At 44.5% G+C, this 41,178-nt stretch carries 32 protein-coding genes and 1 pseudogene; 5 read left to right on the plus strand and 28 right to left on the minus strand.

Features of this window, described 5'->3' with window-relative positions; all coding sequences use genetic code 11:
* Positions 1 to 312 precede the first annotated feature (312 nt).
* The 3 genes from EDM55_RS30180 to EDM55_RS06165 all read right to left on the minus strand — a co-directional run bounded on the left by EDM55_RS30180 (position 313) and on the right by EDM55_RS06165 (position 2,124).
* Positions 313 to 474: a hypothetical protein gene (locus EDM55_RS30180; protein WP_170184487.1), complete on the minus strand. Its 162-nt coding sequence runs from the start codon at positions 472 to 474 to the stop codon at positions 313 to 315.
* Between the two features lie 105 nt (positions 475 to 579).
* The gene (locus EDM55_RS06160) at positions 580 to 1,374 is read right to left on the minus strand and encodes an HAD family hydrolase (RefSeq protein ID WP_092267620.1); all 795 of its coding nucleotides are present in this window, start codon (positions 1,372 to 1,374) and stop codon (positions 580 to 582) included.
* A gap of 249 nt (positions 1,375 to 1,623) precedes the next feature.
* On the minus strand, positions 1,624 to 2,124 hold the full coding sequence (locus EDM55_RS06165; RefSeq protein ID WP_092267619.1) for a zinc ribbon domain-containing protein: 501 nt from the start codon (positions 2,122 to 2,124) through the stop codon (positions 1,624 to 1,626).
* 324 nt (positions 2,125 to 2,448) lie between these two features.
* On the opposite strand from EDM55_RS06165, the gene EDM55_RS06170 reads away from it, so the two are divergent.
* A complete protein-coding gene (locus EDM55_RS06170) occupies positions 2,449 to 2,766 on the plus strand; it encodes a hypothetical protein (protein ID WP_139228069.1) in 318 nt (105 codons plus the stop codon).
* Positions 2,767 to 2,807: 41 nt separating this feature from the next.
* Here the strand turns inward: EDM55_RS06170 and EDM55_RS06175 are convergent, their stop codons facing one another.
* The 14 genes from EDM55_RS06175 to EDM55_RS06240 all read right to left on the minus strand — a co-directional run bounded on the left by EDM55_RS06175 (position 2,808) and on the right by EDM55_RS06240 (position 20,539).
* The gene (locus tag EDM55_RS06175; RefSeq protein WP_122959864.1) at positions 2,808 to 3,272 is read right to left on the minus strand and encodes a hypothetical protein; all 465 of its coding nucleotides are present in this window, start codon (positions 3,270 to 3,272) and stop codon (positions 2,808 to 2,810) included.
* 312 nt (positions 3,273 to 3,584) lie between these two features.
* Positions 3,585 to 3,827 (minus strand): hypothetical protein, encoded by a 243-nt coding sequence (locus tag EDM55_RS06180; protein WP_174769319.1) that lies wholly within the window; start codon positions 3,825 to 3,827, stop codon positions 3,585 to 3,587.
* A gap of 225 nt (positions 3,828 to 4,052) precedes the next feature.
* Entirely contained in the window at positions 4,053 to 5,249 is a 1,197-nt protein-coding gene (locus EDM55_RS06185; RefSeq protein WP_122959865.1) for an MFS transporter, read from the minus strand.
* Positions 5,250 to 5,316: 67 nt separating this feature from the next.
* Complete coding sequence (locus EDM55_RS06190; RefSeq protein ID WP_122959866.1) at positions 5,317 to 5,916, minus strand: TetR/AcrR family transcriptional regulator; 600 nt, start codon at positions 5,914 to 5,916, stop codon at positions 5,317 to 5,319.
* A gap of 239 nt (positions 5,917 to 6,155) precedes the next feature.
* The gene (locus EDM55_RS06195; RefSeq protein ID WP_122959867.1) at positions 6,156 to 7,721 is read right to left on the minus strand and encodes a DUF2357 domain-containing protein; all 1,566 of its coding nucleotides are present in this window, start codon (positions 7,719 to 7,721) and stop codon (positions 6,156 to 6,158) included.
* A 23-nt stretch (positions 7,722 to 7,744) separates the two neighbouring features.
* Positions 7,745 to 10,120, minus strand: a complete 2,376-nt coding sequence (locus tag EDM55_RS06200; RefSeq protein ID WP_122959868.1) for an McrB family protein — start codon at positions 10,118 to 10,120, stop codon at positions 7,745 to 7,747.
* 124 nt (positions 10,121 to 10,244) lie between these two features.
* Complete coding sequence (locus tag EDM55_RS06205; protein ID WP_122959869.1) at positions 10,245 to 11,864, minus strand: GTPase domain-containing protein; 1,620 nt, start codon at positions 11,862 to 11,864, stop codon at positions 10,245 to 10,247.
* Positions 11,839 to 13,638 (minus strand): dynamin family protein, encoded by a 1,800-nt coding sequence (locus tag EDM55_RS06210; protein ID WP_122959870.1) that lies wholly within the window; start codon positions 13,636 to 13,638, stop codon positions 11,839 to 11,841. The genes EDM55_RS06205 and EDM55_RS06210 overlap by 26 nt, the downstream gene beginning before the upstream one ends.
* A gap of 23 nt (positions 13,639 to 13,661) precedes the next feature.
* Positions 13,662 to 15,488 (minus strand): GTPase, encoded by a 1,827-nt coding sequence (locus EDM55_RS06215; RefSeq protein WP_122959871.1) that lies wholly within the window; start codon positions 15,486 to 15,488, stop codon positions 13,662 to 13,664.
* The gene (locus EDM55_RS06220) at positions 15,475 to 16,464 is read right to left on the minus strand and encodes a helix-turn-helix transcriptional regulator (protein WP_122959872.1); all 990 of its coding nucleotides are present in this window, start codon (positions 16,462 to 16,464) and stop codon (positions 15,475 to 15,477) included. The genes EDM55_RS06215 and EDM55_RS06220 overlap by 14 nt, the downstream gene beginning before the upstream one ends.
* Entirely contained in the window at positions 16,454 to 17,857 is a 1,404-nt protein-coding gene (locus EDM55_RS06225) for a GTPase (protein ID WP_122959873.1), read from the minus strand. The genes EDM55_RS06220 and EDM55_RS06225 overlap by 11 nt, the downstream gene beginning before the upstream one ends.
* A gap of 268 nt (positions 17,858 to 18,125) precedes the next feature.
* Positions 18,126 to 19,820 carry an acetate--CoA ligase gene (gene acsA, locus EDM55_RS06230; protein ID WP_122959885.1) on the minus strand — a complete coding sequence of 565 codons (1,695 nt, stop codon included), beginning with the start codon at positions 19,818 to 19,820 and terminating at the stop codon, positions 18,126 to 18,128.
* 209 nt (positions 19,821 to 20,029) lie between these two features.
* On the minus strand, positions 20,030 to 20,242 hold the full coding sequence (locus EDM55_RS06235) for a hypothetical protein (RefSeq protein ID WP_122959874.1): 213 nt from the start codon (positions 20,240 to 20,242) through the stop codon (positions 20,030 to 20,032).
* A gap of 81 nt (positions 20,243 to 20,323) precedes the next feature.
* On the minus strand, positions 20,324 to 20,539 hold the full coding sequence (locus EDM55_RS06240; RefSeq protein WP_092267606.1) for a helix-turn-helix transcriptional regulator: 216 nt from the start codon (positions 20,537 to 20,539) through the stop codon (positions 20,324 to 20,326).
* A 162-nt stretch (positions 20,540 to 20,701) separates the two neighbouring features.
* On the opposite strand from EDM55_RS06240, the gene EDM55_RS06245 reads away from it, so the two are divergent.
* Together EDM55_RS06245 and EDM55_RS06250 are read left to right on the plus strand one after the other, a co-directional pair.
* On the plus strand, positions 20,702 to 21,136 hold the full coding sequence (locus EDM55_RS06245) for a helix-turn-helix domain-containing protein (protein ID WP_246071098.1): 435 nt from the start codon (positions 20,702 to 20,704) through the stop codon (positions 21,134 to 21,136).
* Between the two features lie 131 nt (positions 21,137 to 21,267).
* Complete coding sequence (locus EDM55_RS06250; protein ID WP_122959875.1) at positions 21,268 to 21,894, plus strand: ImmA/IrrE family metallo-endopeptidase; 627 nt, start codon at positions 21,268 to 21,270, stop codon at positions 21,892 to 21,894.
* A gap of 274 nt (positions 21,895 to 22,168) precedes the next feature.
* Here EDM55_RS06250 and mutT read toward each other — a convergent pair whose 3' ends face one another.
* The 11 genes and pseudogenes from mutT to istA all read right to left on the minus strand — a co-directional run bounded on the left by mutT (position 22,169) and on the right by istA (position 39,996).
* Positions 22,169 to 22,555, minus strand: coding sequence for an 8-oxo-dGTP diphosphatase MutT (gene mutT / locus EDM55_RS06255; protein ID WP_092267604.1), 387 nt, complete (start codon positions 22,553 to 22,555; stop codon positions 22,169 to 22,171).
* A 17-nt stretch (positions 22,556 to 22,572) separates the two neighbouring features.
* On the minus strand, positions 22,573 to 25,719 hold the full coding sequence (locus tag EDM55_RS06260) for a DEAD/DEAH box helicase (RefSeq protein ID WP_092267603.1): 3,147 nt from the start codon (positions 25,717 to 25,719) through the stop codon (positions 22,573 to 22,575).
* 93 nt (positions 25,720 to 25,812) lie between these two features.
* Positions 25,813 to 26,679 carry a phosphorothioated DNA-binding restriction endonuclease gene (locus tag EDM55_RS06265; RefSeq protein WP_092267602.1) on the minus strand — a complete coding sequence of 289 codons (867 nt, stop codon included), beginning with the start codon at positions 26,677 to 26,679 and terminating at the stop codon, positions 25,813 to 25,815.
* A gap of 606 nt (positions 26,680 to 27,285) precedes the next feature.
* Positions 27,286 to 28,304, minus strand: a pseudogene (locus EDM55_RS06270) (transposase); the annotation flags it as partial.
* Between the two features lie 352 nt (positions 28,305 to 28,656).
* A complete protein-coding gene (locus EDM55_RS06275; protein WP_122959876.1) occupies positions 28,657 to 29,265 on the minus strand; it encodes a 3'-5' exonuclease in 609 nt (202 codons plus the stop codon).
* Positions 29,266 to 29,304: 39 nt separating this feature from the next.
* On the minus strand, positions 29,305 to 30,213 hold the full coding sequence (locus EDM55_RS06280; protein WP_122959877.1) for a hypothetical protein: 909 nt from the start codon (positions 30,211 to 30,213) through the stop codon (positions 29,305 to 29,307).
* Positions 30,210 to 33,578, minus strand: a complete 3,369-nt coding sequence (locus tag EDM55_RS06285) for an RNA-dependent RNA polymerase family protein (RefSeq protein ID WP_141295891.1) — start codon at positions 33,576 to 33,578, stop codon at positions 30,210 to 30,212. Before EDM55_RS06285 ends, EDM55_RS06280 begins: the two co-directional genes overlap by 4 nt.
* A gap of 900 nt (positions 33,579 to 34,478) precedes the next feature.
* Positions 34,479 to 36,185 (minus strand): J domain-containing protein, encoded by a 1,707-nt coding sequence (locus tag EDM55_RS06300; RefSeq protein ID WP_170184486.1) that lies wholly within the window; start codon positions 36,183 to 36,185, stop codon positions 34,479 to 34,481.
* A 23-nt stretch (positions 36,186 to 36,208) separates the two neighbouring features.
* Entirely contained in the window at positions 36,209 to 37,315 is a 1,107-nt protein-coding gene (locus tag EDM55_RS06305; RefSeq protein ID WP_122959881.1) for a restriction endonuclease, read from the minus strand.
* A 462-nt stretch (positions 37,316 to 37,777) separates the two neighbouring features.
* On the minus strand, positions 37,778 to 38,497 hold the full coding sequence (gene istB, locus EDM55_RS06310; protein WP_122959882.1) for an IS21-like element helper ATPase IstB: 720 nt from the start codon (positions 38,495 to 38,497) through the stop codon (positions 37,778 to 37,780).
* Positions 38,494 to 39,996, minus strand: a complete 1,503-nt coding sequence (gene istA / locus EDM55_RS06315; protein WP_122959883.1) for an IS21 family transposase — start codon at positions 39,994 to 39,996, stop codon at positions 38,494 to 38,496. The genes istB and istA overlap by 4 nt, the downstream gene beginning before the upstream one ends.
* Before the next feature lie 348 nt (positions 39,997 to 40,344).
* Here istA and EDM55_RS31275 point away from each other — a divergent pair, with 348 nt between their 5' ends.
* Together EDM55_RS31275 and EDM55_RS06325 are read left to right on the plus strand one after the other, a co-directional pair.
* Positions 40,345 to 40,425: a hypothetical protein gene (locus EDM55_RS31275; RefSeq protein ID WP_311133295.1), complete on the plus strand. Its 81-nt coding sequence runs from the start codon at positions 40,345 to 40,347 to the stop codon at positions 40,423 to 40,425.
* 33 nt (positions 40,426 to 40,458) lie between these two features.
* Positions 40,459 to 41,160 (plus strand): site-specific integrase, encoded by a 702-nt coding sequence (locus EDM55_RS06325; RefSeq protein ID WP_122959884.1) that lies wholly within the window; start codon positions 40,459 to 40,461, stop codon positions 41,158 to 41,160.
* Positions 41,161 to 41,178: the final 18 nt, after the last annotated feature.

Consider the following 41,178-nt stretch of genomic DNA (forward strand, 5'->3'; position numbering starts at 1 on the left):
CCGCCTCGGCTGTGTCCCTAATGCCTTCGCTTTTTTCTCTCTTTTCCTGGGCCAGCTCTTGCTTGTTCCTCAATGGATTTTTAATGAAAAAACGTTTGGGCCCATTGTTCAGAGAAACTAAAGTTATAGACGGCGTCAAAAAGAATGAGAGGCAGTCCAGAACACGAAAATAAAGTCCTAGACTGCCTCTGTTTCATTGAGCCTACGAAGCCGTTAGTCAAGAAATGTATTTCGCGACTAACGCAACTATAGTTATTAGTAAAATTCCAAATCCAATCAACCACGAAAAAACTGCCCAGTCTTATACTTTATTCATTGGTCTAAAGCTTTATTTTCAACCAACCGCAATGCTTTTTTCGTGTCTTCGTCGTAGCGATTAAATATTTGTCCCTTCTTTGGTGGCATAATAAAATCCCCTCCGGTCAACAGTGATAAGTCCATGATACCATGGACTCTTTTTTCACTGTCTACCATGAGGGGATAACACCACTCTAACGGTTCTTTTCTTTGTGAGCATGGATGAATTCTACGAATAGAACGTTGCTCGTGAATTGTATGGAATGACCAGCAAATAAAACCTTACTCCAAAGAATCAATCACCTTCTGAATATCCCGAAGGCTCGCAATTTCATGAGCAGGTACGATCTCACCCTCGTGCGTTACTCCGTGGCGATTAATCCACATATTGCGCATGCCGACCTTATTTGAGCCGAGAATGTCTGTCGTCAGCTTGTCACCGATCATGACGCCTTCTTCGGCCGTGATTCCGAGCAAGCTCATCGCATGTTCAAAAATGGATGCAGCAGGTTTGCCTTCCCCGAACTCACCGGAAATGACGATATGATCGAAATAGGGAGCAAGACTCGGCACGCCGGCCAGCTTTTCCTTTTGCAAATCTGGAGATCCGTTGGTGAGGAGCAGGAGCTTGTATTTTTCCTTCAGTTGATCCAAGACCTCGAAGGTTTCTTCATAAACAATCGGACGGTTTCTTCTCTCTGCCGGGAACATTTCTCCCAGCTTGGAGCCGAGTTCTTCGTTCTCGAAACCGAGTGCCCGCAATCCGCGTGTCCACGCTTCTTTGCGGTAGGTTGGGACGAACGATTGCAGCTTGCGGAACTCTTCCTGCTCCCCCTCAGCAAATTGTGCCCATAATCCTTCAAATGGATTGATTCCGATCATTTTCGTAAAAGGGAATGCTTCAAAAGATTCATACAATGCGCGCGCTTCACGCCGAACGGCCTCTTCCAGGAGCTGTGTGTCTACTTCGTGATGCTTGCTTGCCTCCGCGCAAGTCGCTTGGAACGCTTCCTTTACGCTGCGCTCGTCCCACAGCAACGTATCATCCAAATCAAATAGAATCGCCTTGATCGCCATTTGCCGAAATCTCCTTTTTCTCTCGTATGGTTTCTCTGCTTCCCCTCCATCCTACCAGATTCACCGCTGCACCGAGAAGACTCCTACACAAAGAATTGTCTACCATCCTGGGGATAGAGCTTGGATCAACCTGCCGTTGGAGGCGGAACTACCGGAATGCCGCTTGCCATGCTACAGAAAATAACCCGCCTTTTCCTAGCCTGGCGGGCATGAGAAGCGACTATTCCATTGACGATCAGGAAAGTCTGGCTACGGCCGTGCTGTTCCGCACTTTCCACAAAACCGGACGCTTTGCCCCAGCGGCTCGTGACATTTCCAGCATGATATCACGTCGCTTTCTGTCGCGGTTTGTGCTGCTACCACATCAATCGTGACCACCTGGATAAACTCGTGACCACAATCCGAGCAGAATCTGACCTCTGTTTGATTCAATCTGCCACATTTGTCGCAGCTTTTTTGATTGTTCAGCTCAAGGATTTTTTTGTTCAATTCAACGATCTCCTGTTGCCTTGCCCGAATCTCCTGGCACAGCGTAAGCACCACGACTTTTTCCTTTTGATCGATTGCGGGTTCTGCACCCAGTTCATCTGATGTAGATTGGAAGACCGATTGACCGATCCTTTTATAGCGATCTTGAATTTCCGCCTCTAACGATTGAATATTCAATCGGAATTTATTGACTTCGACCAATGTCTTCGCTTTTGAGCCAGCGTCGGAAACGCCCTTTTTCATCTTGTCAAAAAAGCTCATACAAGCAATCCTCCTTTTCTCGGAAGTGATGACCTACAATACAGTACTCACTTCTCTTTCCATGTATTCTGTTTTGTGCACAAGTACAAGCATCATTTTCTAATAGTCTTTGTCCGCTTGGGTATCCGCTTTGTCTCTGCACTCCGAAGGCTTGTCCATGGATGGAAACCTAGATTTCCAGGGAATGGCCTTCTTTCTGGACTTCATCGATAGGCAAGCGTACAAGCAAATGTAGTCCGATTGACATATCGTATCCCAGTGTCTGTGATCTGGAGGAGCTAGGTTCCTTCTGCTCCTTTGGAAGAGCAGGGAAAGGAGGGCGTCTTGAGAAAACAGCAGCCAATCGCGAGTCAGGATCGTCTCACACCGGAATTCATGCAATGGCTCAAGCAAAACAACGTCACCAGAAGACAGCTGAAAAGAGAACCGGCAGCATTGGATCGGTATCACCAGGAATGGATGAAAACGAAGAAAAGAACCAGGGCGAGGAGACCATCCTTGCTTCAGATGATTCCAAGCATAAGCGACATCGATTTGGGTACTGTGGTGAATAATGTGCAAATCGCAAAAGACCTCTTTAAAACGTATCGTGAATTGCAAGGATTAGGACTTTTTAAAAGGAACGGAGCCCCATGGCACTAAGGGAGAGAATTTGCTCTCCCTTTTTTTCATGCATTTCACCATCAGGGTGAGGTATTTGGCTCTCTTCCCGCTTCTCGTGACTCTTCCAGAAACGCCTGTCTCGCTTCTTTTGCCAAAGAAACAAGCAGGACCAAGACGAGAATATAGGCGATATCCATAAACCAGATGAGCATCATCGGATGAGCTAGCATCGCCCCGAGCATAGGGGACATCAGCCCGCCCATGATTCCTGCCATGACTCCCTCGATGGATGCTGTGAGAGATACGATTTTCCCTGTGAGAAATCCGACGCTCATTCCGATCAAAACAGCGAGGATCGTTGCTAGTCCCAAGTCATTTACGAGAGACACCTGGATGTTCAAGCCAAGTGAAATGCTAGACATGGCGCCAAGCACCATAGCGAATATCATCCCATCCATGCAGGCTAGCTCGGACCGATTTTTGTAGGTATAGCCTATGCTGCTTGCCGTTAGCAAAATGAGGAACAACATGTTCAGAAAGAGCATCTTGGCCTCCTGAGATTACTTATTTTTTTCTAGCACGTTGGCAGATTTACTTTTTCGCCGACAGCCACATCTGCAAAACACCGTGCACCTACTCCCCCGACAAAGGCATCGAAAAGCCATTTGGACCACCTCCTGCCATACCATATGAGTGCTGCCAAGAAAGTTGTCTGATTGCAGGGTTGGCATTTTCGCCAATTTTAGAAAAATGGTTTTTCTCCTACGTTCACTGCAAGAGATCTCTACATGAAAAAGACGCCTGCACACACCAGCGTAGGAGTGAACCGACGTCTTTCCTTTTTTATGTATCCCTGTCTACTTTTCATTTTGTTGCTTTTCAATTTGTTCGAGTGCCCTGTCTATTTTTCTGTTCTTATCTTGATTTTCCAGATAGTGAATCAAGCGGTCCAGCTTTTCATTTCGATCTCGATCGTGTCGATTTTTCTGTTTCATAAACTTTAGGAAACTTACCAGCACATAGATGATAAAAGCATAGAAAGCTAGCGTAAGCAGTATAGGGACCATCGCAGCCCCAAATTCAGGTCCTATATTCATCATGTAAAAAACACTCTCCCACAATAATATTGGAAATATATTACTTATTCTCATGATATCAGGTATCCCCATTTTCCTCCAGAGTATTTTGAAAACATGGCTCCGCGAAGCCTTGTAGCGGAGTCTTAGTTGCACTGATACTACCTAAGAATCTTATAAATTTTTACTGCATGAAAAATGCCAGTCAAAAGCCCGATTCTTAAGAGCTTTTGACTGGCATTTTAATAATCAGGCGGCTCTCTTTTGCAGACTTTCCTGTCTACCTTTGAGCGATAACCCGAAGCAGACTAAGAGAACCAGACAGGCGAGCGTATACGGGTAATTGATATCCAGATCGAACAAGAATCCAGCTACAATTGGTCCTACAATATTGCCCAGACTTGAGAAAGCCGAGTTAAGACCAGCTACATAGCCTTGTTGATCCTTGGCGAGCATGGACATTTGCGTGCTGACGGCCGGGCGCAAAATATCGATCGCCAGAAAGATAATGAACGTAACCGCAAAAATCAACCAGAAGGTGTGGACGAAAAGGGTCAGCAAAATAAACACACCGGCAACCAGGAGACAAATCGAAATGACGCGCTTCTCTCCGAACTGCTGCAAAATCCAGCTAAAAATCGTAACCTGGACCACCGCACCAGCAATGGAACCGAACGTAATGATAAAGGCAATATCTTTCGGTTCGAACCCAAACTTGTGATCGACAAACAGTCCAAACACGGTTTCAAAGTTTGCCAATCCGAAAGTCATGACGAAAATAATGATCAGACTTAAGAAATACGGCTCTTTATAGGACTGCTTCAATTGTTGCAGAAGACTGCTCCGCTGTGCTGCTGGAGCTGGTGAATCGTTGTCCTTTGCCGGATGAGATTCCGGAAGAATAAGCAAATTGATCAAAGCAGCGACAACACCTGCGAGGGCAGCGGCATAAAATGGGGCGCGAATCCCAAATTCCGCAATATATCCCCCAATACCTGGGCCGATAATAAACCCGGTGGTAATCGCTGCGTTGATATAGCCCATTCCTGTTGCTCGTTCCTCATTGGTCGTGACATCCGCCGCATAGGCCATAACCGCAGGCATGATCAGCGCGGCACTAATACCGCCGAGAAGTCTGGAGAAAAACAGGAGCCATGTTGAGCTCGCGATTCCAAACATCCATTCCGAGAATGCAAAAATGAGCATCCCAATCACAATCATTTTCTTTCTGCCAAATTGATCGGACAGGCGCCCTGCAAGCGGAGAAAAGAGCAGCTGCGTCAACGAGAAAGCTGCTACCAAGAGCCCGATAATCCCACCAGTAATACCCAGGTTCTCCATAAACTTAGGCATAATCGGGATGACAAGGCCGATGCCGGTAAAAACTAAAAGCAGGTTAAACATCAGGATCAGCATAGCTCCCCGATTTTTTAGTAACAGTGCCATTCTTTATTCCTCCAGCTTCCAAACAAAATACTGAATGTTTATTCTAGATTCGTGTGTAAAAAAACGGCTAGCGGGACGGTTTGATAATACCATGCAAAAATACGTCCATAGCCATGCGGTAGGTCGCCAGTGCTTCCTCACCCTTCATTCCTCGCGTATGCTGTCCCAAGCCGTACATCAAACTATCCAGGATGATGGCAAGCCCTGTACCATTCATCTCCTTGAATTCACCTTTATCGATTCCTTTTTGCAGCAGCTGGTGATTAAAGTCGATATACCCCTGAACCATTTCGTTGATGCGCTCCTCCACATCGGTAGCTTTCTCCGAATTGTTGAAGAACTCATCGATAGCCTTCGTCAGCGGATGGTTCAATTGATCGACCGCCAAATGCTCAGCCATGCCATACAATTTATCAGTCGTAGTCGGGTAGGACGATTCCTTTGCCAGCCAGGTCTCTTCCCATTCCCGGTTCCAGTCTTCAATAAGATGCAGGAATAGCCCTTCCTTGCTTTTGAAATGATAATAAATGTTTCCGGCGCTGCATCCTGTCGCTTTCACAATGTCTTCAATCGATGTTGCCTTATAGCCTTTTTGCACAAATAATCCTCTCGCGGCTTCCGCGATCTTCTTTTTTGTCTGCTCGGTTTGTTGCTTTTTTTTATTCACTTTCGCTTCACCTCACTCTACTGCGGACAGCTTATCCCAACCATTCACCGTATAATACTGAACGTTCATTCAGTATTATACGCAAGTATGGCCTCTTTACACAAGGTATAATTACGTAAAGCCCACTCGCATCTTTGTGGTTCTGCTGGGAAATCTTGTGAGACGTCGATCCCAGCAAACCTGGCTTGGCGATAGAAAAATCCCTTAGGATGTCTCCCAAGGGACTCTTGCTTGCGCGCTTACTCTATCTGGCTGTCAGTCAAACACCCGGACAGTACTTTCCTCAGTCCTCTTTCCAATCCCGCCAGTTCCCCAGGCATAACGCCCACAGCGCCGATGCCACAGAGCACATTCCCCGATTCCTTTTGTCCTTCCTCATGATAGAAGGCAAAATCATCGCCCGCATCTGGAAAGAGCACCCATGCTGTTTGGGTCCCCAGGATCGCATCCTTGTACGTGTGCATCTTGTCGATATCTTCCTTTTTCACATATCGATGGACCTGATCTTTCTCCTGAACAGTCATGTACTTGAATTTCGCGTCAAAATGATGCCACTTCGAACGCCAATTCAGGCTGATATCCGGTCGATAGGGCTGCGTGTAGGAACCTCTATTGCGGGAGAAGCACTTGTTGAAATATACATCGAGACGCTTGGTTCCTTTCACGAGAAACGAGATCTTCAAGCCTTCTTTCAGCTGGGTAAATCCGTCATCGTTGGGTTCTTTGGCAAAGGAGTACGGCTTGGACTGCGCCAATCGCTCCACAGCGTCTACTACCTGGAAAAAGCACCAGTATTCGTAGAGCTTGGCGATATCTTTTCCTTCAATCAGCGAGGTGATGTCTTCCTCAGGCAAAGGATATTGGGAGCCGAGTAGTATTCGCTGGTAAAAGGAGTACCACTGCCGATAGCCATTTTTCTTCTGCAAAACAGTGGAAGACGACGGAATATGCTGCAGGCTTCCGACCTCTGCGAGCCACGGAGCAGACATCATGCTCTCCAATCGTTCCTGCATGAGCCGATTTGTCCGTTTCATTTCCAGATGATTGAAGAACCTCCGATTTGCCAGACGTTTTTCGATCTCCCGGGTGATTTCAAATGCTTCGGAAAGGATCCACTTCAGCATCCGGTTTTCGGGCGTATCATATTGGATTCGCTTTTGAATTTGTTCCAGCTCAGATGGGAGCGAACCGTTCAAGCGTTGTGCTAGCCGCGTAGATGCCAAGGCGTGGTTACGCTTTAGCGGCTGCCATAACTCTGGACTTTTCAAAATGGACGAAATGGTGCGCTCATCCATCTGGTGACTTTTCCACAAGGGCTTCACAATCGTTTCCCGCTCCAGACAGTGATGCGGCTGTCGTGCAACGCATTCCCACCACTCCTCCAGAGTAGCTCCCTCCCACTCCACGAGCAAGGCTTGCCGCAGATCGTTCCAGAGATGATACAGGATCGCTTTCCAGGCTGCATCACTTTTGACCCGCAGCTTGGTTGGCGAGACCGCCTGATAGGGGAGGGAAGCCATCCTGCTGGTGATGAACCGCAGCATGTCATCCATTTGCCCCGTGCTGATTTTTTTGCTATCCACTCTGTACGTTTGGCCACAAAAAATGGTCTCGCCGACAAAATTCCCGAAGTTCATCAGGAACAGATTGTGGTGAAGAGACTGCAGGATCATCCCATAGTTCGTCAGGAGCTCTTCTCTCTGTTGATCCGAGATTTCTTCGGCAAAACGGACGAGGAAGTCGGTATTTTCCTCCAAGGCAAGAAGAGGATCTTCACTTCCTTTTTTGTAAATCTCGTGCTTCACGACTCCCCCTTCTCCCTTCTTGACTATGAAATAAAGCTGCAGTAGCCCGTTTTCATCAGCTGTGAGTACATGCTGTAAATCTTTTTCCCGCTTAACGGATATCGGTAAAAGGTCTCGTACTCTACGACGTCTTTTTCTTCCTCTGTCAAAAGCTCTGCTTGCACGTCGTCTCCCATCGCAAACCGCAGAAGCTTGGTCAATAACGTCTCCAGCTGTTTGCGATTTCCATGCAGCTTCGGCAGAACCTTTTGGACGATCTGCGCATCGAGTGCCCCGCGAACGCTGCTGTACTCATAGTAGGAGGAGAACAGCACATACGTCATGATCTCATCAATCACCCGGTAGCCAAAGGCGTAGCCTTCTGCTTCCAGCAGCTTGTGCAATTCGGAGAGCTCCTGGTAGGCACCATTCAGGATTGGCCTCCACTCTGACTCGCGATATTCCTTTGCATACAGGGACAAATGGTACTCGCCGCCTGACGTGAACCAGTCGTTCTTCTCTTCTACCGTGGAAGTGTGTACATAGTCGTGCTCTTCCGACTCTTCCATCCAATATTTCATCATCTCCACCCGATTGCACTCTAGGACATTGGCGCGATCCAGTACCTTCGGGCTGAACATGTAGGTCGTTTCATCAATATTGACCGTCCCGATGAAATACAGGTTGAGCGGAATTTCCATACTGGGTGGGACTTCATATTGCTTGTGATTGCCATCGACTATCGTTACCGCTTTCTCGAGATCATGGCAGTTATGAAGCTGTACGGCCTCTTGCAAGACTTCTCCACTCTCGGATATTCTTCTGCTTTCCAGACAGCTCAGGAAGTCAGAGAAGTAATACTCCACTTTGGCCAAATTCATTTCGTCCAAGATGACAAAGTACGGCTGCTCCGGGTTTTCCTTTGCCCGCAGCATGATGCGCAAAAGCGGTGTCGCTTCATATTGCTCCGTCAACGGGTTGTACATGCCTAGCAGCCCTCGGTGGTCCAGCCAATCCGGTCGAACGGAGAGGAATGCTAGATTATCTGCATCTCGATTCTTACCGGCAGCACCCCGTCCATTTTTGCCACAGATCATATACTCAGCAAACAGCTGGGCGATTTTCGTTTTTCCCGTCCCAGACATACCAGACAAAATCAGAAACGGCTTGCTTTGCAGAGACGCCACAAACCGGGCAACAAAGGACGGAGAAAACGTGAACTGCCTGCTTTTCATAAACCGGACGATATCGTCAATATAGGTATCCTCTTGCTGGATCGACTCTGCGTAATCGCCAAACAGCTGCTTCCATTTTTCCTCGCCGTTTGCCACATTTTTCACGACTTCATTCTGAATCACTGTCAGTCTGTCATGATGAACAGGCGTCAACGTCGGAGTCGTGAAAACATTGGTATCAAAGCTGATATTTTCCGTAATGATCCATTCTACCTTTCGACGATTCGGAAAGCGTTCTTCGTTCTCTCGATACTCATAGTCTCCCGTTACCTTTCCGATCCCGACCAGCTGTCTCCAGCCTCGGTTGGCGATGACGATATCACCTGGCTGGATGTCATTGTAAAAGGACCAGAGCGTGAACACATTGCGTACAGGCTCTTGTTCCGGCTGGTAGACTTTTTTGTACATGTTCATCAGCTCTTCGCGAGAGCCGTATTGCTGCAAGCTGCCCATTTCGTCCCAGCCGACAAATATTTCTCCCTTGGTCCATGCTTCCTCCCAGTGGGACGCATTTTCGCCGGGGGCAATTTTCCATACGAGCGGCTCCCGAGTCGGCGCGGCTTCCTTATACTGAAGCGGCAATGGCAGCTGAATCTCCTTTTTCAAGGCAGCCTTCAGAATCGCGATTAGCAAAGCACTGCGCAGCACTTCATCCTTGTCCTGCACAATCGTTTGGGAAAGAGTATCGTAGGTCAAAAACGCGAACTGCTGACTAGGGAGCAGCTGCCCTCCCCACGGCTTCCAAAGATCATCGTATTGTTCGAGCCAGCTCAGCATTTGCGGAAGAAACGATTTATTCCCCGCTTTGGAATCCAGATCACTATAGAGATGAACAGTCGCGTTTTCAGGATATTGATAGAGAGCCACCTGCATTGCCCGATAGACAAGCTCTGTCTTGGGCCCTCGAATCGCAAAGGCGTATCCCCATTCTCCGTCCTCTAGTCCGGGAATTTCTTTTCGCTGCACAAACTGCACGGTCAAGCGCGTTTCCTGCAAGAGGCTGTCCTTTTCGATGATCTTTACCAGTACGGGAATCGTCCCCAGATACGATTTATCTGAATCCTCCTGAGGGTATTCCGGGATGACCTCGCAGCGCAGATCATTGGAAAAGGGAATGGTGAAGGCGGTATAGGTGTGATTCAGCAAAGCTTTAAATAGCTGACGGGTGATTTCGTATTTTTTCATGGTTTGCTCCTCTCATGTCTCTCGTGACAAAACCTGTCAGAGAACAGATGTTTCTTTTCTGCTGACAGGTTTACAGTCATTCGTTCCAATCATTTATCAGGAAGTGTACGGAGGGACACATGGCTTAGTGAAGCGAAGACCGGTATGACTCCAGCTTCTCCAGCAAGCGGTTCAATGCTGACAGATCATTTTGCCGTTCTTTGCGTTCACTGTCCGCCTGTTTCATGTTCTCATGCAGGTTTTGCTCGATCGGTCCGAAAAGACTCTCTATCCCATCGTGCACCATTTGCATGACTTGCTCCTCTGTCTTATACAAGCCGATGCGAATCTGGGTGTTCAGCTCCTGCAGAGCAATCATCTGCTTTTGCAGTACTTCCTGCTGCCGTCGATTGGCTTCTTCTACTTGCAGCCGCAGGCGTTCATTTTCCGCCTCCAAGCGTTTATTTTTCGCATACGCGTTGATGATTTCCTCAATAATCGTCACGACAATTGGCAGAATGATTTTCACGGGAGGCGGAGCTACCACTACAGGCAGTACCTTGGCGATTCCTGCTATGCCTGAGATGTCGATTTCATCTTCCTGTCGTTTTTCAGCGCCCCCTACAGACCCTTCCTGGAACGATTGCTTGTCTCCCACGGGTGAAGGCACGGATTCCAGCGTAATTTGCTCCAGTCGCCGTCTCAGCACTTCGTTCACAGTAAGATCCGACTGGATAGACGTTTTGATCACTTCAAATTGGTCTGTCAAAAGCTTCTCCAAATCACCGCGCAGAGCATCCAGTCTTGTACGGGGGTCTTGTCCGCCGAGAGCCAGCTGGTACGCCTCGTCTCCTGCAAGCTGCAGCTGCCTGCGAACCTTGCTATGCAGCGATTGCGTAAACGAATTCTTTTTGCCAGAAAGCTCGGCCAGATACGACATCACTTCCCGCTCGGCATCATCGACAGCATGCGCGGATACCCAAGCGACCAAACCTTTCACTGCGGCGATCAGTTGATCTGTCGGAGCTGCCAGCATCCGCAATCCGTCCATTTCCTTCAATTTTTGCAGCAGCTCAATTTCCAGATCGTGGATCGCACTATTCTCTATCAGGACAGGTTCATTCATGATCCGACCTTTGAACGCCTTTGCTGCGTTTACGGTAACAAAGGAATACAGCTTCTCCACGCCATGAATCCCGTTCTTCTCCGCTTCTCTGCGCAGATTTTCATGGAATTTTTCCCGGACTGCAAAATCCAGCTGCCTGTCCTCTTCCTCGGAGAAAGTCTCCATTTTACGATTAATCACGGTAATCAGCGGCTTTTTCTTGATGAGGATTTTGACTGCTTCCTCTGCCACTCGCTTGCTGTCGTGAGACTCACTGTTATCAATCACGAAGCAAATGATATCATGCTTGTCCAGCTCTTGAAGTGAGATTTGATAGTCCTGTTCGGGCCCGTTAATACCGGGAGTATCTGCCAGACGGTACCCATTCCACTCGTATTCCGTTACTTTATGCGTTACCGGAACGTCACCGGTTTCGGCCCGTTTCTCGCCAAACAAGGCATTCATGAGCGTGCTTTTCCCCGCGTTGTAGACACTGTAAAACATAAGCGATGGCTTAAATACGTCCAGCTTCTCCTGAATGTCTCCAGCCGTCTTACCAAATTCGGCGGCTTTTTCCTGCTTGGCAAAAAGCTGAGAGGCTTCCTGCACATAGCGTGTCAGCTCTTTCTTATAATCAATGAGAATGTATGAGTTGTTCATCCCTAACCTCTCCTTTTTGATACGTCAGCGTCTGCAGTTTATCGGCAAACTGTTTCAAGGCCAGCTGCACCTCGTTCAATGCGTTTCTCTGCTCGTAAAAATACTCAGCGATCAGCTCTTCGATGATGGCTTTCACAAATGGCTCTAGCTGCTGCTCTACCTGGTCGAATACCTGCTCCATCACTGCCGAAAGATTGTTGCCGATTCTCATTTGTTTGATTTTCTTCATTTCCCTCACTTTTAGCTCCGTAAACTTCTTATCCAAAAAGAAGGATTGGAAGCGCTCGATGATCCCCCGCGGATCTCTTGTCGTCTCGCTCGTTGTATATTCGGTATAAGCAAACTCGCGGTATGTGCCTGCAAACGACGCATCGATAAACAAGGGGAGGCTGCTCAGCTGCACATGCTCAAAATCAGCAAGAACTTTTCCGAGCTTGATTGGAATCAACCTGTTCAGCTCCTCGAGCAATTCCTTTTCCATCACTTTCGTAATCTGTTCGCTGCCAATCGCTTCCCCGCCGTCAAAGCGATACCCGAGTGACGTTAATTCCGACTCGATCCGCGCTTCTTTGTTCATCCTGACTTCTTGGAACAGATCGGTGTGCATCCTGCGCAAGAGCTCCACTTTTTGTTGAATCTCTTCGGATATGCCCTGAAAGGACTTCCCTATGTCGCGGATGCCGTCAATTCGCTTGCCGTTCCATTCGTACCCATCCATCATTTCATGGATCAGCGCATTCATTTCCCTGCGGGGTCGATCCGTCTTCAGCTCTAGCGCATGCTCGGTTAAGACGCCGCCGATTTGCTCGTACAAAGCGGGGTAGCCACTCTGCCGAAAGCGTTCCTCATCTTGCTCCATGAGAGCGAGCTTGGCCAGGCGGGAAGAGAGGCTGATGAACTTCCGGTCTTTCAAATTGCGATCGATGCCTTTGCTGCGAATCAGGCCGTCCACATACTGCTCCTGTGCCTGCCGATCATGGATGCTTTTCGGCACTACTCGCTTGACTTCTTTCCCATCCACCACGTCGCTTTCTATCAAATCAGACTTGGTAATCGCGACTAGCAGCTGCTTTTCCTTTTGCGTCAGCCGCTCCAGCTCAGCGATCTCGTCCGCTTTACCTGGGGAAGAGGAGGAGACGACAAACAATATCAAATCTGCGTAGTTCACGTACTTTTTCGCCAAGTCCTCATATTCCTGATCGAGGGAGTGAATGCCCGGAGTATCGACCCAGGTCAGTCCGTTTTCCAGGGTAAAATATTGAATCGTACTCGTCTCCTGAACGATGTTCTCTTTGAAACGATTCTCTGCTAACGGACGCTCTCCTCGATCCTTGCTGCTCTCGCTGAAATCGTAGACGTAAAAGGCAGGTACCAGAGCAGGAGCCTGTACCGGACTCTCCGCGAATGGGACACCTGCAATGAAATTGCCCATCGTGCTTTTGCCTGCATTCACCGTGCCGAACACGGCCAGAATGACTGATTTTTCAAATTGGTTGATGAATTCCTTGCCTTCTATTCGTTCTTCGACCAGTCTGGCCCAGGCCTGTAGCAGGTTTTGGTAATGAGAGAGACTGTCGCCAAGCAGCTTTTTCATCGAGCCTCTCTCTTCCTTCGCCAAATGATCATGCTTGTCCAGCAGACCGGAAAGCTGCTTCACGCCTTGTAGAATCTCCGACTCACGCTCTGTAACGGAGCGGGAAAAGTCAGCAAGCCGCTTCCCAGCTGTTTGTACTTTCCCTACGAAATCAGATACTTGTTGTTCGATTAGCCCCACTGCCTACCACTCCCAATTGTCTGTCATATCTGTTCCATTCGCCCGATTAAATCTCTCAGTTGTTCGACTGCTGCTTGTCCCTCATCCTCCTTGGCTCGCAAAGCTCCCAGCTGCTGTTTCGCTTCGCTTTGCAGCTGTACAAGCTCTTCCCGCATTTGTGCAAGCCTTCGTTCCACACAAGCATCGAGCTGTCTGATGAAGTCAGCGCAGACATCGCTGTAAGCGGACCGGATATACCATTCGGCATTTTTGATATTCTCGTCCATCTGATCCTGGAGCTCTCTTCTCGCGTCGTAGATATCGTATTTGTACAAGGTCTTGTATTTCGGATTGCCAAACCAGCTCTCCCCGACGTATGTTTCCGTGTCGTCAATATTGACATTGGCTTTCAAATACCAGTCGAAGCCGTGATGGAAATAAAGCTCTCGAGAGAAGTCGGATTCATAGCTTTTGTCTACTTTTTTGATGCAAAGCTCGGGAGGTTCAGCACGATTATCGGATATTTGCGAATTCATCACCCCGGCGATCGAAAAAAACGAGCTGCTTGCCTTTTCCTTCTCTACCGTAAACAAGGTTGCTGCTTTTGGCAGTCTGCGAACTCCTTGTCCCTGCAATAAGGCCGCCACTTCTTCATTCAGTTGCGTCAACACCAGCGTAGCGAACTGCACCGCATCGTAGTAAAACAGCCCTTTCTGCGCTATATACTGGTCGTACTGCCCGTAGTACTCCTGCATGCTCCTTTTTGCTCGGTCCAAGTTCGGGTGAAATTTGCTCCAGAACTGTTTTTCATACTGCTGTCGAGCTGCCTGCTCCGCGGAATATTCCGAAGAAAACTCATAAGACGAGCTGTAGTGGAAGCCTAGTGAGTCATAGTCCGGGTAAAAGCGTTCCAGCGGAGCATTTTCCCGCTTGGCTAAAGCGCTTTTCAGTTCCTGTTTTTTCTTTTCCAGCAATCCGCTGCAGCTGTTCAATGCCTCCGAGCGTTTCAGCCATTGCGCTTCCTCTTCTCGTTTCGGTTCCTGCTGGTTCGTGAGCATGTCTATGTATTCGGCAGCGCAAGCGTAAAAATCACGCTTTTTCTGCGCCAGCTTTTTCTCAAAAAGCGCTTGTTTCTGCTCCTTTATCGCTTCGACCTGTCGCAATACCTCCTCTTTTACCCGCTCGATCCCACTGTTTCCAACGAGAATGGCCTCGTTCTTTTCCAGCCCTCTGAAGTAGGTATGGGAATCCACACAAAAAATGACAGGCAAACGGTAGCTCCAGCGTTTGTATATTTGCTCTTTCATGATCCTTGCGATCGTTTCGAGTTCTTCCTCATCTTTTTGATCTGCATTGGTGAGGACAAAAACGAATCGCTCCCAGAACGTTTCAGGATCACTGTTCTTTTCGATCAGCTGCTGCAGGGCCCGCACTTCTTGCTTGATCAGCTCCCCATCCACGGCATTGTGGACAAACAGGACGATATCCGATTGCTCGTAGGCAGCAAGTGCTTTTTCCGTATCTTCTTCCTTTGCGTGAATCCCTGGGGTATCGCATAGCCAAAAGTTCCCCGCTTCTGCTCTTTTCGCTTCGGCAGTAGTCCTCACGACACCGGTAGCAAAAAACTCCTTCCTCCCTAGAAGCGCGTTGCACAGCGAGCTCTTCCCTGCCTTGACCATGCCGAAATTCGAGACAATGACGCGTGAATCGTAATCCTTGATCATCCGGACGACTGCTTCGGCTGCTTGTACGAGGCGTTCGTCAACCTCAGAATTCCTAAGCTCCAAAAGAAAGGGCTGTGCCAGACTCCATCTTTGTTTCAGCATCAGCTCCTCTGCCACAGCCACCTGTTTTTCATCATTTCTTTCCATAAATCTCCCTCATTTGTTCGATCGTTTGCATCATTTCTTGGCGGAATTCTTCCGGCTTTACCACTTCCACGTACTGAGCCTGGCTGAGCAGCCACATCTTGATGCCACGGCCAAACACTTCCGCCTTTACTACGTAAGAACCGTCTTGCTCAACAATGCTCGCGTTCGGCAGCCTGTCTGCTACTGCCTCGATGGAGGCGCCCCAATACTTGAATTCGACCTTCATCAGCTTCCCCATCTGCATGAATTGCACCTTTTGACGAAATTCACCCTCTTGAAATCGTTTGGTATCCTCCATCCGGAAGTGTTCTTTCGTGACGACGTAATCACGGATGCGGTCGAGCCTGTACACGGCAGGATATTCCTTTCCTCCGTTGTGAAGATGCGCGATCAGGTAAAAGTAATACTCCGAAAACATGATCCCCAGCGGCTCCACTCTCCGGTTGATTTCATCCATGACCCCTATCTTCCTGTATAACAGCTCGACAAGCCTTCGCTCCCTGACAGCAAAAGTCAGCTCCCATAAGGTCTGGAATAACGGGCGATTATGATTGACCGGCCGATAAAGAAAGCGCTCATTATTAACCGCTTCCTTGATGTGCTTGCGATCTTCCGGTCTACATAATATGGAAAGCTTCTCCAACAAGCGATCCAGCTCATCCTTGGGAAAAGCCCTGCTCTCCAAAAGAATTTTTGTAATGCCCATAATTTCATCCGCAGCGAGCCATTCACTGCCTTCCCGCTGTAGAATATAGCCTCTTTGTGCGCGATCGTACTCTAATAGGAAGCTTGCGCCTTGTCTGTACTCTGCAAAATAATCGCGCAGATCTTCGATATCCCGTTGCACCGTTTTAGCGCTAACCCCAAATTCCTGCGCTACTGCCCCCTTTTGAAGGGGCGTCCCTTCCAGCAAGCGTTCAAACAGTCTAAGCATTCGAGCCACTTTTTGTACACTGTATTCCTGATCAACCTTCATTGAGCTGTCCACTCTCTTCCAGCAGTCGTTCCAATTCCTCTTTCAACCGGGTGAGCTGCGCGATTTCCTCGTCAAGCCTGACGCTCGATTCATGTATACGCTTTGCTTCTTTCTTCTCTAGCTGTTCAAATGTCTGGAGCTTTTCGCTGATCGCATCGCACTCGCTTTCACAGATGCTCTGCAGCTGACTCGCATAATTTTGGTAGGCCTTTTCAAAAATATTTTTTCGAAATTCGTTCCGAAAGCTGTTGTATGACCCGTAATTGCCTAAAAACGTGGATTGCAGGGAGCTCATCGCTGCCAAATCCAGCTCGTCAACTTCTACAGACAAGGGAGCTTTTATTTTAGGAAAACGCTGCATGGAATCGTTGTTTTTGCACGCTTCGGCAACCAGCATGTTGATCTCGGTAAAAAGACGTAACAATTCCTGGAATCGGTCATAGAAAAAATTGCCGTGATTCGCTTCATACCACGGGGAGCTTTCCTCATAGTCCTGATAGCAAGTCATTTTTGCCTGCTCCTGCTGCTTGAGAAATTGCTCCTTCTTCTCCAAAATTTTGCGTGCGCTCGCTTCGAGAGTCCTTACCTTCTGAGCCACAGATTCCTTTTTCTCGGCCAGCTCCACTCGTTTTCTCCTGAGCTCGCTGCCTCGCTGTGCTTCGATCGCATCCTGAATGTTGCGGACGATGAACTGCTTTCTCGACTGCATCAGCCTTCTTTTGGTCTCCACCAACGAAACGAGCTCCTCCATAATACGTGCACGGACTTCTGGTACACCGCTGTCACGGATAAAACTCTCTATTCCTTTATGCCTCCCGGTGAAATACAGGTGGGCATCTGTCAAATAGATCTGTGGATCTAAGACGCCGAATTCCTTCCTAAGCTGCTGAACGATGATCTGGCCTATGTATGCTGCTTCCTCTCTTTCTTTGGAGGAAGCATTCGTGCAGACGAACAGAACTCGGCTCCAAAACGTGGATTCCTCAGGAAACGCAGCGAGTGCATCGCGAAGTCCCGCCACTTCTGTTTTGCTCAGCTCACCATCGTTTACGTTATGGAAGAAAAGAAGGAGATCTGCCTGCTTATAAGCATCGAGCGCGATTCTCGTATCGTCAGCATCTGCTCCCAATCCAGGTGTATCGATCAATGTATAGTGCTCCGCGGCAAAAGCCTGATTCTGTACGGTTTTACGCACGGCGCCAACTGCGAATTCGTGCTCCCGATCAATCAAGGCATTGAAAAAGGTACTTTTTCCCGCTTTCACCAAGCCCGCGTTCACAATCGTCACAGGCGCCGATTCCTGCTTTTGCAAAAGCTCGAACTGTTTCCAAAATGCCAACGCTTCCTGACAATCCAAACGGTCCAAAGCCTGACCAAGCTGGGCTTGATTCATCTTGCATCCCCCAATTGTGTTGATGTATGATCTCTTTTCGGTAGAATAGCATTCGGAGATGGACAGATCCTGTCCAAGTCAGATTTACTAGGACATTTCTACCAATAATCGTATCATAGGTTATTTATCTTTACATGTTGAATCGTGTCGAATTATTAATTAAGTTGAATTTTTATATGTATTTATGTAAAAAAAGAGGCTATTCAGCAGCCATATTCATGGCGTCTGGATAGCCTCTCCTTCCCGGCTTTTAAGCTGCAAAATCCTCTTACTCTTCCATCGTAGACAAATCGCCTGTTGGTAGTCCGAGCTCCCAAGCCTTCAGCACGCGGCGCATGATTTTGCCGGAGTTGGTTTTGGGCAGCGTCTGTCTCACTTCGATCAGGCGCGGCGCTGCATGGGCGGCGAGGCGCGTCTTCACGAACTGCTTGATCTCTTCTTTCAACGCATCGCTTTCCTCATAGCCTGCCCGTAAAGAGATAAACGCTTTGATCACTTCTCCGCGCAGCGGATCGGGAACGCCGATGACCCCTGCTTCCGCAACGGCTGGATGCTCGACCAGCTTGCTTTCTACCTCGAACGGCCCCACCCGCTCCCCGGAAGTATTAATGACGTCGTCCACGCGCCCCTCAAACCAGAAGTAGCCATCTGCATCCTTGTAGGCGGAATCTCCTGTCACGAACCAGCCATTCAGGAAGTATTTCTCATATTTTTGCGGCTGGTTCCAAATCGTGCGAACCATCGCGGGCCATTTCGGCTTGATGACCAGATTGCCCAGTCGGTTGGGCGGCAGCTCGTTCCCTTCATCATCTACGATCGCCAGCGTAATGCCAGGCAGAGGCTTTCCCATCGAGCCTGGCCTCAGTGGATTGCAGCGGAAGTTGGCACAAATGGAAGAGCCGGTTTCGGTCATCCACCAGTTGTCGTGGATACGCACCTGCAGCGTCTCCATTCCCCAACGGATTACCTCCGGGTTCAGCGGTTCTCCGGCAGACAACACATGACGCAGCTTGGAGAGGTTGTACGTTTGTAAAGGCTGCCGCTCGCCCTTGGCCATCAGCAAGCGAAAAGCAGTAGGGGCGCTGAACCAGACTGTAACACCGTACTTTTCCAGTGTCGCGTACCATTCGTTCGCATGAAAACGACCTCCACGGACTACGACGGTGACTCCATTCAACCACGGAGAAAGGACGCCGCCGGATGTTCCCGTTACCCACCCCGGGTCTGCTGTGCACCAGTATATGTCCCCTTCTTGCAAGTCATATACCCACTGACCTGCCAGCTTTTGATGGATCATCGCGTCATGCACGTGGAGAACGCCTTTTGGTTTTCCCGTAGACCCCGATGTGTAGTTCAGAATCATCCCGTCTTCGCGGTCCACCCATTCGATGGTGTAGGCATCGCTTGCCGTCATCAGCTCTCGGTAGAGGATCTGATTCACCTCGGTTTTTTCCACCGCATCCGCGAGAATCACATGCTGCAATTGCGGCAGCTCCCGCGAGCGAATACGAGAGACCAGAGCAGACGTCGTGACTACGACTTTGGCACCGCTGTCTTCCAGGCGGTCTTTTACCGCTTCTTCCATGAACGCTTCAAACAACGGACCGGCGATGGCCCCCAGACGCAAAATACCGATCAGGGCTATATAGAGCTCGGGACTTCGCGGCATGAAAAGGAAGACACGGTCTCCTTTTTGCACACCGAGCGAGCGCAAACCGTTTGCAAAACCTGAGCTCAGCTGCATCATTTCCTTAAAAGTGTAGCTCTCTTCCCTGCTGCCATCCGTGTAATGCAGCGCGACTCGCTCGCCCCTGCCTTCAACAACGTGACGGTCGATCGCTTCATACACGATGTTCACTTTACCCGTTTCCGACCAAGTAAATTGCTGCTCGACATTCCGCCAATCCATCGTTTGCAGCGCTTCCTCATAGTTTTTGAGATTTGCTCTTTCATCCAGCACCATAATTTGTTCCGTTGCCACTTTTTCCACCCCTAGATACACGTATGTGAGAGTTGTTTCTGTTATATAACAATGTGTTTATTATACAACAACATTCTGTTTTATAACAGATCATTTTCTCATCATTCAAAATCCTTTTGCGGGGGATCTTGTAATGAACCTACTTACTAGTAGGCAGCCAATTGTTTGTGCTAGAGGCATTTCCAAAATAATCAATAAAACAGGCCCTTTGACAAAGGAATGATCCGCTCACTTTCTTGCCTTTCTGCTTCCACCTTTTTTCGGAATTCGGCCAATCTTTCTGCGTACAGCTGATTTTGCCTCTCTCCTTCCTGCACAAAAAAGGTCATCAGCCGCGCGTCATACGGAAAGGTCTGCTCCAAGGCCTCCAACACCCTGCGATTCCAGTCTACGAATTTTGACATCTGTTCTTTCACTCCCAACTACCGCTATGTATTTTGTCGTACACAAGCAAAGTCGGCTTCTCCCTTGTCTACGGCAGCCGCTCATGTTGGGTGCTCCTTTGAGGAACCTTCCTCCCTGAAAAAATGAAGCCAGTCAAATTCGAGGGCGTCGGCGATCTTTTTGGCCACCTTGACAGTCGGCGTCTTTACCTGGTTCTCGATATGGGTGTAATAGCTTCTGGATATCCCGCACAGTTCGGCGGCTTGCTCCTGCGTCATCCCTTTCTGCTCACGCCGAGCCTTCAGCCATTCGCGCATGGGCATCACCTCCTCAAGAATATGTTCGCTGCTCGCTAGTCTTATTATATGTTCCCTTGGGTAACATGTTAATACCATTTTAACACTAATAGGAACGATGGTTTGTTGTTTCTGGGAGTAACATTATAATTGAAGTATTCCTTAACCGATCGGTGGGTTTTTATGAAAGAGTTTGATATGAAAGAGTTTGCCAAACGACTGAAACAGGAACGCGAGAAAAAGAAGCACGAGGATCCCAAATGGACACAGGGGTACGTCGCCGGTTTGCTGGGAGTCGCCCGCCCTACATATACCTCCTACGAGAATGGAACCAAGCAGCCTCCCATGGAAACCGTCCACAAAATCGCTGACCTCTTTGCCATCTCTACAGATTACTTGCACGGGATAACGAGTGACCCCACCCCTTCAGCTCAAAAAGACGACTTGCTTGATTTGGCGGTCAGTATCAGCCGTGCCTTTCATGACTTCGATGCCTTGCCCGAGGATGAAAAGCGCTTTTTGGTTAACGAGCTGCCGGGAACAGTCAAATGGAAGCTGGAAGAATTCAGGAGGCACAAAGCGCGGATCTTGGAGCAGGAGAAGAAAAACAATACCTGAAGGATATCGTGAGTACAGGAGCATAAAAGAACATACGTTCCCAACGAAACCTATGCTATACTTTCTCTAACAATAATGACGAGAGAGTGCGCGATGCGAGCGTCTCTTCTCCTGAGCGGGTGAAATCAGGCATGCTCCATCTCTACGAAAGAACCTATCTGGAAGAATGGGTCGAGGGCCTCTACAAACAGATCGGCATCACTAGCCCGTCAGATCTCACCATCGAAAACGTCTCCGCCCGCCTCCGTATCGGCGTGACGTTCGCACCTGGAGTAGCCGATGAAGTCATCTTTGATGCGGACTACGCGCATATCTTCATCAATTCGCTGCACTGCCCCAAGCGCCAGTGGGAAGTGTTCTGCCATGAGCTGTGCCATCCGCTGCGTCACCTGGGCAACCAGCTCCTGCTCCCGGATGAATTTCGGAAGTGGCAGGAGAGGGATGCCCAGGCCTTTCAGTTTTACGCAGCCGTCCCGTTTTTCCTGCTGCAAAAGCTGGAGCTGCCTGATCACGAAAAGGAGCTTATCGACCTGTTGTCCGTAGAGTTTGGGATTACACATGGATTCGCCAAACGTCGCTGGGAGCAAGTTCTCCGCCGAATCGCCCGTGGCCGCCTGCACCATGAACTCGTCCAGACCCTTTCCGTGCCAAAGAAACAAGCTGCCCCTCGCTTAGTGCGGGAACAGCTTGTTTCTTATATGGCTGTGAAGGAGAAGGTGCGGCCAAAAGTCGCCTTCGTTCTCTCTATGAGAGCCTGATATACAACGTAAACGAGAGGAGAGCTGCCAGACAGATGGAAGATCTAGCTTTGTTGGCCAGCTATGATCCCCTCATGGTAGACAGAAAAAAGTAAGCAACTTACCCTGTCTATGATAGGGGGATTATCCTATTGGAAAAACGTCATACCAAGGGATTTCGTGCACAATTCCGCTTGATACTTTTCACCAATCTCCGAGGACTTATTAGGCACGTATGATCAGTCAGCAACCAAACTTTTGAAACAATTCAATATACTGTTTTTACGCCAGATACTTATACTTCCTTTTGTAGCATCTCCACAAACTTTATATCGGCAGGAGCAAACAGATACTCTTGCAGCTGGCCACGCTCGACCCATCGGTACTCATCGTGGTCGACCAGCGATATTTCACCGCAAATAAACTTTGCCATGTGAGCGAATAAACGAATGTGAGTAGACCCATAGAAATGGTCGTTAACTCCAAACGGCTCATATGGAGCGATGGAGATATTCATCTCTTCCCGCAATTCTCTTTGCAGGCAAGCTTCAATCGTTTCGCCCTGCTCAATCTTACCTCCGGGGAATTCCCACATTCCTTCTTGTGATTTTCCCTTTTTGCGTCTTGCGATTAGTAGTTGGCCTTGGGCATTTTGGATTATGGCTGCGGCTACTTCGATCATCTTCTTCTGTTCACTTCCTATACGATTACCTTGTTAGCCACTGGTACGAGTGCTGGGGGCATTTCTTCTTTTAGTTGCCAGATCACGCTCATGGGTTTGCTACCTTCGTGTCTTACGTATTCGGCCTCTCCTAAGAAAATAAAAGGAGCTGTGTACTGATTTTCTTCTTTATATTCTCTCACAAAGAGCGCGATACGATTACCCGTTTTCATATGGTTGATATATCGTTGAGCCGTCACAGAATCCGAGGACGTACGACTCTGTGTCTGCCAATGGAAAAGTCTTTCGTTTATTGCGTAATCCTCGTAAAGCGTAGATGGCGAAAAATCTTTGTCTGACTTGTTCAGGGTAATGAAGAAAACATCTGTCTCTTTGTCTGCGAAATATTTAACTCCTTCACGGAAGCTAGGCGCCTTTTCTTCATTCCAGTAACCGAATGCCGCTAGTATTTGATCCGTCGAATACGTACAATGGACGTCAAGCGGGCTTGGGTATGGGAATGGGTTTGGCTTGTCCACAAAGCTGATATGAGTGTAGTTGAATTTGAGGATATCTAGTATCTCCTCTCGGAAAACATCGCAAGAAATAATAAATTGTACGCCCTCTTCTACACTACCAAATCCTTGTTTCTTTGGCTCTGATCGATAGAACGTATAATAAAACATCGTGAGCATGATAAGTTCTTCTTCAGTTTGTAGCTCCTGCCCTCCTTCTAAGTAAGAAATGAGGAATTTGAGGATTCGCCTCGAGTTGATGCTCAGCAAGGAGGGGATCCGTTTTATTAGTTTATCACCCTCAGCAAATTCAAATGGCTCCATCAATCCCGCCTCAACCATTAGCCCACGGAAGAACCGATTTCCGGTCCGACCACCATAGAATTCATGAATGCTTATTCCGTGGTAAGTCAAGAAATTCTCCAGGGTCAACTCTAAGCCTGAGTCATCGGTAAAATACTTGAGTTTGTTAACCAGATTTCTTCGTGTATTAGTTCCTTGTTTCAGATTTCGTAGAATGTATTCTTTCGCTTGTTTCTCTAACTGAATAAAACTACCTCTGGGTAAACTCGAAAACCCATGCTCTACATAGTGCTGAACAGAATGCTTTGTTTTCCCAGTAAGTGCCCGGAATTTTTCTTGGAAGCTATATTCATTGTGGGCTTGCCCAATGAAATCAAGTACGGTGAGACATTCCTTTCCATCCGCCAGTCGCAGTCCCCGACCTAATTGTTGCAAGAAGACTGTCAAGCTATCTGTCGGACGTAGGAAAAGGATCGTATTCACTTCAGGGATATCCACTCCTTCGTTGTATAAATCCACCACAAAAATCATCTTGATTTCTCCTCGAGCCAATCTATGCTTCGCTAGATTTCTACCTTCCTGAGGAGAATCAGCATGCAAAGCAAGCGAGGGAATTCCAGCCTCATGAAACACTTTGGCCATATAGATGGCGTGATCCACACTCACACAGAACCCAAGCCCTTTTACGTCATCCAGATCGGTTACGTATTTTTTCAAACTATTGATAATTTGCGATGCACGAATCTTGTTATTGGTATAGAGATTCTCCAATTCCATTAAATCGTAGCCCCGACGAGACCACTTCACTTGGGAAAGGTCAACACTATCCGTCACTCCAAAATATTGAAAGGGGCTCAACAATTTTCGGTCGATGGCATCCGTCAGACGAATTTCAGCGGCGATCGTGTTCTCAAAGTAATGAAAAATATCTTTCCCGTCCATCCGCTCTGGAGTTGCTGTTAGTCCTAGTAAAATCTTCGGTTCATAATAGGATAAAAGCTTTTGGTACGAAGGTGCCGCTGCATGGTGAAACTCATCTACCACAATATAGTCATAGAAATTTGGCGTAGTGATGTCAGCAAGCTTCATTGAGTTAAAGCTCTGGATGCTGATAAACAAATAATCGATCGACTGCGCCTGATTACTTCCCACCTGCAATTCGCCAAAATTTAAGTCCTTCAAAATATACCGAAATGTATCCCGGCTTTGTTTCAAGATCTCTTCACGATGCGCGATAAATAGAAGTCGCGCACGAGTATTGTTCTGTGCAAAACGTTTGTAATCAAAAGCAGAAATAACTGTCTTTCCTACACCAGTAGCAGCGACTACTAGATTTTTCATCTTGCCATACAGACTTCGTTGGGCTGCGAGCTTTTCGAGTACTTCCTTCTGGTAATCAAACGGAGTAATTTCGAAACCAAAATGGAGATCATTCTTTTCTTTCTCTTTCTTCTTGAGAGCTTGTTTGAGCTGCTGTTCATGCTCGGCGTCATTTGCCCGGAAGGTCTTGAACTCCCTGTCATTCCAGTAACTTTCGAAGGTTGCTTCGATCTTTTTTAGTACATCGTAGGAGTCTTTTTCCGTTACCTTCACGTTCCACTCGAGCCCACTCGTCAGTGCTGGATTCGAAAGATTGGACGAGCCAACATACGCCGTGGTAAAGCCCGTATCTCGCTTGAAAACATAGGCTTTTGCATGTAAACGAGTACGGTCGCTATCATAGGATACCTTCAATTCCGTGTTTGGTAGCTTGCTCAATTCCGTTACAGCCTTGTAATCTGTAGCTTCCATATACGTAGTCGTAATGACTCGCAGTTGCCCACCATTTGCCGTGAATTGTTCCAACCGTTCCATGAGACACCGAAGACCGCTCCACTTGATAAACGAAACGAGCAGATCAATACGGTCTGCTGTCACGATTTCGTGTTGGAGTTCATTCATCATGTTGGGCTCTGAGTGTGACCCCGTGAATAACGAGCTTTGTGATAACGGAGTGGCTGGTCGTGTTGGTTTGTCTTCTTTGATGCTTCTTATGCTGTTTACTTTGGAATAGACGTATGTGAGGATTTCTCCCTGTTCATCAAGCTTTAGATCTTCCAAGTCCTCTTCGTCGAGAGCGTTCTTTAATGTAGCGATAATTTCGTTGCATGTGTGGATCTGTGCCAGGACTGCTTCTTCATCGGACGACTGTTCTCGAATTAGTTTGAGGGCTTTGCGCGTAACCGTAGATATGTAGTTGGAGAGGAGTTTTCTTGCCTCTTCGGCGTCTAGTGGTTCTTTGCCGATTTGGTATAAACTTGGGTCTAGGGTGGATAGGTGCTTTAACGTTGAGTTGTTGATTAGTTGTTCGTATAGGCCTTGTTTCATGGGGCACCTCAAGGAATATTATTTAGTGCTAAGTTTTTATCAAAACGATATGAAAGAACCAGCATCTCACAATTGATTTAAAGGTCCTATTATTTAGATATATCTTGCTGTGCCTCTAAAGACTTCTCGTACGTGCCAGTGTTTAAAAGAATCCTTGGGAGCATAGTCTGGACGGATAGGCTTGCGGAGTGATGTTCCATGGTATCTCATTAACCATTCCTCGAAGCCATTCGTACCATGTGCCTCCTCTGATACGAGTAAGCAATCCTCGTTTGAAATCGTAAATACTCCTCTATCAAACATTTTATGATGCAGGGAGCATAACGCTATCCCATTCTCTTCACAATCCGGTCCACCTACTTGATGCCATTTGATGTGCGCTGCTTCGATGGCAACTATGTTCCTACCTAGACGAACATTAAAGCCACATACAGCACAGCTATATTCATATGCTCTCAGTATTCTTTCTCTGAAATTAGGATCTCGATGTTTCTTTTTAAAATAACTGAAAGTAAGACCTGTTTCCTCCAGGATATCGTCATGCATGGTATCCGGAAAATGTTCATTTAATATTTGCGAAGCTAGTTCCGGAACAAATTGATTGTTACTTTTTAGAAAGTCAACTACCTCAGGGATGAATCCACCTACAATTCTTTCTGTAAGTAGTTGCTTGTCGCTGAAGCTCTTTTTATCAACAGACGAAGATAATTGCCACAAACCATCTCCCACTAGCCGAACAAAGGGCTCTTCCGGATGATAAGACTTCCTTGCGGGTCCAAATTCTATAAGCAAATGCTTTAGTTTCTCTCTTACTTCCTCATATGGGAGAGCTACTCTTTCTCCGTTTTGGAATTGTCCAAGCGCATAAAGAATTAATAACGGCTTGTGCGGTGCTCTTTGTCCGTTCTTTTTCCAGACGGAAATGGCTGAAAGCTTATTTTTTAGTTCTGTTATGTTCATTCACCGATCACCCTATTTTAGGCATATCTGTTTTTAATAATTTTCCTGTGATTTCGGATCTGCAGTAAAGAAATAGGCCTATTTTAGTATACCATATTATTCCTTTATATCTTTTGAGTGGGAACTAATATTAATGATATGATTTTTTGAACTGTACTTAAATTACACAGCCATTCACATAAAAAATGCTACCCAAATCAATGAGTAGCATTTCGTCAATTTTGCTGAACGGGAAACCTGTCAATCTAAGTTACTGACAATATGTCGGTAGTTCAATCAGTTTGTTGTGTCAAATTTCTAAAGAAAACCAGTCATGAAAATGGCCTAGAATGGAGCCTTTGTCGTTAGAAAATCTATATAGGCATTCCATTCAAAAATCCAAATATCGCACTTCGAAATGCCACCCAAAACTAAAGAAAGCGAGGAATTTCCTAATCGATATTCCATAGACAAAAAAAGAAAAAACCCTGATTTCTCAAGGCCACTGAAGAACTTACACTTTTTCAGGACAACAAAAATGGAACGAAACAAAAGACGACCGTTATCCCGATTTTTTGGAGTAATGGTCGTCTTTTTCCTGCCCAACTGTGGTAGGTGGATGGTTTCTTACTTCATCAGCTTCAATATTCTTTTCACATTTACAGTAAAGATCGCCATCGCACCTTGTAACTCCATGCCAACAAGACCCGAAGATGACGCTACGTCATACCCGTGTCTGTGTTTGAGTTCGCTGTTCTTCGCTTCAATTTTGTATCGTTCCTTCGCTTTTTCTCTGAAGTACTCACTTTCCTGAAACTCCATTTGTTCGGTGTGTTCGGTGGATTTTATACTCACCGAGTAGGTTTTGCTTTTCGCACCTTCGGTGTAGCATCCTTCCTTCAAGGGACATCTCTTGCACGTTTCCACATCAAAGTAATAGGTATCTGTTTGGTTGTTGCCGACTCCTTTCTTTCCTTGCCGCGCTTTCCGGACCGCGAGATGGCCAGCCTTGCACACATACATTCCCGCATCTTTATTGAACTGGAATTCGTCTTCTCTCTTACGAGCTCTTTGCGTAATAAGTGGATTCAATTTGGCGACCAATTCTATGTCATTGCTGCTGCTGTACGTAATGTTATCTCTTTCCGAGTAGGCAGTATCTCCAATTACCGTTTTGACTTCCATACCGGCTGTCTTGCTTTTTTCGATCAGCGTCTGCAACTGCTTGCCGTCATTCTTTTCGCCCGTCGTCCAACGGCTGCCGTTATAATCCGTTCTTCGGTCATAGCCATGTGAGTTTTGTATCCAAAAAATGCGGAGTCCGCGCTCTTGTGACCTACCCTTGCATCCTGGTCTTCAGAGATTCGGAGCTGCTCCAGGTCATCTGAGATCGTTTCTTTCAACAGATTCAGCGGTTCTTTTATTTTGGGAAGCTGACAAATGCCTCCTTCAGCTTCCAGTACGGCGATGAGTTTTTGGCAGTAGCCAATTTCGTCCTCCAGAACACCTGAGGTGTTCTTTGCTGGGAACTTTGCTTTCAAGGATTCATTAACCTTGTAGACGGCTTTCCTCAGTTTTCGAGAGCGGTCCAGCAAGATTTCTCTCGGGGATTTCTGGTTGTAGCGAGCTTTCGTATGAGTCGCATCCCCCACCCTGTCAATTTGAATAGAGTCGTTTCCGTCTGTTTCCTGAAATTCCCGAAAATCCAGTTGTATCAAGGGTTTTCGGGTGTTTAATAGATTGAAAGTTTACGCTTGTTTCCTGTGATCTTCTGTAGTGGGTGACCATTTTGTGACCAAAATGAGATTACTAGAGTTTGACGTTTCAAATTCACTCAAATTATAAATTGAAAGTTAAGTATTTTTTGGGGATTTAAAGTTTCTAGAACAAATCCAGAATATCCATGTCTTTTTGCTAATTACTCAAGAAAATACCTCAAGGATTTATGAGCTTATTGGCTTAATTCCTCTTATCGAAAATACCATATTTCTAGTATAATTATGCGTACTTGATATTTAGAGATTTTAATGTTGCATAAGATGGGTACCATAACGGAGGACCATATTTAGATAAATATCCTAACTGATTTATATACTTTTTTACTGGTTCTTCCTCATTCAATTTGACCAGTAATTCCCAACAGCCTTCTACGTCTTTAAGGGCCCGATGCGACTCATTCATATCGATGCCATAGCGTTGACACATATTTCTTAAAGAGTGAGGATACACATGTCGATCACGACAAATGGTCAGCGTATCGATAAAATGATTGCTGAAGGTTCTTCCGGCATGCCTTAATAAGGCGAAATGAAGAAAACTGAGATCAAAAGCTGCATTATGGGCGACAATTATATTGCTACCTATGAAACGATTTAATATCCTAATTGCGGTTTCTTCAGAAAGGCCATTTTGCAAATCGGAAGACTGTATTCCTGTAATTTCAGTAATTTTAGGTTTAAGTTCCCCATCAAAATGAATCAGTGTGATGTATTGACTGATAATCTTACCTTCATGACAACGAATGGCTGCAATTTCTATAATTCGATCGTTTTTTGGATCCAAGCCGGATGTTTCAAAATCTAGAACCGTAATGTTGGATAAGTCCATCTTTTTGCCCCCCATAAACTATCTAACCGGAATCATAGGCTATAACAACTTTCTGAACTTACCAAAATCAGGGGGACGTTTAATAAATTTATTCTTGCCGTTTTGATCTTTATCAGAAATTCCTTGTTGAGCTTGGTATATAGATTTTATTGGTAATTCGATTGTAACAGTAGCATCAATTTGATTTCCCTTCAATCGCATTACATCTCTTTTATAATGTTCACGAAAAGGAGAAAACCCCAAAGAGCTACCGTAGTTACCTGTATTGCAAATTATAACATTACATAACAACAGCCGCTGCAATGAATCTGCGATAGAAGCAAATCCTTCAACATCAGTGTTATACGCAACAACAAATAATGTCTGCACCTTTGACTGCAACAGAAATTGGATAGGTAGATTCAACAAGTCAGCACAAATAAGGACCGCCCAGTCTCCAACCTCTTGACTTTGAAACAAATATATCTTATTTCCATGCTGAAATCTTAGTCCTGCCGCCTGCAGCATTTTTTCCTCCTCATCTGCAGGCATAATTTTTGGAACGACAATAATATTTGCGTTTTTCTCTCGAACTTCCACTTCTTTTTCGTTATGTCCAATGACGGACGGTATGGCAATGAATGCATCATTATTAACGGGAGTGTCAGACTCATTTACGGAAGCAGAAAACGGTCCAAATTCCAACCCACCTATAATAATAAAACGGTTCTCTCTGCATACTGCTCTTACATATGTATACAATTGTTCCCTGGGGAGGAAAAATTCTGGAAAAACAAGAAAGTCCGATTTGTCCTGTTTAGCGGTTTCTACAGCTTTGTAGAAGAAATCCAGCTGCTTCGCTGGATTCTGGAAACGATACCGCCTTGAACGATCATACCATGTATTAAATTCTCCAGGATGCCCCGCTTGTGCTACGGTAATCTTTATTGTTTCCCTCATAGAATTCATATTCGTCCGTCCTTTGCCAATATGTTCAGGTCCACTGAAATTAGTTCTAAGATTCCTCCGCTCCAAACTAAATAGTTTTTATTAGCTGTCCTCAAATGATCCTCAATGCGTCGTGCATATTCTTCTAAAGTAATTACATTTTGTTTAGCCATCGCCTTGAACGGTAGTTTTAACTGTCCTAATTGATGATATTGAGTTTGGTAGATCAGCAGCAGCATATTTAATGTACTAATCAGTAAGGTAGTTAAACTAGTTGAAGGGCCTGACCCTTCAAGAATTATTTGTTGTATGCTATGCCACTGAAAAAGCTTTGAGAACTCCGAATAATCGGAAGTATCCCGATTGCTCGACAACATTTGCAGGATAAGAACAGAAAGCGCTAAACAATAGACGAAGTCCTTATGATCTGTTTGAATACTTTCTTTATCTGATTCGGGCAAATTATTCATGAAATTGTTCAAATACTCACTGATTAGTTTTAATCTATCCAATTCTGGGTCGAGCATATTTGGGCATGCAGGAGTATCAATCTTAGGGAAATTTTGACTATCAAGACTATCTCCATTCTTTACCGATCTCCTCCAATCAGTCCATTCTACCAGTGAGATAGTTATTCTTCTTGTCGTGATATTATAGGCCGACTGTCTTGCATCGCCATTTTGTTTGAGTAATTGCTTGATAAACAAGTAAATTAAATTAAGAGCTTCGAGTTCCGACAATGGGTTTGTCAATCCGCTTTTATCAGGTTGCACACTAGTTGAAACAGCTGTTAGCCAATCTATAAGAGGGATTTGAACATTATTCAAAGGAGAACATTGGTTATCCGAGAGATCTTGAATGAAATCTCTTTTCCAGTCATTTGGGAGAACCTTAAGACCGTTAGACGCCATACAAAGAGCTTGTTTTATCCGAGCGAGGTTAATAAGTCTATTTTTTGTATAGGCAAAAAACAGATTTCCCGATGTAATATCCAATGCTCTCGCAAATCTCTTTACATATTTGTCGCTTCCCTCTTTATACCGCATCCAATCCTCTATTACCCTGTCTAATAAATCAATTAGCTCGTGGATAGCTTCATTCCTGATCGTATTTACTTTAAATTTCATCCATAACTGAAAGGTTCTTTGCGGGATATGCTTAATACTGTGCTTAGCTAAAATCAGGGAAAAATCCAGCCAATAATCAACGTTCTGTTCACTTGGACTTAAGCTGTGAAAATAAGCCCAAGCCCAATTAATAAAATCCTCCTCTTCTGTGACGAGTACATTTCGAGCGGATTCTTCTTTACCCCTGCGTCCTTTGAAAATATCAAGCAGAACTTTTAACCTACTGGCTGACAATGATTTCTTTGCATCTGAATTCTCGTGAAAATGAATTGATTCACGCAGATTCATTTTGAATAGGGCATAAGAATGGGTAACAGATTTAATTGATTCCCCAGCTATCACTTGAATTACGCCAGGGTCTCTTGTGATATCGGTAACTGTAAACATTCTGTAGATAGCTTGCTTCTCATGCCAAATAGGCAGTAGGTTATACCAGCTCATTACTGCTCGAAAAAGAACGCCTTGAATTACGTTCCTCTTACTATAGGGAATTAAGCTCCAATTATCTGCCAATGCTAGTAACACTCTAGTTCTTAAGTAGGAACCGTAAAAACCAATATTCTCCGAATTATATTCATTTGAAACTGAGAATTGTCTTAGAAATGATTCTAATTCTTGTTCGATCGCTTCGTTAGCAGCAATATCAAACAAATGCATAATGTAATAATCAATTAAAGACACCTTAAATGGGTATTTCTCAACGGCTCTCAGTAACCTATCCTTGGCGCGATAATGCCTAAATGGCCTTTTCCGTTTTGTTGTTTCAGCTATGCCTGTTCTTATACGCCAAGAAGAGAATGCGACCTTTGTCTCATCTTTTATTTCTCTTTCCTCGAATGTCGTATCAATCAGCTTTAGCAATTCGCGTATATACAAATCTAATTCTTCATGATTCATGGCCAATAAAGAATTCTCGCCGATTTGTGAAAGTTTTTCTATCACAGCTGTTGAACCAGGAATTCGATCTCTTCGCTTGATTGATTTTGGACTTTCACTTTTCTTGATTTCCTCTAGCTGCTTTTCCAAAAAAATATTGAGCATAGAATTCTTATCAAGACATTCCAACTGGTTTATTTGCGTTTTTAAGCTCTCATACCTGCTTTCTATTTTCGGACTTACTTTTTCCTCGGCGAGGCTAAGACCCACAAGACCAAGCAATCTATTAATTTCCTGAATGGATTTCCAAATGATTTCTCTGTTCGAAGAAATAATCATCATATCATCCGTATAACGAGTGATGTAGGCAAGATGTAGTACTCCTGTATCTTTTTTAAGTTCATTTTTCAGTTCCAATAAAAAATTATTCATAGGAATATCTAGATAAATTGTTAATGCACAATTAGACAAAAAACCTGAAGCGACAAGTCCAATCGGTAATGTTGTATTCAACAACTCCTGAATATTATCCGAAGATCCATCACCGCTTGGAAAAAGACTTTCTTCAAAACTTTTCAATTCATTATGTGACTGAAGTTCATTGATAATGCCCGAATAATCTGTTTGAAATTGAAGCATTTGCTTCAATAGCATATTCCATTGTTTCACACAGTCTTCGGACATTACATTTGCTTCGAATAGCTGCTCGAAACGCTGTTTTAAAGCTTGTAATATATGTTCTCTTCTCAGAGTTGGATAGAACTCCTTAATGTCTGCTTCTCCATAGTAAGCTTCCTCATAACTCTCCAGGACTTTTTCAAACTCCCTTACTCTTTGTTCCCTTAAATTCCTTAGACTCCATTGGAAGCTTTCATACAGGGATTTATGGTTGTAATGAATATACAGACGTTCATAACTTCCATCGAACTCATTTTTTTGAAATATTCGCTTCAGGCGATTATTATAACTCCAGGGAACCATCCAATTGTATGTCTTTCTTAATTCCGTTTCATTCACTGGAATTAGTTTTCCAATCTCTTCATTTGTATCGAACCATTCACTTAGCACAAGTACCACAACCGTCCAGGCTACTTGATCCCTTAACGAGAATTGAACCATAGGTCGATATCTCTTATGATCATTTTTCGGAGCTTTTGGTAATAAGTAGGCTATAGTTTCTTCCATTTTGTAAGGCTTCACATCATCAAAGATTTTAAAATCATGCTTTATATTTTGTAATCGCGTATCCAAATTCATTTCAAAGTCAGATATTTCTACCGGATCGAATATTCCGTAAGAAGTTTGAGCAAAATGACGGGCTTTTTTCCACGCAATGTAAAAATAATGTAAAGGGATTTCCTTTGGGCTAAATATTTTTTTCATCTTATCCCCCGAAGAAAGCATTTGATACACTATTTTTTCGACATTATTTCCCAAAATCCTCTAAAAACCAAATACAGCCCCGTCGCAAATAGAAGGCATGTTGAGGTGGCCTATGTACACGGAGATACATCAGTTAAAAGAACTAGGATTGAGTAAAACACAAGTCGCTAATAGGTTAGGGTTCAATGTTAATACGGTAAGTAAATATTGGAATGTTTCACCAGAGGGCATGGTAGATATGCGGAACCGAGTAAAACAGACAAAATATTCCGCTTATGAGGAGACCATTCTTGGTTGATTGTGGAAGTATCCAGATGTGTCCAGCTCCCAGATTCAAGACTGGCTTAGAGAACGTTGTCCCGAATACAAGGGGAAAGCTAGATCCATAAGAAATTGGGTGGCTAAACTGAGAAAGCAGCATGACATACATAAATCCATTACTCCAAGACAATACCAGGCAGTGGAAGACCCACCTATGGGATTCCAAGCTCAAGTAGACTTTGGAGAAAAAAAAGTAAAAAACGTTAATGGTGAAACCATAAAGATATATGGATTTGCTATCCTTTTTTAGTTGAAAAACCGAGGCAGTCGTTTTGCTACTGGTTAGAAAACCGAATTGCTCTGATTCTATATTTGACATAATAATCGCATTTTATACTCCTATCTAAATTAGCAGAATGATTCACTGGATTGCTTTACAGTTTGTATAATTGGAAAGACAGTTTATATAATAAATTTAACTCAGCGACTATTACTTTTCATCACCCTTAAAAAGTGAACGACCGTTTTGTAAAGCTCGGTCAGGGAAGCGGCTTTTTGACGTTATTAATAGCAAATGTTGATACACTAATAAGTATTTTACAACATATATAATTATCTGCTAAGTTTCGGGGATTCTCCTTATTGTGTTTTCAAATTCCCTTGGATATCTGACCAACCCACAACTATTCCGTTCCGATCAAATTCCACAGAAGATAATCCATATCCCCAAGTGACCCCACTGAATGTCATCCGAAAAGCTGTAGGCGTTCCCATCGCATTAATTACATCCTTAAGAGAGGATCCCATAGTGAAAGGAGCAGCTTCTGGATTCTCATCACCAATTGATACATATAATTTGGTTCCAATTTCTGACCATCCAATCACTTGCCCTTGTTGATTAAACTCAATACTTGATAGATCATAACTCCATGTTTCCCCTCCAAAGGAATTTCTTAGAGTATTGGGAGTTCCCATCGCTTCAATGACTTCTTTTTTTGGTGAACCTAAGGTAAAAGGAGGTACTTTGGGTTTGGCCACCCCAATAGATACCTTGAGTTTATTTCCAATATCCGCCCACTCTATGACCTTACCTTGTTCATTAAAGTCGACTTGGGCTAAGCCGTAACTCCACGTTTCTCCCTGGTAAGTTTTATGAGAGCTGCTTGGTGCGCCCATGATTGATAATACCTCTTCCTTGCTTGACTCTAGTGTAAAATGAGATAAAGACGGCCTTACAGATGGGTTTATTAGTTGCTCAGCACTAGCTGATTTAGTTTTTTCTGTTTTTGATTCTATTTCATTCGTTTTTAATAACTCGTTTACAAGCAGGCTTCCATTTTCTGATACGTCTACTAAATACTCACTGTTAAAACTCTTAAATTTTGAGGTTCCGTCACCATATTTAATGCTATATTCCTCGTAAGTTTTTACCCGGAGCTGTGATTCGTTGATTTGCTTTATATCTCGAGCTTCAAAGGCTAATAATCTTTCGAAAATATTTTTTTTACGTAGATAATCGATATATTTCCTTTGTTCGTCATATTTCTTTCCGTTCGGATTAATATGTGGTTCAACAATTGAAAAATCGTTCTTATTCAATGCCTCCACACTCAAAAATACATAATTATACATAAATTCATTTATTTTGCTATCATCAGCTACTTTTGATTGGTTAATAGTTGTATCTAGTAGCATTGATTCGCTCGGTTTTAAAACATTTTGTTCTGCACTGAGTTGTAGGTCCGCTACTTGTGATGCCGATGGTACCTGGTTCGATCGGGGTTGAATGATTAGTGTTTGGTTATCATCCGAAGCTTTATTCGTGCTCGGTTGTAAATTTGAAGAAGTATATTCTGATTCTGGTTTTGTGGTTATTCCTCCCAAAATGCCAAAAGCTGTTCCGATTATTATGAAGAATAATCCAACATGTAAAAAATGTTTCATCCAGTTGACACCAAGACAACTACCGTTAGTTTTGGGAGTAAATTGGACCCTATAACTGTTTATGTTCTCTTCAATGTTAGAGACATCTTGACTTGCTGAAGAATGATCAGATTGGTTAGAATTATCTTGATTAACATTTCGCTCATTCTTATGTTCTTTTTGTTTCTGATCCTTGGCATTAGAATGATTCGTTTGATAGTGTTTCCAATATTGTTCGTTATAAAATTTACGCTGATTCTCATTAATTAGAACATCATATGCCTTCTTCAGTATTAAAAAGTCTTCATGTTTTCCTCCAACATCAGGATGTGTGTATTTAGCTTTAGTACGAAATGCTTTTACAATTTCTTCTTTTTTTGCATGTGGTGATACTCCCAATAAACTATAATAATTAACAAACATGAAACCACCACATTTCATTAGTTTCAATGTCCTTCATAGAAAACCGATGACTTTAATGAATGTTTACAATTTCCACAAATAGCTCGTTGAATATGCTGATAATCAACATTATTCTTTGCTCCGCAATTTTGACAGACCAGTATTCTCCCATGCAATTCCTGCTGTGATATTAACAACCCTATAAGATCATTACGGTTTATCAATCTGACGCAAACTTTTTTAGCCAATGCTTTCGAAGATTCAGTAAAATATGATGTTGTAACTACCCATGCCTCTGAACAATCATAAAAAGTTTTTCCCGTATGAACCTCTTGAATTGCTGAATTACCTACTTTGTTAGTGTTCCCGTATCGCTTCGCTTGGACTGCAATTACCTTGTTATCTTTTCTTAGAACAAGATCAACTCCTTGGTCCCCAGACTTAGGTGTAATTTCTACTTGGTAGCCCAAATCCTGAAAAAGATACTTTAGCCGCTGTTCAAACTGAAATCCATCCATATTATCAATTTCTTCAATCCCACAAAGACGCTCTTGTACTTTTTGATTCCACTCATGTTCCTTACGTTCTCTCTCTTTCCTTTCTCGTTCCTTTCTAACCTGCTTCTCCCTTTCTCGACGTTCGTTTTCATTACGCCTCATTTCTTCCTGATATTGCTCTTCTTTCTTCTTTTTTAATAAATCCTCCCTCTTTTTAATTACTTCGTCGACTATGTTATTGTTACGATTATTGATTTCCTGCAGATTATTATTAACTTCAGTAATAGCCTTATAATGAGTTTTTTTTTGATAAAATATTTGAAAAAAGAGAAGATACAATCCCAACAATACGGATATTATGGAACCATACATCCAACCTGAAAAGTGCATTCCATTTATTACAAAAAATGCGAATAAAAAGGAACATAATAAAAGAGATGCAGCTATTGATTGGAGGGACGTAGTGACAAGAATTTTAGTATGGGATTTTCCAGATGTCAGTTGTTGAAAGACTTTTTGTGAAAAAACTTGAACAAAGCAATGATCGCAATACTCTAAAGTATATTCATTTATTTCGTAGGCATTTGAATTGGGCATTTTCTCATAACGTAATTTGGGCAATTTGGGTTGATCACAATTGTAGCACTTATCCATTTACCCTCCGCCCTTTCAATCAGTTATGAGACTAAGAAATCATCCTTTAGAACAAAAAATAAAAAAACCAAGCATTCTATACTTAAATTAAGGACCAATTAACCTAACGATAACTTTGATGTAACATTTTTATGCAATTATTAATACGAAAATTGCTTCATTCTTGCAGCTTTTGCTAATTTCTTTGTCACCATAAGTACTATTAAAAAATTTCAACGTAAATGGACGACAACAATAGCCAAAAGGCAACTAAAGAGTACCCATTTGGCTAATTGAATCGTTTATGAAAGCCTGTTACTCTAAAGACGTAGAACAAAAACAATCTCACAACAATTTAAGAAAATTTTGGACTACCATAGGCAATAGCGTTCAGAAGAATGACTTATTATGTATTTGGCAAGTAAAAAGTACAGAGTTCGGCAACCATTTTGTGCATAGCCTTGCCAGGCTAAATTTGTAAGATCATCGGTGAGAAAGAGCATGCCGAAGACGATAGCTCTCCCCAGTGAACGCTAAGATATGAGCATGATGCACAAGGCGATCTATCAAGGCAGCTGTGAGGCGGTTATCTCCGAAAACCGTATTCCATTGGCTAAATTCCAGGTTTGATGTCACAATCACACTAATCTTTTCATAGCACTCTGAAATTAGATGGAAAAGCAGATCAGCACCATCTTTATGAAATGGGACGAAGCCCAATTCATCTAATATAAGTACGTCAGCCTCCATTAATTCTCTTTGGAAACGAGGAAGATTGCCCGCTTGAAACTTGGTTTGTAGAGTGGAAACTAACTCTGCGACTCGATAAAATTTTACCTTTTTCCCCTGTTTGCAGGCCTCCACACCTATTGCTGTGGCCAGATGTGTCTTGCCTGTGCCGACGGCACCCAACAATATGATATTTTCCTTTCGCTCTACAAATGAAACTCTCTTCAATTCCTCGATTGTTACACTGTCTGGCAGTGTGACTGACTCGAAGGAGTATCCTTCAAAGGTCTTTATCTGCGTGAACCTTGCTTTTTGCAGCAAGCGACGTATTTTCCCCTGCTCACGGGAACTTCGTTCCGCCGACAGTACAGCGTGGAGAAACTGGGTAGGTTGTTCAAATGGTACTTGCTCGTAAACATTCATGACATGGGCTAATCTCATCTGCTTGCAGAGTTGGCGTAATTCTTCTCTCATTTTCGCACTTCCGTTCGTTGAAGCTGGTCATATCTTGTTAGATCTGGCTGGTATCCAACGAAAACGGATGGTGTGCGACTGTCAACCATCGGTGACTGGATTCGTTCTGGGTGATGTAAGCGGTAAAGAGCATGCTCTAAATGATTTACATCATCGTTATTTTCATGAGTAAGGCATTTTTCAATTTCCTCGATCTGATATGTCTTTAGCATGCGAAGGATCCAACCGATTCTTGCTTTACGACTTTTTCCTTCTACAGATTGCAAAAAAGCCTTTGTCTGATTGGGAAGAAAAGCAAGAACGGAACTGTAGTCGAGAGCTTTCGGCTTACTCTGGAGTGGTTGCAACAGTGCTTGTAGATCTATGGGAATTGACTCGTCCATATATCCCCTTGGGAAAGTAATCAGCACCTCGTAGTTGTCATTTAGAATGTCAACTTTGTTCCACCAATACTTCAACCACACTCGTTCGTGAGAACGAATAAAGGGGACCTTCACTATTTTTTGGTCCATAAGAACTTCGCCATAGCCATTGGCTTTTACAGACTCTAAGCGGAAGGTTTCATAAGGAACGGTAGGGAGCTCCAAAAGCTTGGTTTTCTCTTGTTCCCAAAGGTCTTGCTGTAAGACTCCTTTTGCATAATGGAGCCTTTTCAAATCTTCATGAGCTTGTTGATTGATGATCTTCTGGAGTTGATCAAGATCATTTGCTACAGGCAATGGAACACACCAGTTTCGACGAGCATAGCCCACCTTATTCTCAACATGCCCTTTCTCGTTTCCTTGTCCAGGATTACAGAAATCAGGCTGGAATCGATAATGGAGAGCAAAACGTTGAAATTCTTCTGTTAGCTTTCGTTTCCCATCGCTACCTGAAGATACAACGGCTGCGGAAAGATTGTCGAACCAGATTCGGTTAGGTACGCCGCCACTCATTTCGAATAGCTGCCGTAATCCCTCCAAGAAACACTCTGTATTCTCCTTCGGAGTAACGAAGATAAACGCTGCATTACTATATGGATAGGAAAGGATTAGCATTTTTCTCTCTACCAGTTTCCCAGCTTGAACTGCTTGAAAAGATCCAAAATCAGCCTGAGCTTCTCCACCTGGGTGTTCTAAACGAACATAGGGCTCCGTTTTTTCGATTTGCAGTTCGGATTTCCGTTTAGCCACATAGTACCGTACGGTACGGTCTGATCCTGCAAAGCCACATTCAGAGACAAGGCGATCATAGATACGCTTCGACGTGTGGCGTTGTTTTTTTGGACGTGTTTGATCTTCCAGAAGCCAGGTATCCACTTGCTCACAGTAAGCTTCCATAATAGGGAATTTTCCTCGAAGAGGAAGGGCTTCTTTGTTCCAATCTGAACAGTCGGCATATTTCCTTGCCGTTCTCCAGTTTACCCCAAGCTGATCTGCAATCTGAGAAATGGATTGATCTTTTACATCACGTAAGTATTTGATATAGTGTTGTTGAGCCATTGCCAGCATTCCTTTCATCCCTCTCCTATCTGTTCGCCAAATAGAAGAGTAGAGGGTTGTTTAGTTAGCTGGCAAGGCTTTTTTCATTTGCGGAAATGGTCTGCACTTTTCGGTTGCCGAAGTGTGTACTTTTATTTTGCCAAACACAACTTATTACGGGTTTCGTACCGTTGATAAGCGTTCTTTTGAGCGCCTTTTATTTTTTCCTGAAAGGAGGGCGTCACAATTTGAATATCCATCAAATCCAAAATAATGATCGGGACTACCCTGATGTTTTAGATGTGAGCGACATTCAACAAATCCTCGCGATCGGCGATCGGCAGGCGGCAGGCATACGAGCTTGTTAATTCTGGACAATTTCATGTGGTGAAGATCGGAAAGCGCATTAAAGTATCCAAAAAAGTATTTCTGCAGTGGTTGGAGGGTAGCCTTGAAAGTCAAAACTGATACTAAAAAGATTAGGAAGGGAGATCACCACTAATGGCTGGTACTGTACAAAAAGTTGGGACATCATGGTGTTATATCGTGGATCTAGGAAAAGATGTTAACGGTAAACGCAGGCAAAAGAAAAAACGTGGCTTTCGAACGAAAAAAGAAGCACAAGTTGCTCTCGCTGAAGTCGTGCATGAATTAAGCAAAGGTACTTATGTAGCTCCTTCAAAGATCAAGTTTAAGGATTATTTACTGCAATGGTTGGAAGATAAGCAAACCAAAGTAAACGAAGCAAGTCTTGACACCTATACATGGATAACCAATAAGCACATTATCCCTGCTCTTGGAGAGATAGAATTGTCAAATCTGACCCCGATGATGATTCAGCAACACTATAATCATCTCACAAAAAACAAAGTCCTATGCGATGAAAACATCCGCAAGGTCCATATTTTAATTAAAGACGCACTGAAAAAAGCAGAACGCTGGGGTCTTGTCGCCAAAAACGTTGCCACTCTCGTAGATGCCCCCAAGGTCTACAAAAAGGAAGTTAAGGTCTGGGACGCCGATCAGGTGCGAGCTTTTTTGGAGGTGGCCAAGAACAGCCCTTATTACATGATTTTTTTGTTGACCATTACGACTGGCATGCGAAAAGGAGAAATATTAGGAGCTGCCTGGAGGTATCTCAACATCGAGGAAGGATATCTAAGCATTGCCCAAGCCCTTAATAAAAAGGGCAAGCTTGTTTAAAATGTACCCTATAGAGTA

Origin of the sequence: Brevibacillus centrosporus (assembly GCF_003710815.1) — a bacterium.
GTDB lineage: Bacteria > Bacillota > Bacilli > Brevibacillales > Brevibacillaceae > Brevibacillus > Brevibacillus centrosporus.

Excerpts from the sequence above, each read along its gene's own strand:
- EDM55_RS30180 (WP_170184487.1), bottom strand. The coding sequence starts at position 474 with ATGGTAGACAGTGAAAAAAGAGTCCATGGTATCATGGACTTATCACTG.
- EDM55_RS06160 (WP_092267620.1), bottom strand. The coding sequence starts at position 1,374 with ATGGCGATCAAGGCGATTCTATTTGATTTGGATGATACGTTGCTGTGG.
- EDM55_RS06165 (WP_092267619.1), bottom strand. The coding sequence starts at position 2,124 with ATGAGCTTTTTTGACAAGATGAAAAAGGGCGTTTCCGACGCTGGCTCA.
- EDM55_RS06175 (WP_122959864.1), bottom strand. The coding sequence starts at position 3,272 with ATGCTCTTTCTGAACATGTTGTTCCTCATTTTGCTAACGGCAAGCAGC.
- EDM55_RS06180 (WP_174769319.1), bottom strand. The coding sequence starts at position 3,827 with ATGATGAATATAGGACCTGAATTTGGGGCTGCGATGGTCCCTATACTG.
- EDM55_RS06185 (WP_122959865.1), bottom strand. The coding sequence starts at position 5,249 with ATGGCACTGTTACTAAAAAATCGGGGAGCTATGCTGATCCTGATGTTT.
- EDM55_RS06200 (WP_122959868.1), bottom strand. The coding sequence starts at position 10,120 with ATGAAAAAATACGAAATCACCCGTCAGCTATTTAAAGCTTTGCTGAAT.
- EDM55_RS06205 (WP_122959869.1), bottom strand. The coding sequence starts at position 11,864 with ATGAACAACTCATACATTCTCATTGATTATAAGAAAGAGCTGACACGC.
- EDM55_RS06215 (WP_122959871.1), bottom strand. The coding sequence starts at position 15,488 with ATGGAAAGAAATGATGAAAAACAGGTGGCTGTGGCAGAGGAGCTGATG.
- EDM55_RS06220 (WP_122959872.1), bottom strand. The coding sequence starts at position 16,464 with ATGAAGGTTGATCAGGAATACAGTGTACAAAAAGTGGCTCGAATGCTT.
- EDM55_RS06225 (WP_122959873.1), bottom strand. The coding sequence starts at position 17,857 with ATGAATCAAGCCCAGCTTGGTCAGGCTTTGGACCGTTTGGATTGTCAG.
- acsA (WP_122959885.1), bottom strand. The coding sequence starts at position 19,820 with ATGGTGCTGGATGAAAGAGCAAATCTCAAAAACTATGAGGAAGCGCTG.
- EDM55_RS06235 (WP_122959874.1), bottom strand. The coding sequence starts at position 20,242 with ATGTCAAAATTCGTAGACTGGAATCGCAGGGTGTTGGAGGCCTTGGAG.
- EDM55_RS06240 (WP_092267606.1), bottom strand. The coding sequence starts at position 20,539 with ATGCGCGAATGGCTGAAGGCTCGGCGTGAGCAGAAAGGGATGACGCAG.
- EDM55_RS06245 (WP_246071098.1), top strand. The coding sequence starts at position 20,702 with ATGAAAGAGTTTGATATGAAAGAGTTTGCCAAACGACTGAAACAGGAA.
- EDM55_RS06250 (WP_122959875.1), top strand. The coding sequence starts at position 21,268 with ATGCTCCATCTCTACGAAAGAACCTATCTGGAAGAATGGGTCGAGGGC.
- mutT (WP_092267604.1), bottom strand. The coding sequence starts at position 22,555 with ATGATCGAAGTAGCCGCAGCCATAATCCAAAATGCCCAAGGCCAACTA.
- EDM55_RS06260 (WP_092267603.1), bottom strand. The coding sequence starts at position 25,719 with ATGAAACAAGGCCTATACGAACAACTAATCAACAACTCAACGTTAAAG.
- EDM55_RS06265 (WP_092267602.1), bottom strand. The coding sequence starts at position 26,679 with ATGAACATAACAGAACTAAAAAATAAGCTTTCAGCCATTTCCGTCTGG.
- EDM55_RS06275 (WP_122959876.1), bottom strand. The coding sequence starts at position 29,265 with ATGGACTTATCCAACATTACGGTTCTAGATTTTGAAACATCCGGCTTG.
- EDM55_RS06280 (WP_122959877.1), bottom strand. The coding sequence starts at position 30,213 with ATGAATTCTATGAGGGAAACAATAAAGATTACCGTAGCACAAGCGGGG.
- EDM55_RS06285 (WP_141295891.1), bottom strand. The coding sequence starts at position 33,578 with ATGAAAAAAATATTTAGCCCAAAGGAAATCCCTTTACATTATTTTTAC.
- EDM55_RS06300 (WP_170184486.1), bottom strand. The coding sequence starts at position 36,185 with ATGTTTGTTAATTATTATAGTTTATTGGGAGTATCACCACATGCAAAA.
- EDM55_RS06305 (WP_122959881.1), bottom strand. The coding sequence starts at position 37,315 with ATGGATAAGTGCTACAATTGTGATCAACCCAAATTGCCCAAATTACGT.
- istB (WP_122959882.1), bottom strand. The coding sequence starts at position 38,497 with ATGAGAGAAGAATTACGCCAACTCTGCAAGCAGATGAGATTAGCCCAT.
- istA (WP_122959883.1), bottom strand. The coding sequence starts at position 39,996 with ATGAAAGGAATGCTGGCAATGGCTCAACAACACTATATCAAATACTTA.
- EDM55_RS06325 (WP_122959884.1), top strand. The coding sequence starts at position 40,459 with ATGGCTGGTACTGTACAAAAAGTTGGGACATCATGGTGTTATATCGTG.